This is a genomic window from Corynebacterium sp. HMSC074C01 (assembly GCF_001814605.1).
Taxonomy (GTDB): Bacteria; Actinomycetota; Actinomycetes; order Mycobacteriales; family Mycobacteriaceae; genus Corynebacterium.
The window spans coordinates 162,852-216,350 of the sequence record NZ_KV817297.1 but is presented as its reverse complement, the minus strand read 5'-3'; the positions used below and the strand labels follow the sequence as shown (position 1 = coordinate 216,350).

At 61.0% G+C, this 53,499-nt stretch carries 60 protein-coding genes (1 of these 60 cut by a window edge); 24 read left to right on the top strand and 36 right to left on the bottom strand.

Annotated elements, in window-relative coordinates:
* A protein-coding gene (locus HMPREF2978_RS10420) for a SulP family inorganic anion transporter (protein ID WP_070745417.1) crosses the window boundary here: on the bottom strand, window positions 1–9 show its 5' end (the start). It extends 1,713 nt beyond the left edge of the window; the window shows 9 of its 1,722 coding nt (coding positions 1–9); its start codon is at window positions 7–9; its stop codon lies off the left edge, out of view.
* Between the two features lie 226 nt (window positions 10–235).
* Between HMPREF2978_RS10420 and HMPREF2978_RS10415 the strand changes: the two genes are divergently transcribed.
* Complete coding sequence (locus HMPREF2978_RS10415) at window positions 236–1,132, top strand: NAD(P)/FAD-dependent oxidoreductase (protein WP_070745414.1); 897 nt, start codon at window positions 236–238, stop codon at window positions 1,130–1,132.
* 15 nt (window positions 1,133–1,147) lie between these two features.
* Window positions 1,148–2,104: an NAD(P)H-quinone oxidoreductase gene (locus HMPREF2978_RS10410; RefSeq protein WP_070517118.1), complete on the top strand. Its 957-nt coding sequence runs from the start codon at window positions 1,148–1,150 to the stop codon at window positions 2,102–2,104.
* Here HMPREF2978_RS10410 and HMPREF2978_RS10405 read toward each other — a convergent pair.
* Window positions 2,101–3,312, bottom strand: coding sequence for an aminotransferase class V-fold PLP-dependent enzyme (locus tag HMPREF2978_RS10405; RefSeq protein WP_070510707.1), 1,212 nt, complete (start codon window positions 3,310–3,312; stop codon window positions 2,101–2,103). The two genes, HMPREF2978_RS10410 and HMPREF2978_RS10405, sit on opposite strands and share 4 nt — an antisense overlap.
* A 195-nt stretch (window positions 3,313–3,507) precedes the next feature.
* Here HMPREF2978_RS10405 and HMPREF2978_RS10400 point away from each other — a divergent pair, with 195 nt between their 5' ends.
* A complete protein-coding gene (locus tag HMPREF2978_RS10400; protein ID WP_070525268.1) occupies window positions 3,508–4,359 on the top strand; it encodes a galactan export ABC transporter permease subunit Wzm/RfbD in 852 nt (283 codons plus the stop codon).
* A gap of 12 nt (window positions 4,360–4,371) precedes the next feature.
* A complete protein-coding gene (locus HMPREF2978_RS10395) occupies window positions 4,372–5,169 on the top strand; it encodes a galactan export ABC transporter ATP-binding subunit Wzt/RfbE (protein WP_010188329.1) in 798 nt (265 codons plus the stop codon).
* Between the two features lie 2 nt (window positions 5,170–5,171).
* On the opposite strand, the gene HMPREF2978_RS10390 is transcribed toward HMPREF2978_RS10395, so the two are convergent.
* Window positions 5,172–5,765 carry a GNAT family N-acetyltransferase gene (locus HMPREF2978_RS10390; protein ID WP_083298939.1) on the bottom strand — a complete coding sequence of 198 codons (594 nt, stop codon included), beginning with the start codon at window positions 5,763–5,765 and terminating at the stop codon, window positions 5,172–5,174.
* Window positions 5,766–5,807: 42 nt separating this feature from the next.
* Here HMPREF2978_RS10390 and HMPREF2978_RS10385 point away from each other — a divergent pair, with 42 nt between their 5' ends.
* Entirely contained in the window at window positions 5,808–6,713 is a 906-nt protein-coding gene (locus tag HMPREF2978_RS10385; protein ID WP_070525076.1) for a galactofuranosyltransferase GlfT1, read from the top strand.
* On the opposite strand, the gene HMPREF2978_RS10380 is transcribed toward HMPREF2978_RS10385, so the two are convergent.
* From HMPREF2978_RS10380 to HMPREF2978_RS10365, 4 genes are read right to left on the bottom strand one after another with little or no spacing between them, the layout of a single operon-like run.
* A complete protein-coding gene (locus HMPREF2978_RS10380) occupies window positions 6,710–7,165 on the bottom strand; it encodes a GtrA family protein (RefSeq protein WP_070525074.1) in 456 nt (151 codons plus the stop codon). The genes HMPREF2978_RS10385 and HMPREF2978_RS10380 overlap by 4 nt on opposite strands.
* 2 nt (window positions 7,166–7,167) lie before the next feature.
* Window positions 7,168–7,557 carry a GtrA family protein gene (locus HMPREF2978_RS10375; RefSeq protein ID WP_010188318.1) on the bottom strand — a complete coding sequence of 130 codons (390 nt, stop codon included), beginning with the start codon at window positions 7,555–7,557 and terminating at the stop codon, window positions 7,168–7,170.
* 32 nt (window positions 7,558–7,589) lie between these two features.
* Window positions 7,590–8,465: a plasmid pRiA4b ORF-3 family protein gene (locus tag HMPREF2978_RS10370; protein WP_070525072.1), complete on the bottom strand. Its 876-nt coding sequence runs from the start codon at window positions 8,463–8,465 to the stop codon at window positions 7,590–7,592.
* 20 nt (window positions 8,466–8,485) lie between these two features.
* Entirely contained in the window at window positions 8,486–8,908 is a 423-nt protein-coding gene (locus tag HMPREF2978_RS10365) for a hypothetical protein (protein WP_070525070.1), read from the bottom strand.
* A 36-nt stretch (window positions 8,909–8,944) separates the two neighbouring features.
* On the opposite strand from HMPREF2978_RS10365, the gene HMPREF2978_RS10360 reads away from it, so the two are divergent.
* The 5 genes from HMPREF2978_RS10360 (at window position 8,945) to HMPREF2978_RS10340 (ending at window position 16,888) form a co-directional block, all read left to right on the top strand.
* Window positions 8,945–9,223 carry a hypothetical protein gene (locus HMPREF2978_RS10360; RefSeq protein ID WP_070525068.1) on the top strand — a complete coding sequence of 93 codons (279 nt, stop codon included), beginning with the start codon at window positions 8,945–8,947 and terminating at the stop codon, window positions 9,221–9,223.
* A 148-nt stretch (window positions 9,224–9,371) separates the two neighbouring features.
* Window positions 9,372–10,775, top strand: coding sequence for a decaprenylphosphoryl-beta-D-ribose oxidase (locus HMPREF2978_RS10355; protein ID WP_070525066.1), 1,404 nt, complete (start codon window positions 9,372–9,374; stop codon window positions 10,773–10,775).
* 14 nt (window positions 10,776–10,789) lie between these two features.
* Window positions 10,790–11,548, top strand: coding sequence for a decaprenylphospho-beta-D-erythro-pentofuranosid-2-ulose 2-reductase (locus tag HMPREF2978_RS10350; protein WP_070525064.1), 759 nt, complete (start codon window positions 10,790–10,792; stop codon window positions 11,546–11,548).
* 38 nt (window positions 11,549–11,586) lie between these two features.
* Window positions 11,587–13,512 (top strand): galactan 5-O-arabinofuranosyltransferase, encoded by a 1,926-nt coding sequence (locus HMPREF2978_RS10345; protein WP_070745412.1) that lies wholly within the window; start codon window positions 11,587–11,589, stop codon window positions 13,510–13,512.
* A gap of 31 nt (window positions 13,513–13,543) precedes the next feature.
* A complete protein-coding gene (locus tag HMPREF2978_RS10340) occupies window positions 13,544–16,888 on the top strand; it encodes an arabinosyltransferase domain-containing protein (RefSeq protein WP_070745410.1) in 3,345 nt (1,114 codons plus the stop codon).
* Window positions 16,889–16,891: 3 nt separating this feature from the next.
* Here HMPREF2978_RS10340 and HMPREF2978_RS10335 read toward each other — a convergent pair whose 3' ends face one another.
* Together HMPREF2978_RS10335 and HMPREF2978_RS10330 are read right to left on the bottom strand one after the other, a co-directional pair.
* Window positions 16,892–17,722: an alpha/beta hydrolase gene (locus tag HMPREF2978_RS10335; RefSeq protein WP_070745407.1), complete on the bottom strand. Its 831-nt coding sequence runs from the start codon at window positions 17,720–17,722 to the stop codon at window positions 16,892–16,894.
* 14 nt (window positions 17,723–17,736) lie between these two features.
* Window positions 17,737–19,653: a M13 family metallopeptidase gene (locus tag HMPREF2978_RS10330; RefSeq protein ID WP_070745404.1), complete on the bottom strand. Its 1,917-nt coding sequence runs from the start codon at window positions 19,651–19,653 to the stop codon at window positions 17,737–17,739.
* Window positions 19,654–19,695: 42 nt separating this feature from the next.
* Between HMPREF2978_RS10330 and HMPREF2978_RS10325 the strand changes: the two genes are divergently transcribed.
* The gene (locus tag HMPREF2978_RS10325) at window positions 19,696–20,187 is read left to right on the top strand and encodes a hypothetical protein (protein ID WP_070745401.1); all 492 of its coding nucleotides are present in this window, start codon (window positions 19,696–19,698) and stop codon (window positions 20,185–20,187) included.
* On the top strand, window positions 20,184–21,026 hold the full coding sequence (locus HMPREF2978_RS10320) for a PrsW family intramembrane metalloprotease (RefSeq protein WP_070745398.1): 843 nt from the start codon (window positions 20,184–20,186) through the stop codon (window positions 21,024–21,026). The genes HMPREF2978_RS10325 and HMPREF2978_RS10320 overlap by 4 nt, the downstream gene beginning before the upstream one ends.
* A gap of 45 nt (window positions 21,027–21,071) precedes the next feature.
* On the opposite strand, the gene HMPREF2978_RS10315 is transcribed toward HMPREF2978_RS10320, so the two are convergent.
* The gene (locus HMPREF2978_RS10315) at window positions 21,072–21,839 is read right to left on the bottom strand and encodes a hypothetical protein (protein WP_143342288.1); all 768 of its coding nucleotides are present in this window, start codon (window positions 21,837–21,839) and stop codon (window positions 21,072–21,074) included.
* A gap of 273 nt (window positions 21,840–22,112) precedes the next feature.
* On the opposite strand from HMPREF2978_RS10315, the gene HMPREF2978_RS10310 reads away from it, so the two are divergent.
* Complete coding sequence (locus tag HMPREF2978_RS10310; protein ID WP_070745395.1) at window positions 22,113–23,390, top strand: HNH endonuclease signature motif containing protein; 1,278 nt, start codon at window positions 22,113–22,115, stop codon at window positions 23,388–23,390.
* 38 nt (window positions 23,391–23,428) lie between these two features.
* Here HMPREF2978_RS10310 and HMPREF2978_RS10305 read toward each other — a convergent pair whose 3' ends face one another.
* The 8 genes from HMPREF2978_RS10305 to HMPREF2978_RS10270 form a co-directional block, all read right to left on the bottom strand.
* Complete coding sequence (locus tag HMPREF2978_RS10305; protein ID WP_070525049.1) at window positions 23,429–23,737, bottom strand: DMT family transporter; 309 nt, start codon at window positions 23,735–23,737, stop codon at window positions 23,429–23,431.
* A complete protein-coding gene (locus HMPREF2978_RS10300; protein WP_070525048.1) occupies window positions 23,734–24,084 on the bottom strand; it encodes a DMT family transporter in 351 nt (116 codons plus the stop codon). The genes HMPREF2978_RS10305 and HMPREF2978_RS10300 overlap by 4 nt, the downstream gene beginning before the upstream one ends.
* Window positions 24,085–24,086: 2 nt before the next feature.
* The gene (locus tag HMPREF2978_RS10295; RefSeq protein WP_070525046.1) at window positions 24,087–24,380 is read right to left on the bottom strand and encodes an MGMT family protein; all 294 of its coding nucleotides are present in this window, start codon (window positions 24,378–24,380) and stop codon (window positions 24,087–24,089) included.
* On the bottom strand, window positions 24,352–25,056 hold the full coding sequence (locus tag HMPREF2978_RS10290; protein WP_070525044.1) for a VOC family protein: 705 nt from the start codon (window positions 25,054–25,056) through the stop codon (window positions 24,352–24,354). The genes HMPREF2978_RS10295 and HMPREF2978_RS10290 overlap by 29 nt, the downstream gene beginning before the upstream one ends.
* Entirely contained in the window at window positions 25,056–25,334 is a 279-nt protein-coding gene (locus HMPREF2978_RS10285) for an RNA-binding S4 domain-containing protein (RefSeq protein ID WP_046648682.1), read from the bottom strand. Before HMPREF2978_RS10285 ends, HMPREF2978_RS10290 begins: the two co-directional genes overlap by 1 nt.
* Before the next feature lie 19 nt (window positions 25,335–25,353).
* On the bottom strand, window positions 25,354–26,001 hold the full coding sequence (locus HMPREF2978_RS10280; RefSeq protein WP_083298938.1) for a LysE family translocator: 648 nt from the start codon (window positions 25,999–26,001) through the stop codon (window positions 25,354–25,356).
* An 80-nt stretch (window positions 26,002–26,081) separates the two neighbouring features.
* Window positions 26,082–26,774 (bottom strand): SDR family oxidoreductase, encoded by a 693-nt coding sequence (locus HMPREF2978_RS10275; RefSeq protein ID WP_070525040.1) that lies wholly within the window; start codon window positions 26,772–26,774, stop codon window positions 26,082–26,084.
* 5 nt (window positions 26,775–26,779) lie between these two features.
* Window positions 26,780–27,316 (bottom strand): NADPH-dependent FMN reductase, encoded by a 537-nt coding sequence (locus tag HMPREF2978_RS10270; RefSeq protein WP_070745392.1) that lies wholly within the window; start codon window positions 27,314–27,316, stop codon window positions 26,780–26,782.
* Between the two features lie 100 nt (window positions 27,317–27,416).
* Between HMPREF2978_RS10270 and HMPREF2978_RS10265 the strand changes: the two genes are divergently transcribed.
* Both HMPREF2978_RS10265 and HMPREF2978_RS10260 read left to right on the top strand, forming a co-directional pair.
* A complete protein-coding gene (locus HMPREF2978_RS10265) occupies window positions 27,417–28,040 on the top strand; it encodes a sugar O-acetyltransferase (protein WP_070525036.1) in 624 nt (207 codons plus the stop codon).
* Window positions 28,033–30,222: an ATP-dependent RNA helicase gene (locus HMPREF2978_RS10260; RefSeq protein WP_070745389.1), complete on the top strand. Its 2,190-nt coding sequence runs from the start codon at window positions 28,033–28,035 to the stop codon at window positions 30,220–30,222. The genes HMPREF2978_RS10265 and HMPREF2978_RS10260 overlap by 8 nt, the downstream gene beginning before the upstream one ends.
* On the opposite strand, the gene HMPREF2978_RS10255 is transcribed toward HMPREF2978_RS10260, so the two are convergent.
* Window positions 30,219–30,995 (bottom strand): TSUP family transporter, encoded by a 777-nt coding sequence (locus HMPREF2978_RS10255; RefSeq protein WP_371326365.1) that lies wholly within the window; start codon window positions 30,993–30,995, stop codon window positions 30,219–30,221. The two genes, HMPREF2978_RS10260 and HMPREF2978_RS10255, sit on opposite strands and share 4 nt — an antisense overlap.
* Window positions 30,996–31,011: 16 nt before the next feature.
* Between HMPREF2978_RS10255 and HMPREF2978_RS10250 the strand changes: the two genes are divergently transcribed.
* Window positions 31,012–32,058 carry an AbrB family transcriptional regulator gene (locus HMPREF2978_RS10250; protein WP_246818767.1) on the top strand — a complete coding sequence of 349 codons (1,047 nt, stop codon included), beginning with the start codon at window positions 31,012–31,014 and terminating at the stop codon, window positions 32,056–32,058.
* Here HMPREF2978_RS10250 and HMPREF2978_RS10245 read toward each other — a convergent pair.
* A complete protein-coding gene (locus tag HMPREF2978_RS10245) occupies window positions 32,055–33,716 on the bottom strand; it encodes a DUF885 domain-containing protein (protein WP_070525031.1) in 1,662 nt (553 codons plus the stop codon). The genes HMPREF2978_RS10250 and HMPREF2978_RS10245 overlap by 4 nt on opposite strands.
* A 70-nt stretch (window positions 33,717–33,786) precedes the next feature.
* Window positions 33,787–34,356, bottom strand: a complete 570-nt coding sequence (locus tag HMPREF2978_RS10240; RefSeq protein WP_070745383.1) for an LOG family protein — start codon at window positions 34,354–34,356, stop codon at window positions 33,787–33,789.
* Window positions 34,357–34,454: 98 nt separating this feature from the next.
* Here HMPREF2978_RS10240 and HMPREF2978_RS10235 point away from each other — a divergent pair, with 98 nt between their 5' ends.
* Window positions 34,455–35,531, top strand: a complete 1,077-nt coding sequence (locus HMPREF2978_RS10235; protein ID WP_010188268.1) for an ROK family protein — start codon at window positions 34,455–34,457, stop codon at window positions 35,529–35,531.
* Here the strand turns inward: HMPREF2978_RS10235 and HMPREF2978_RS10230 are convergent.
* From HMPREF2978_RS10230 to amn, 6 genes are all read right to left on the bottom strand, one after another.
* Complete coding sequence (locus tag HMPREF2978_RS10230; RefSeq protein WP_070745380.1) at window positions 35,528–36,106, bottom strand: HAD-IA family hydrolase; 579 nt, start codon at window positions 36,104–36,106, stop codon at window positions 35,528–35,530. The genes HMPREF2978_RS10235 and HMPREF2978_RS10230 overlap by 4 nt on opposite strands.
* A complete protein-coding gene (locus tag HMPREF2978_RS10225; RefSeq protein ID WP_070525025.1) occupies window positions 36,039–36,434 on the bottom strand; it encodes a hypothetical protein in 396 nt (131 codons plus the stop codon). The genes HMPREF2978_RS10230 and HMPREF2978_RS10225 overlap by 68 nt, the downstream gene beginning before the upstream one ends.
* Before the next feature lie 63 nt (window positions 36,435–36,497).
* The gene (locus HMPREF2978_RS10220; RefSeq protein WP_070525023.1) at window positions 36,498–36,980 is read right to left on the bottom strand and encodes a ferritin; all 483 of its coding nucleotides are present in this window, start codon (window positions 36,978–36,980) and stop codon (window positions 36,498–36,500) included.
* Between the two features lie 118 nt (window positions 36,981–37,098).
* Window positions 37,099–38,547 (bottom strand): SulP family inorganic anion transporter, encoded by a 1,449-nt coding sequence (locus HMPREF2978_RS10215; protein WP_070525021.1) that lies wholly within the window; start codon window positions 38,545–38,547, stop codon window positions 37,099–37,101.
* Complete coding sequence (locus HMPREF2978_RS10210; RefSeq protein WP_070525018.1) at window positions 38,547–39,062, bottom strand: phosphoribosyltransferase; 516 nt, start codon at window positions 39,060–39,062, stop codon at window positions 38,547–38,549. Before HMPREF2978_RS10210 ends, HMPREF2978_RS10215 begins: the two co-directional genes overlap by 1 nt.
* A 53-nt stretch (window positions 39,063–39,115) precedes the next feature.
* Window positions 39,116–40,519, bottom strand: coding sequence for an AMP nucleosidase (amn, locus tag HMPREF2978_RS10205; protein ID WP_070525017.1), 1,404 nt, complete (start codon window positions 40,517–40,519; stop codon window positions 39,116–39,118).
* Window positions 40,520–40,687: 168 nt separating this feature from the next.
* Between amn and HMPREF2978_RS10200 the strand changes: the two genes are divergently transcribed.
* Window positions 40,688–41,437 (top strand): esterase/lipase family protein, encoded by a 750-nt coding sequence (locus HMPREF2978_RS10200; RefSeq protein ID WP_070525015.1) that lies wholly within the window; start codon window positions 40,688–40,690, stop codon window positions 41,435–41,437.
* Here the strand turns inward: HMPREF2978_RS10200 and HMPREF2978_RS10195 are convergent.
* From HMPREF2978_RS10195 to bioB, 3 genes are read right to left on the bottom strand one after another with little or no spacing between them, the layout of a single operon-like run.
* On the bottom strand, window positions 41,434–42,357 hold the full coding sequence (locus tag HMPREF2978_RS10195) for a Sir2 family NAD-dependent protein deacetylase (protein WP_070525013.1): 924 nt from the start codon (window positions 42,355–42,357) through the stop codon (window positions 41,434–41,436). The two genes, HMPREF2978_RS10200 and HMPREF2978_RS10195, sit on opposite strands and share 4 nt — an antisense overlap.
* An 11-nt stretch (window positions 42,358–42,368) precedes the next feature.
* On the bottom strand, window positions 42,369–42,623 hold the full coding sequence (locus HMPREF2978_RS10190; protein ID WP_070525011.1) for a biotin synthase auxiliary protein BsaP: 255 nt from the start codon (window positions 42,621–42,623) through the stop codon (window positions 42,369–42,371).
* Window positions 42,623–43,603 carry a biotin synthase BioB gene (bioB, locus tag HMPREF2978_RS10185; RefSeq protein WP_070745377.1) on the bottom strand — a complete coding sequence of 327 codons (981 nt, stop codon included), beginning with the start codon at window positions 43,601–43,603 and terminating at the stop codon, window positions 42,623–42,625. The genes HMPREF2978_RS10190 and bioB overlap by 1 nt, the downstream gene beginning before the upstream one ends.
* A gap of 78 nt (window positions 43,604–43,681) precedes the next feature.
* Between bioB and HMPREF2978_RS10180 the strand changes: the two genes are divergently transcribed.
* Both HMPREF2978_RS10180 and HMPREF2978_RS10175 read left to right on the top strand, forming a co-directional pair.
* Window positions 43,682–44,998, top strand: a complete 1,317-nt coding sequence (locus tag HMPREF2978_RS10180; RefSeq protein ID WP_070745374.1) for a M20/M25/M40 family metallo-hydrolase — start codon at window positions 43,682–43,684, stop codon at window positions 44,996–44,998.
* Window positions 44,999–45,039: 41 nt separating this feature from the next.
* Window positions 45,040–45,531 carry a hypothetical protein gene (locus HMPREF2978_RS10175; RefSeq protein ID WP_246818766.1) on the top strand — a complete coding sequence of 164 codons (492 nt, stop codon included), beginning with the start codon at window positions 45,040–45,042 and terminating at the stop codon, window positions 45,529–45,531.
* Window positions 45,532–45,535: 4 nt separating this feature from the next.
* Here the strand turns inward: HMPREF2978_RS10175 and HMPREF2978_RS10170 are convergent, their stop codons facing one another.
* Both HMPREF2978_RS10170 and HMPREF2978_RS10165 read right to left on the bottom strand, forming a co-directional pair.
* Window positions 45,536–45,832, bottom strand: coding sequence for a CHY zinc finger protein (locus tag HMPREF2978_RS10170; protein WP_070745460.1), 297 nt, complete (start codon window positions 45,830–45,832; stop codon window positions 45,536–45,538).
* Window positions 45,832–46,659, bottom strand: coding sequence for an esterase/lipase family protein (locus tag HMPREF2978_RS10165; protein ID WP_070745368.1), 828 nt, complete (start codon window positions 46,657–46,659; stop codon window positions 45,832–45,834). The genes HMPREF2978_RS10170 and HMPREF2978_RS10165 overlap by 1 nt, the downstream gene beginning before the upstream one ends.
* A gap of 182 nt (window positions 46,660–46,841) precedes the next feature.
* Here HMPREF2978_RS10165 and HMPREF2978_RS10160 point away from each other — a divergent pair, with 182 nt between their 5' ends.
* Entirely contained in the window at window positions 46,842–47,288 is a 447-nt protein-coding gene (locus HMPREF2978_RS10160) for a hypothetical protein (protein WP_246818765.1), read from the top strand.
* 2 nt (window positions 47,289–47,290) lie between these two features.
* Here the strand turns inward: HMPREF2978_RS10160 and HMPREF2978_RS10155 are convergent, their stop codons facing one another.
* Entirely contained in the window at window positions 47,291–47,704 is a 414-nt protein-coding gene (locus tag HMPREF2978_RS10155; RefSeq protein WP_070524999.1) for a hypothetical protein, read from the bottom strand.
* Between the two features lie 48 nt (window positions 47,705–47,752).
* Entirely contained in the window at window positions 47,753–48,469 is a 717-nt protein-coding gene (locus HMPREF2978_RS10150; RefSeq protein WP_070745366.1) for an ASCH domain-containing protein, read from the bottom strand.
* A 263-nt stretch (window positions 48,470–48,732) separates the two neighbouring features.
* On the opposite strand from HMPREF2978_RS10150, the gene HMPREF2978_RS13485 reads away from it, so the two are divergent.
* On the top strand, window positions 48,733–49,011 hold the full coding sequence (locus HMPREF2978_RS13485) for a hypothetical protein (protein ID WP_246818764.1): 279 nt from the start codon (window positions 48,733–48,735) through the stop codon (window positions 49,009–49,011).
* A 245-nt stretch (window positions 49,012–49,256) separates the two neighbouring features.
* Here HMPREF2978_RS13485 and HMPREF2978_RS10140 read toward each other — a convergent pair whose 3' ends face one another.
* Entirely contained in the window at window positions 49,257–50,738 is a 1,482-nt protein-coding gene (locus HMPREF2978_RS10140; protein ID WP_070745364.1) for a multicopper oxidase family protein, read from the bottom strand.
* 71 nt (window positions 50,739–50,809) lie between these two features.
* Complete coding sequence (locus HMPREF2978_RS10135; RefSeq protein ID WP_070520399.1) at window positions 50,810–51,385, bottom strand: CueP family metal-binding protein; 576 nt, start codon at window positions 51,383–51,385, stop codon at window positions 50,810–50,812.
* A gap of 403 nt (window positions 51,386–51,788) precedes the next feature.
* Here HMPREF2978_RS10135 and HMPREF2978_RS10130 point away from each other — a divergent pair, with 403 nt between their 5' ends.
* Window positions 51,789–52,511 (top strand): response regulator transcription factor, encoded by a 723-nt coding sequence (locus tag HMPREF2978_RS10130; RefSeq protein ID WP_143342287.1) that lies wholly within the window; start codon window positions 51,789–51,791, stop codon window positions 52,509–52,511.
* On the top strand, window positions 52,508–53,499 hold a 992-nt coding region (locus HMPREF2978_RS10125; RefSeq protein WP_070745458.1), incomplete at its 3' end, for a sensor histidine kinase. The genes HMPREF2978_RS10130 and HMPREF2978_RS10125, both read left to right, overlap by 4 nt.

The window sequence follows — 53,499 nt, the reverse complement described above, 5'->3', positions numbered from 1 at the left end:
GTAGGTCATGCTACTTTCTTGCTCCTTAAAAGCTCAACGACATCCAAAGGATACACAAGGCGCCATCCTTCGACGGGCCGCATTCGCAATTCTGGCCGATGCCTCATGTTGACGAATTCCCACCACACCCCAACCCTTCGACACTAACTTGGCCAAGTCAGGGTTGGGCGTGACGCCTGCCACAAATTAATGAAAACCATTGCCATATAAACCCTCCTCTGGTTTACTCGCGGCCATGCAGACAGTAGATACCCTCATCATCGGCGGTGGCGCGGCCGGCCTGCAGGCAGCCCTAGTCATGGTCCGCGCCCGCCGCAGCGTGCTCATTGTTGATTCCGCCACTCCCCGCAACCGTTTCGCCCATGAAATTCATGGAGTCATTGCCCTCGAGGGCACGCCACCCCTTGAGTTCCAGGAGCGCGGCAAGGAGCAGCTGCGCAGCTATGGCGCGCAGATCATAAACGCCACCGTGGATTCCGTCACCGATAATGACCGCACGCTCACCGCCACGTTGAGCAACGGTGAGACCGTCGCTGCCCGCTCCATCATCGTCGCCAGCGGCGTGGACGACGAGCACCCCAACATCCCGGGCTTGGAAGAAAACTGGGGAAATACGGTCCTCCACTGCCCCTACTGCCACGGATACGAGGTGGCGGACAAGAAGCTCGGCGTGCTCTACATCGGCGAGTTCTCCTTCCACCATGCCGCGGTTCTGCGACAGTGGTCGAAGGACATCACCTTCTTCACCAATGGAATGGAATTCACCGACGAGCAGCGCGCGGACCTGACTCGGCGGGGCATTGCGCTTATCGACGGCCCCGTCACCGCCTTCCAAGACGGAAAAGTCCTGGTTGGGAGTACAATCTATGCCGTCGATGCACTGTTTTACATGCCCATTCCCCGCCCCCACGATGAGTTCCTCGCTGACCTCAACCTCGAGCGCCATAGCCCGCCACCGGCGATGGGCGGCAGCCTGATCGAGGCTGATCTCACCGGTGCCACCAGCCACCCGCGCGTCTGGGCGGTGGGCAACGTGGTCAATCCAGGCGCACAGGTGGCGATGGCCATGGGCCAGGCCAATGCTGCTGCTATCACGGTCAATGCGTTCCTCGTCGAGGATGATTGGATTTAAGTACGGTGGTGTGGCATGAAAGCCATCATTCAGACCAACCTGGAAGACCCACACTCGCTGGAGTTGGGGGAAACCAATAAACCACAACTCCAAGACGGCGAAGTCCTCGTTAAGGTCAAAGCCGCCGGCGTAAACCGCGCCGACCTGCTCCAGGCCCGCGGACACTACCCGCCGCCGCAGGGCGCATCGGAGATTATCGGCCTCGAAGTCGCAGGCGAGGTCGTCGATGCAGGCAACACCGACGTCGAGGTTGGCTCCAAGGTCGGCGCACTGCTGGCCGGCGGCGGCTATGCCGAATACGTCGCCGTACCCAAGGGCCAGCTGCTGCCCATCCCCCGTGGCTATTCCTTTGCCGAGGCCGCCTCCGTCATCGAGGTGGCCTGCACCGTGTGGTCCAACATCGCGATGGAGGCTGGTCTCACGGAAGGCCAGACCATCCTCATCCACGGTGGCGCGGGCGGCATCGGCACCTTCGCCATCCAGGTGGCGAAGCAACTGGGCGCCACCGTCGCCGTGACGGCTGGCTCGGACGAAAAACTCGAGACCTGCAAGGAGCTCGGTGCGGACATCCTCATCAATTACAACGAGCAGGACTTCGCCGAGGAGCTGAAAAACCAATGTGATGTCATCCTCGACATCATGGGCGCGAAGTACCTCAAGAAGAACCTCATCGCGCTAGCTAAGGGTGGCCACATGGTCACCATCGGCATGCAGGGTGGCACGAAGGCCGAGCTCAACATGGGTATTCTGCTTAACAAGCGCCTGACCCTGCAGGGCACCACGCTGCGCTCCCGCTCGTTGGAGGGCAAGGCCACCATCGTTGCGGATACCGTTAAACACGTCTGGCCTTGGCTAGAGAACGGCAGCGTCAAGCACTACCTGCACGCGACGTATGCGCTTGCTCGCGCCGCCGAAGCCCACAAAGCCCTCGACTCCGGCGAGGTCACGGGCAAGCTCGTCCTCGAGGTCTAAGCCAGCGACGCCACGACGCGGGTGAGGTGCTCTACGTCGTGGTACGTGCTGAACGGGCTCAGCGAGACCGTGACGGCACCGCCGACCTCCTCCACGCCCATCTCCGTGAGCAGTGGAGTGTGCGGGGCGATGGTAGTCACCAGGCCATTGTCAAAGAGGCGACGGTGAATCACATCCGCAGGCACGTCCCGCACAGCGAAGGTGAGGCGTGGGAGGCGGTCATCGGAGGCGTCGGCTGCCGCTTCCCCTGTCACTCCCAGGACGTGAACGGCCGGCAGCGTGCCCAACAGGCTGTAGAGATCCCCGGTGAGATCCTCCATATAACCGGAGAGGGCTTCCATCGAACGTGTCAGGCGCACGCGGCGCGAACCGCGCTCCCCACCGGCGAGTTCTGCCAGATGATCCACCAGGGGACCAACGCCACCGGCCAAGCCCGCGGAGACCGGGCCAACAACAAGCTCATCGAGGCGGCGGAACATCGCGGTGTCGCGGAAGACCAGCGCCGCCATCTGCGGACCACCAAGAGCGCCCACATCCACGCCGAGGATATCCGCCCCAATCGCGTCAAAGTCGAGGAGGCGGTAGGGGGCGATAGCGGAAACGTCGACAAGCACCCAGGCGCGCGAACGCTCATGGACCGAATCAATAATCTCCGAGGCCGGCGTGACCGTGCCCAGCAGCTCGTGGGCGGCAGAAAAGGCGACAAAACGCGTCGAACCATCAACCAGATCGGCATATTGGAACGCCGGCAGCTCGCCAGTTCCCAAGTCCGGCTGCGACCACCGAATATCGGCACCCAGGTGCTCAAACGCGCTCGTAAACTCCGGGGAATCAAAACGGGAGAGCACCACCGAGGACTGGCGGCGCAGGAGCGGGCGCAGTGCGACACCCAAGGATTGGTACAGCACCGGCAGCGACGGGCCCAGGATGACGCGCTGCGCTGTCGCCCCCGTGAGATCCGCCACCGCCCGGCGCGCGGAGTCATACATGTCCGCCGCGTGGAGCTCCCCGGGGTCGTGATGCGCCGAGTGCGCGCCCACGGCATCCTCCAGCGGCTTCACCGTGGCGGACAAGCGGAAAGAACGGGCAACCCCAGAGGCCACGCGTTCCGCAATCTGCGGCGCGGCGTGCGCGTTCAGGTAGGTCCAACCATCGGACAGACCAGTGTAAAGACCTCGCACGCTGGCGACGTCATACTGTTCCGTCATGCTTCAACCCTTCCTCGAATCGTCCGATCGACTCCCTACTCTATACGCCCCACGTAAATCTTTCCTAACCCTCGATTTTCCCAGCTCGCTCGTGTTTTCCCAGGTTAAGGGCGTGTGTGTAGGTTTTTAGCGGATGTGCGCGCTAGGGTGAATGGCGTGCAAGACAAGAAAAACCTGCGTGACGACGTCGCCCGCATGACCTCCGCGCCTGCACCCGGTGAGGAGCCGGCCTCGCGTTCCATGACCATGTCGGCGGCCTTCGCTGATCTGTTGCAAGGCGCTCGCCAGCGCGAGCTGTGGTTCAAGCTGGGCATCCAAGACATCAAGCAGCGCTACCGCCGCTCGGTGCTGGGGCCTTTCTGGATCACCATCGCGACCGGCGTGATGGCCGCGGCCCTGGGCCTGCTGTACTCCATGCTCTTCCAGATCCCCGTGGCAGAGTTCCTGCCCCACGTGACTGTGGGCCTGATTATGTGGAACTTCATTTCGGGTGCCATCAAGGAAGGCTCGACGGTCTTCATCGACAACGAGGGCCTGATCAAACAGCTGCCCGCACCACTGTCGGTACACGTCTACCGCCTGGTCTGGCGGCAGACCCTCTTCTTGGGTCACAACCTCATCATCTGGCTGTTGCTCATTCTTATTTTCCCGCGCCACTTGGGCTGGGAGTTCTTCCTGTTCATCCCGGCGCTAGGACTCTTCCTAGTCAACGGCGTGTGGGTAGCCATGTTCTTCGGCATCATCGCCACCCGTTTCCGTGACGTTGCCCCGCTGCTGGAGGCCCTAACCCAGCTGCTCTTCTACGTCACGCCGATCGTGTGGATGACCAACACCCTGAAGGATCAGGGAGGTGCCGTGGCCAGCCGCGCACGCATCGCTGAGATCAACCCGCTCTACCACTACATGGAGATCATCCGCGCCCCCATGATCGGCGAGCCCGTCGCCGGCTATCACTGGCTCATCGTCATCGGCTGCACCGTCGCCGGCCTGCTCATCGCCGGCCTGGCCATGCGCCAGTGGCGCTTCCGCGTCTCCTACTGGGTCTAGAAAGGATCGTCCATGGTTTCCATTGATACGTATAACGCTTGCGTGGACTTTCCCATCTTTGATGCCAAGTCCCGCTCCCTCAAGAAGGCGATGCTCTCCACGGCCGGTGGCTCCATTGGCAAGAATGACCAGAACGTGGTCATGGTGGAAGCGCTCAAAGACATCAACCTCCACCTGCGTGAGGGCGACCGCGTCGGCCTCGTCGGCCACAACGGCGCAGGCAAAACCACTCTGCTGCGACTGCTCTCCGGCATCTACGAACCCACGCGCGGCGCTGCCGACGTCCGCGGGCGTGTGGCCCCGGTCTTCGACCTCGGCGTGGGCATGGACCCAGAGGTCTCCGGCTATGACAACATCATCATCCGCGGCCTCTTCTTGGGCCAGACCATCAAGCAGATGAAGGCCAAGATGGATGAGATCGCGGAATTCTCTGAGCTGGGTGATTACCTCTCCATGCCGCTGCGCACCTATTCCACCGGTATGCGCGTGCGCCTAGCACTGGGCGTGGTGACCTCCATTGAGCCGGAGATCCTGCTTCTCGACGAAGGCATCGGCGCCGTCGACGCCGCCTTCATGGCCAAGGCCCGCGTCCGTCTTCAGGACCTGGTGAAGCGCTCCGGCATCCTAGTCTTTGCCTCCCACTCCAACGACTTCTTGGCGCAGCTGTGCGATACCGCCCTGTGGATCGACCACGGCCAGATTCGCTCGGTAGGCGAGGTCTCCGAGGTCGTCGGCGAGTACGAAGGCCCCGAGGTGGGCCAGTACGTGCGGGATTTGCGCAAGCGCTTCGACAACGAGGAGAACGTCTAGAGCTAATACCCAAGCATTTCGCGCAGCTCTTCACTCATCCCGGCCACAGTCACTTCCGGCCCCGGCTGATAATCCTCTTTGCGCAGCACGGCCTTGTTTCCTTCGATGGTGTAGCCCAGCTTGCGCGATACAGCCTGGGAAGCCTCATTGCCCAGTTCCCACTCGGAGCGCAGCTGGCGCGCGCCCAAGTACTCGAAGCAAAATACCGCAGCGGCGTGGCGGACCTGCGTACCTATCCCGCGACCCTGAAGACGGTGGTAGATCCACGATCCGGTTACGACCTCATGGTTATCGGGAAAATTCTGCGCCCGCAGATCCACCGAACCAATGACTTCACCGCCAAGGTGCACGCCGAAGTCCAACGACCACTCCTCCGGAGACATCTGCGCACGGTGCGCCCACCGGAAACTCGGGTCCGGCTTCTGCTTCAACCACGGGAACGTGTACTCCGGAAGCGGCTCACCAAAAATCTCAGTGGCACTAACACCGTGGATGGCGGCGATGTCGCTATCACGCAGCACCCGCAAGGTCAGCTCGCCAACCTGCACAGTGAGTTTGAATGGAGCCCACATCTCTTCGATACTTTTTACAGCCATGGCAGCATCGTATAACTCATCACGGATGGCACAATAGAATCCATGACTGCCACCCTGTCCCAGGCCGGAACGACGGCCGCTGTGATCGTCACCCACCAGCGCGTGGAGCTGCTGCGCGCCTCCCTTGAGCAGGTGGTGAACCAGACACACCCGGTGCAGTGGGTGATCGTGGTGGATAACGGTGCGGAAGCAGCAGTAGAGGATCTCCTCCACGAACTCGCCGGCGAGCGCGGCGTCTACGTGCCTTCGGAAACCAACCTTGGCGGTGCGGGCGGCTTTGCACTGGGATTCCTGACAGCTCTGGCCCTCGGCGCGGATGCAGTGTGGTGTGCTGACGATGACGGCCGCCCCGCCGACCACCACGTGCTCGAGGAGCTCTACCGAGTTGCGGAAAACAACAGCCTCCACGAAGTCTCCCCAGCCGTGTGCAATATCGACGAGCCCGCCAAGCTGGCTTTCCCACTGCGCCAGGGCCTGGTGTGGCGGCGTTACATGAGCGAACTAGAGGGTGATTTCCTCCCCGGCATTGCCTCTCTCTTCAACGGGGCACTCATCTCTGCCGAAGCCATGGAGATCATCGGCGTACCGGACTACCGCCTGTTCATCCGTGGCGATGAAGTGGAGTACCACCGCCGCCTGGTCAACTCAGGCTTAAGCTTCGGCACCGCGCTGACCACCAGCTACCTGCACCCGGATGGCTCCGATGAATTCAAGCCCATCCTCGGCGGCAAGATGCACACGCAGTATCCGGAGGGCGAGTTCAAGCGCTTCTTCACCTACCGCAACCGCGGCTACCTTCTGTGGCAGCGCGGCATGCGCAAGCTGCTGCCGCAGGAATTCGCGCGTTTCGGCTGGTTCTTCATCGTGCAGCAGCACGACGTGAAGGGATTCATGGAATGGCTGCGCCTCCACAACCGCGGCCGCAAAGAAGACTTCCGCCGGCCCTAAAACTCAAAGGACTTTCGCGTGCTGCGGAAAATCACCCACCGCTGAACAAAGAAGTTGATAAGCGTTGCCGTGCCCTGGGCAATCACGAAAGCCACTGTCAGCGCCCAGGACGAAGGCCAGTCCAGCGTGTGATCAAAGAAGGGGAAAGCCCAGCGATACAGCACAATGTTGATCGCATAGGTCATGGCGTAGGTGGCAAACACGGCAGCAAAGCGGCGCTTCGAAGCCCGCGCGTTGAAGGTCCACCGCCGGTTCAATAAATAAGCCACGAAGGTGCCGGCGGCAAAGCCAATAGTTCTCGAGGCCACATCGCCAAACAGACCTAAACCAATTTGAAAGAGCCAGGTCAGGGAGACGTCGATAAGCGCGGCAATAGCCCCCGTGATCGCGAACTTCGTACCCTGCGCCTGCAGGGAATTCGACCGTGAGAGGCGTTCGGCGCGACCGGGCATGGTTACTTTCCTTTGAAGATGAAGGCGCGCTGAATGGCGAAGTTGGTCACCGTGGCCACGCCTTGTGCGATGACGAAGGCGATGGTGTCCTTGAGTGCGCCGTCGAAGCCCAGGCTGATCAGCGGGGCGTTGAGCACCCAATACAAGAAATTCTGCACGGCGAAAGTAGACAGATACAACAAGCCCACGGCACCGGCGGTGCGACCAGAAACCTGGGCGCCAAAAGTCCACCGGGCATTCGCCACATAGGCGGCGATAGTGCCGAAGACCCAGCCAATCGCCTTCGCCAAAGAACGGTGCAGGCCTAGGTACGTCAGAAAGAGGGTAAGGCCATAATCAATCGCCGCAGTGAAAACACCGACGGATACGAAGCGCACGAGTTGGGTCTTCATGCTAGAGGTAGGTTCAGTCACGGCGAAATACTCTACCCGCGGACAAGAGCGCGGTAAATGTCCAGGCGGTCCACGGGCGCGACGGCGTTTTCACCATAGGCGCCGAGAGAAGAAAGCACCTTAAGCGAAGCCAAGCACAGCTCCCGAATTTCCGGGCCACGCAGCTCCTCGCCATCATCGTCGACCCACCCCAGCGCGGCCATAGAGGTCTCCGCTACGGAATCGGTCAATTCGCGCCCGCCCATGCAGGACAGCGCTAGAGCCAACGACCAGAAAGCATCCTTACCCTCGTTCGTCACCTCACGCGGCAAAGTGCGCAGCTGGCGAAACACCCCAGCATCAATGCTCACCTCACGCTTCAAATCCAGCGCTTGGAGAAGTGGAACGAAGTCATAGAGCCGGGTTCTTTCAATCAGCGCGCGAACGGGACTAGCCACAAGTTCCAGAACCTCATCAATTGTTTCCTGACCGGTGAGCTCCGCATTCACGGCGGTGAGATCGAAGGGTGTGTGGAAAGAACCGGAACCGCCCACGCACAGGGCCTCCGGCGTCCCGCTATCGCGCGGGTAGGTCTCCACCACAACAATCTCGAAATCCCACAGCCCCCAGGCATAATCAACCTGCTCGCCTTCGCGGCTCAAGAATTCGCGCACGGTGTGGTTCGGATCGATGCGCTGGCCGCGGGCATCTGTGTGCTCAAAAAAGTGCCACGGTGAATCCTCGTGCGGCAGCCCGAAGCAGATTTCAAGAATATGGTGGAGCTCTTCCAACGTGAGCGCATCGGAAAAACCGATCTGACGGTGAACCTCGGCATCCGCGCGGACGTTAGATACCTGACACAGCAGGGTTCGAGCAGAATCACCACGATTGGCGCGGACCTGCGCCAAATCTGTGACCTTTGAGCTCATGTGCCCCACCATACGCACTTTTAGTTGCGGGCGGTGAGCTCGCGTGCTTCAAGCTCGCTGAGAATGAAAACGATGGCGGCACTGATTCCACCCCAGACGGTCCAGGGTCTTGCCACCCCGCGGCGGCGAATAAATCGCACCACGCTGCGCTCAGTCTTTACGGTGATCCATCCGCCCAGCAGCAGAATGCCGAAGGCAACCGGGATGGCCCACACGGGGACATCGGGAGTCTCCGGCTCCGGCCGGTCCTCGTGGCTCTCGGCATTAGTAATGGCCACGAGTGCGCCGAACCCGAGGATTGACAGCACATAGGCGAGAACGAGCGCAGTCTTATTCTTAATCCAGTCGGGGAACGCGGTCATAATGCCCACGGCCGCGGCTTGGATGATGCGTCCGGCAAGGGTGTCATCCAGCGCATAATTATCTTGCTTGGGAGAAGTCATACCGCCCCACTTTAAGCGGGCGGTAGGCTACCGTGCATGTACTCCTCTAAAAAAGAGCACCTCACCCCAGCACAGCGAGCAGCGCAAGATGAGCGCGCCGAGGAAGACAAGCGCCACGGCCACTTTCTGGCGACAGAACACACGTCGCTACCGCTCAATGGTTTTATGACGCGGCTCATCGCCGAGGAACTTCCCATCCTCGATTCCACTTCGCGCGGCCGCGTCTATGAGATCCTGCGTGAGTATGACGGCCCAGAGATTAGCTCCCAAGAAGAACTGCCGGAAGAAATCCGAGAGATCATGGATCTGTACTAATTCCGAACTAAAACCACAGACTCGGACAATACAAACGTTCCGTTTACTTGGCTTTTGTACCTAATCTCACGTTTTCACTCCCGCCACAGGCACTACCGCCTAGGTAGTGTAGAAAACCGACCCATCACATCGAATCAAAGAGTAAGAGATGGAACTGCATACTACTGAGAAGTCCCTCCACGGTTGGGGCCGCACGGCGGCGACAACCGCCCACGTTTTGTCCACCCCAGACGTCGACGTCATCAAGACCGCCGTCGCCCAGGTGGCTGAGGACAATGCTGATAAGCCTTCCCACCTGCGCCGCGGCGTCATCGCCCGCGGTATGGGCCGCTCCTATGGCGACCCCGCGCAGAACGCCGGTGGCCTCGTCATCGACATGCAACCGCTCAACAAGATCCACTCCATCGATCCGGAGTCGGGCATTGTCGACGTCGACGGTGGTGTCACCCTCGACCAGCTCATGAAGGCCGCCCTGCCCTACGGCCTGTGGGTTCCTGTTCTGCCGGGTACCCGCCAGGTCACCATCGGCGGTGCTATTGGCCCGGACATCCACGGCAAGAACCACCACTCCGCCGGTTCTTTCGGCGACCACGTCACCTCCATGGAGCTGCTCGTGGCAGACGGCCGAGTCCTACACCTGGAACCGGAAGGTGAGAACAGCGATCTCTTCTGGGCCACCGTCGGCGGCATGGGCCTGACCGGCATCATCCTGCGCGCCAAGATCAAGATGACGAAGACGGAAACCGCCTACTTCATCGCGGATACCGACCGCACGGATAACCTCGATGAAACCGTGGCCTTCCACTCCGATGGCTCGGAGCACAACTACACGTACTCCTCCGCGTGGTTCGACGTCATCTCCCCGGAACCAAAGCTGGGCCGCTCCACCATTTCCCGCGGCTCCCTGGCCACCCTGGAGCAGCTCGAGGAGCTCGCCCCGAAGCTGGCGAAAGACCCGCTGAAGTTCAATGCCCCGCAGCTGATGACGGTTCCGGATATCTTCCCGAACTTCACCATGAACAAGCTCTCGCTCATGGCTATCGGCGAGGCCTACTACCTCATGGGCGCCCCGGCGCGTAACCAGGTCAAGAACCTCACGCAGTTCTACCAGCCGCTGGATCTTATCGGAGAGTGGAACCGTGGCTACGGCTCCAACGGCTTCCTGCAGTACCAGTTCGTGGTGCCGACCGACGCCGTCGAGCCCTTCAAGGACATCATCCGCGACATGCAGAAGTCCGGACACTACTCCGCGCTCAACGTGTTCAAGCTCTTCGGCCCGGGTAACAAGGCCCCGCTGTCCTACCCGATGCCGGGCTGGAATGTCTGCGTGGACTTCCCCATCAAGCCGGGCCTGGGCGCCTTCCTCGACGACCTGGATAAGCGCGTCATGGAATTCGGCGGCCGCCTCTACCTGGCCAAGGAGTCCCGCACCTCGGCGGAGAACTTCCACAAGATGTACCCGGGCCTCGAGGGCTGGCTCAAGACCCGCAACGACATCGACCCGACCGGCGTCTTCGCCTCCGATATGTCCCGCCGCCTCGAGCTGCACTAGAAAGGAACACCCTCATGCTGAATGCAGTAGGCCAAGCACAACACATCCTCCTTCTCGGCGGCACCTCCGAAATCGGCCTGGGCATCGTCGAAGAATTCCTCGAGCGCGGCCCGGCCAAGGTCACCCTCGCGGCACGCGCCGACTCCCCGCGCATCGCGGATGCCCGCGCGACCATCGAGTCCCGCGGTGGCGACGTCGAGGTCATCGACTTTGACGCGACTGACTTCGAGGGCCACGGGGACGTCGTCAAGCGCGCCTTTGAGCGCGACGACGTCGACGTTGCCATCATCGCCTTCGGCACCCTCGGTGACCAGGAAGAACTGTGGCAGGACCAGGCCAAGGCGGTCGCCTCCGCCCAGACCAACTACACCGCACCGGTCTCCCTCGGCGTCTTGCTCGGCCAGAAGTTCAAGGAGCAGGGCCACGGCACCATCGTGGCGATCTCCTCCGTCGCCGGCATGCGCGTGCGCCGCTCCAACTTTGTCTACGGCGCCTCTAAGGCCGGCGTGGATGGCTTCTTCATCAACCTGGGTGAGGCCCTGCGCGGCTCCGGCGCCAAGGTGCTCGTAGTTCGCCCGGGCCAGGTGCGCACCAAGATGTCGGCGGAAGCCGGCGAAGCGCCACTGACCGTCAACGTCTCCGACGTGGCTAAGGCCACCGTCAAGGCGGTGCTGGATGGCAAGCAGTCCATCTTCGTGCACCCGCTGTTTGAGTACGTGTCCTTGGGATTCAAGTTCATCCCGCAGGCAATCTTCCGGAAGCTGCCTTTCTAAAGTTCCGCTAAGTCCACGGCGTGTGGGAGACTACTTACATGACTGAGTCTCCCACCATTGAATATGACGTCGACCGCCTCTCGCGTCGCGCCAGTCTCGTGGGCATTGCCGCCGCCGCTGTAGGTGGCGGCCTTGTTACGTTGATTGGTTTCTTTGCCTTTAAGACGGTCTCCCTCCCGGCGTTCAGTACGTCGATGGTGACCCGCGCGTTGAGCACGGCGGGAACTGCACTCACCGTTCTGCTGGTGGGAGCTCTGTGCGCGTGGTGGGTGATTGGCGCTTCGCCGCGCCCCCGTTGGCGGACGTGGCTCACCACCGCTGTGTGCTACATTTCGCCCGCGCTGCTCACACTAACCAGTATCGGCTTGCCTCTTTCGGCCTCCCGCCTGTGGCTCGACGGTGTCCAAGTCGACCAGGTATTCCGCACCCAATTCCTCACCCGCGCCACAGAGGCCAGCTCTTATGCGGACATGAACTACGAGGGCTTGCCTACCTTCTACCCGCTGGGCTGGTTCTGGATGGGCGGGCGGCTCGCCAACCTTCTCAACATGCCGGGCTGGGAGGTCTACCAACCCTGGAGCCTCATCTCCCTGGCCATGGCCGGGTGCATCCTGGTTCCGCTGTGGCAACGGCTTACCGGATCCCTGCCCGTTGCCACCGCCATTGCCTTGACCACCACGGCGGTGACCCTGACCATCGGTGCTGAGGAGCCCTATTCCGCAGTCATCGCCATGGGTGTCCCAGCGGTCGCCGTCCTGTGTTCGCACGCTTTCTATAGGGCTTCCTGGTTCTCCACCGCCGCAATCGCTATCTACTTGGGAATCTCAGCCTGCTTCTACACGCTGTACACGGGCGCCGTGGCGCTGACCATCGTCAGCCTCATTGCACTCGTCACGTGCGTGGGCGACCGTACGTGGACTCCCCTCGTGCGCCTCGCCGCCATCGCGGCCGGATCCCTGGCCATCGCCGCGATTGCTTGGGCACCGTATCTGCACGCCGTCCTGCACGCCACCGCCCCGCTAGAATCCACCGCGCAGCACTACCTGCCGGAGGAAGGCACCCAAATCCCGGCGCCCTTCCTCTCCTTGTCCGTCATCGGCGCCCTCAGCCTTATTGGCCTGATCTACCTCATCTTGCGCGTTGACGAACCCGAAATCAGAGCCATGGGCACCGCGCTTGTCGGAACCTACCTGTGGACTCTGGCCTCCATGGTCATGACCCTTGCCGGCAGCACGCTGCTGGGCTTCCGCCTGGAGCTTATCGTCGCGGTGCTTTTCGCCACGGCCGGCATTCTCGCGCTGGCCGACGTCCGCCTCATGGGCCTTCCCACGCTTTATCCGGCAGGATTCTCTGAAGCCACCAGCAAGCGCGTGACCCTGGTCTTTGCCATCATCATGGGGCTGGGCGGTATTTACTATGCGCAGCAGATCCCGGCAACGAACGTGACCGCCTTGGACCACGCTTATACCGATACCGACGGCTACGGGGAGCGCGCGGACCGCTACACCAGCGATTCTTCCGCTAATTACGGCAAGATCCGTGAATTCATCGATGCCCAGGGCTACGAGGCCAACGACACGGTTGTCCTGACCGATGAGAAGCTCTTCATGGCCTATAACCCCTATTACGGCTTCAACGCCTTCACCAGTAACTACGCCAACCCGCTGGGAGAGTTCAGCACCCGCAACCTGCAGATCGAGGAGTGGGCTTCCAAGTCCTGGGAACAAACTCCGGAAGAGTTTGCGGAGTCGCTTGAGTCCGCGCCGTGGCGCGGGCCGGACGTCCTCATCTTCCGCGGTGATCTAGAAGAGCCCGGCGATGGTTATAAGACGCACTTGGCTGAAGACATCTACCCCAACCAGCCCAACGTGCGCTACCGCGCGGTGTTCTTCAACCCGGAGGTCTTTGAGGAAGGGTGGAACACGCAACAAATCGGCCCCTTCATCGTGGCGGCGCGATCTTAAGAAGCCAAGGCGGTGACGTAGACTGATCGCCGTGTCAGATCGGAAAACCTCTTCATTACGTGCACCGCAGTCCCTGCGACTCACCGCCATCATCGCTGGATTCATTGGTTTCCTGTGCTTCGTGGCGACGCCGCTGCTGCCGGTGAACCAGACCCAATCCTCCTTCGATTGGCCCCAGCAGGGCTCCCTGCAGTCCATCAACGCCCCGCTCATCTCGGTGGCGCCGGAAGAAATTGATGCAGAGATCCCCCTGGGAGCCGTCGACAAGCTGCGCGATGGCCAGGACCTGCTCTACGGCACCGTGCCCCCGGAGTCCAAGAAGGCCTCCAACCGCGGCATGTTTGTCCGCGCCGGCGAGGATGGCCTCTCGGTGACAAGCCTCGATGAGGTCATTTTCTCTCTTACGGCCGAGCAGGTGGCGAAGCTGCCAGAGGACGCCACCCTCAGCATCGCCTCCACGGAGGACGGGACCACCGTCTCCGTGGGCAAGCACAAGAAGACCACCAAGGAGGATCTGCGCCCGCAGGTCACCGGCGTCTACACCGAGATCGACGACACTCCGGAGAACCTCGCCGAGCTTGGCGACGACCTCCGCATCCACGTCGAGATCAACTCCCGGTTTACCTCCTCCCCGACACCGCTCAAGCTCATCGCCATGTGGCTGGGCCTGGCCATGGTAGTCATCAGCCTGGTCTGCCTGTGGCGGATTGACCGCCTCGATGGCACACGCCTGGGCTTCATGCCCGAAACCTGGAAGCAGATCCGCCCGCTCGATGGAGTCGTGGCAGCTGTACTCGGCTGGTGGTATATCTTCGGCGCCAATACCTCCGATGATGGCTTCATCCTCACCATGGGGCGCGTTTCCGATCACGCGACCTACATGGCGAACTATTACCGCTGGTACGGCGTCCCCGAGGCACCGTTCGGCACACCCTACTACGACCTCGTGGCATGGCTGGCGCAAATCTCCAGCGCCTCCATCATCGTGCGCCTGCCCTCGCTCATCTCGGCGCTTATCATCTGGTTCGTTTTGTCCCGCGAGATGCTCCCGCGCTTCGGTGCCCGCGTGAACGAGCGCCGCCTCGCGCACTGGACCGCCGCGTTCATGTTCCTGGCTTTCTGGCTGCCCTATAACAACGGCGTACGTCCAGAGCCCATCGTGGCCCTCGGTGTCATGCTGACGTGGGCTTCCTTCGAGCGCGCCATCTCCACTCAGCGCCTTCTGCCAGCAGCGGTGGGCACCATCATCGCCACCATCACCCTGGCCGCTGGCCCCACCGGCCTGACCGCGGTAGGCATCTTCTTGGTCTGCCTGCCCGCGCTGTTCCGCATCATGGGCACGCGCGCCCCCGCAGTAACCTGGCCGGCACTCATCGCCCCGTTCCTGGCCTGCGGCACTGCGGTTATGGTTGCCGCCTTCGGGGACCAAACGTTAGCGTCAGTCATCGAATCCACTCGCGTGCGTTCCGCGGTCGGCCCGTCCCTGCCGTGGTACTCCGAGTTCGTGCGCTATTCCACGCTCTTCGAGCCCTCCGTGGATGGCTCCCTGACGCGCCGTTTCGCCATGTTCACCATGCTTTTCTGCTTGGCGCTCATCATCTACGCCTTCATCAAGAACCACCGCGTCGTCGGTGCGGAGGCAGATCCCACCAAGCGCCTGCTGGCCATCATGGCGCTCTCGGCCTTCTTCCTCATGTTCACGCCGACGAAGTGGACGCACCACTTCGGTATCTACGCCGGTATCGCCGGTGTCATCGCCGCGCTGGGCTCGGTGGTCCTTTCCCAGATCGCCATGCGCTCCCCGCGCGCCCGGACCTTCTCCATCGCTGCGGTGATTTTCCTCCTCGCCATCTCCCTGGGTGGCTGGAACGCTTGGTGGTACGTGTCCTCCTTCGGCATCCCGTGGTGGGACCGCACGGTGCAGTTCAAGGCCATCGAGGCCAACACCGTGGTTCTCGCGATCGCCATGGTGGTCCTAGCGATTGGCCTTTACCAATCTCTCGTCCACAGCTACCGCAAGAACAAGGCTGAAGCCGACGGCACCCTCGAGGAATTCGAGGCCGCCAACGCCGCCAAGGTCTCTCGCTGGGCAGGCGCCATGTCCGCACCGATTGCGATGGCCTGCATCCTCATCGTGGCCTTCTCCTGCGCCTCCTTTGCCAAGGGCTACGTGGCCCAGGCGGATTCCTACTCTGTGGGCAAGGGCAACCTGGCATCCCTGCGCGGCGATGTCTGCTCGCTGGCAGATGCCACCATGGTGGAAACCAACACCAACGATTCCTTCCTCACTCCGGTCAATGGCGACCTCAAGGATTCGCTGGTTGATGAGGATGAGGACAACTTCGGTTTCGGCCCCAACATGATCAAGGAAGATATTGAGCCGGAGAACCTCAACTCGGCATCAGTAGGCGCCATTGCCAACACCACAGGTGATGACTCGGCTGCGTCCAATGAACAAAAGGAACTCACCGAATCCGAGGAAAAGGCAACCGAAGTCACCGACTCTTCCGCCGGTGGCGTGCGCGGAACCCTGGGCATCAACGGCTCCGAGATGCACCTGCCCTTCAACCTGGATTACACGAAGGTCCCGGTCATGGGCTCCTACGATGAGTCGCAGCGCTCCACCGCTACCATCACCACCCAGTGGTACAACTTGCCGGAGCCGGGAGAAAACACCCCCGTCCTCGCGGTCTCTGCCGCCGGTAAGATTTATCACCACGACGTCAACGGCGTGGAGCAGGAAGGCACCGAGCTCACCTTGGAGTACGGCACCCTCAAGGACGGCAAGGTCACCAACAAGGGTGAGGCCGAGCTTTCCGACGTCGGCGCGACCCCCAAATGGCGCAACCTCCGCATTGCTCTGGACGAGCTCCCAGAGGAGGCCAACGTTGTGCGCCTCGTTGCGGTAGACGATTCCACCGATGAAGACGACTGGATGGCGTTTACCCCGCCGCGCGTCCCGGAGCTTGCCACCATCAACTCCCAGTTCGATTCCTCTACCCCGGCACTCCTCGACTGGTCCGTGGCCCTGCAGTTCCCCTGCCAGCGCACCTTCGACCACTACGCCGGCGTGACCGAGATTCCGGAGTTCCGCATTCTTCCCGACGCCGCCGCACAGACCTCCCTCACGGACTTCCAGTCCTTCTCCGGTGGTGGTGCGCTGGCAACCGCGGAGGCAGTGAACTACTCCTATGAGATCCCGAGCTACCTCAACAACGATTGGGCGCGCGACTGGGGCTCCATTGAAAAGTATGAGCTGCGCACCAACTCCCGCGGCGAGGCCCCGCTCGAGGCGGACATCGACCAGGAAATCATCCAGCGCTCCGGACTGTGGAAGAACTCCGAGATGAAGATTCGCCCGGAGGGTGAGCAGTAGGGATTAGAGAAACTCGGCCGAATCTTTAATGCGCTGACGCGCCACGGTCGGGGTCGAAATACGGTGCATGGACACGTACTCCGCAGTCTGTGCACCGGGGATCTCCACGCGCTCAGCAATCTCGTCCTGCGCCGCGGTCTGGACCAAGATGTCAGAATACAGCCCCGGCAGCTTCTCAACATCGAGGACGTAGTCGCCGCGGATCTCCTCCGGCAGCTTGGCCAGCGCACCGAAGTCGGGGAAGGTGAGGAGGAGGGCGTCGGCAGGCACCAGCGCTGCGAGCGCCCCACCGGAGGAATATCCCCACACCGTCACGCGGTTGGCCCCATGCTCACGGGCATAATCGACGGCCGCCTGAACCGACTGGACCATCTCCGCCACGGTGTGCTCCGGCGCCAACGGGTAATCGACATCGATGATCGTCGTGCCCGACAACTGCGCTGCGGCAGCAACTTCGGGCCGCCATTGCATTTCTAGTGCCTTGCCGTCACCGCGCCACCAGCCGCCGGAATGCAGCGACACCGCCCAGCGACCAGACTCTTCTGACGGCCTAAAAATCGCTCCCACCTCAGAGTCTTCAACACTCACGCCTTCCGTAAAAACGGTGCCGGGTAGCGAGTGATCCACAGCGGAACCCAGCACCATCATGGAGGCCTGCACGATACGGTCCGGCAGCAGCGCGCAATAGCGGTCCGCCTCCGGCGAACCTCCACCGGCCCACGGCGGGCGGAAATCCGGCAGCGGGTAGTGCACCTCCATGTAGGAGGAGAGCTGCTCGAGCTGTTGTTCTGGACTTAGCTGGCGATCCTGGCCGCCGATATTCCACTCACTCATGGCCCCCAAGGGTACTACCAGATGGTGACGCGCTCCTCTGGGACAAGACCACCCTCGACATCAAAAGCCTCGTAGAATTCGTCGATGTTCTCCGCGATGATGTTGCAGCGGAACTCCGCCGGCGAGTGCGGGTCAATGGCCAGGTACTGCGTGGCCATCTCCGGGCGGATGGCAGTACGCCACACGCGCGCCCACGCCAGGAAGAAGCGCTGCAGACCGGTGTACTCGTGCTCTGCCAATTCCGGCTCAGCGCCCTCGGCCTCAAACGGCGCGACCTGGCCGTTGATGTCCAGGCCCTTGTCGGCGCAGTAGTTCTTGTAGGCCACCACGGCAATGCCCAATCCGCCCAAGTCACCGATGTTCTCACCCAGGGTGAAGCTGCCGTTGACGCCTGCGGAATCAGTGCCCTCCAGTACCTTCGGCACCTGGCCTTGGAACTGATCCACCAGCTTCGCGGTCAACTTCTCGAAGGCCGCGCGGTCCTCATCCGTCCACCAAGAGTTGAGGTTACCCTGGCCGTCGTACTGCGAGCCCTGGTCATCAAAACCGTGGCCAATCTCGTGACCAATCACCGCACCGATAGCACCGAAGTTCTCCGCGGCGTCCGCCTCAGGATTGTAGAACGGCGGGCGCAGAATCGCTGCCGGGAAGGTGATGTCATTGACCACTGGATTATAAAAAGCATTGACCGTTTGCGGGGTGGCGAACCATTCATCGCGGTCCGCCGGCTTACCAATCTTGGCCAGTTCATAATCGTGGTTCCACGCATTACCCGCGCGCACATTGGCCACCAAGTCCGCGCCCTTCGGTGAAAACTCCAGGTCAGAATAGTCACGCCAGGTATCTGGATAACCGATTTTAGCCTTGAACTGGGAGAGCTTCTCCAGCGCGCGCTCGCGGGTAGCCGGGGTCATCCACTCCAGCTGCGAAATCCTCTCACGATAAGCGGCGGTAAGGTACTCCACCAGCTCATCCATCTCGGACTTCGAGGAGGGCGGGAAGTGCTTGTCCACGAAAACCTTGCCGATCTCCTGTCCCACCATGTTTTCCGCCAAGCCCACGGCGCGCTTCCAGCGATCACGCTGCTCCGTGGCGCCCGAAAGCTTGGTTCCGTAGAACTCGAAATTCTTCTTACCGATCTCCTCGGTGAGGTACGGCGCGCGCGACAGCAGAATGTGCCACGTCGCCCACAGCTGCCAATCCGCCATACGGCCGGCGGTAAACAGGCCCTCGAGGTGCTCAAAATAAGATGGCATCATAGCCACCACACGGTGCTCGGGCAGTCCCCCACCCTGCAGGATGGCGCGGGTGATGCTGGGCAGCTTGGCGACGTCCACCGGGTTATACGTCTTCACCGCATCACGCGAGGCCACCACGTCCCAGTGGCCGGCCGCGATTTCCTTCTCTAGGTTCACGATGCGCGTAGCGGCCGTCTCCGCGCCCAGTCCGAAGAGGCGGGCGGGATCTAAGAATCCAAGCATCGCCGCAACGTGCTTCTCGTAGGCCTCGAGCGTCTGCGCGTGAGCTTCCTCGCGGTAATAAGCCTCATCCGGCAGACCTAAACCGGACTGAATAATGTAGGCCACCGCCTCCTCGGCGCCGGAGTCCTTTTCTACCCAGAAGGTAACCGGGGCGCCGACGCCCTCGCGCTCCAGCACTCCCAGGTTATGTGCCAGCTCCTCCGGGTCCGCCGCCACCAGCTTGTCCAGATCCTCGGAAAGCGGTGCCGTTCCCGCAGCATTAACTCCTTCAACGTCCATGTGGGAGGAATACACGATCCCTGGGCGGCCCGTGTCTTCCTTAACGATGTCGTGGACGAGTTCCTCGGCTTCGTCGCGAAGCGCGTGAAAAGTCCCGTCGACACCGCGATCGTCGGGAATAACGTGGGACTCGATCCAAGGGCCATTAACAAACTGATACAGATCCTTCATGCACTTCACTCTATGTCAGAAGCACGCGTTAGTGTGGTGTGCATGACTTCTTATCGTTTCCCGCCAGCGAAAATGACGGGACCGTTTTTCGCTGTGCTGGGAGTGACCCTCCTCGTGCTGGGCACTCCCGCCATCCTCAGCTTGGCGTTGCCGAAACACGAGCCGGAAACAGAGCCAGTCGTCCTCGATGATCCGGAGTGGCATCAGCCCATCGACGGCGTTGAGTGCAGCGTGAGTTATGACTCCATGGCCAACCAGGCGTGGGACTGCGGCGACACCTTGGTCGAGGCCTATCTCAACGCTGATGTCGACGATGATGAGCTAGCCCTGCGCCGCGCTGTACGAGCCACGACCTTCGGGTCGATGCCGAAAGAAGAAGTAGAAAACCAAGACGGAATCCTCGTACTGCGAGCGTATACATACATCCCGGTCGTTGCCTTTAGCGTGGCCAAGGACGATCTCAACTACGTACTCGTCTTTTCGGACGGAAACCCAGAGGAACTCGCCGACCAGTTTATGGAGGCCTTCAAGTGAGCAAGATCTTCCGCGTGACCCTGTGGGTCTTCATTGGTGTCTGTCTGCCCGCGGCTCTGATCAATCTGTTGGGCTCCTTTCTCGTTGCCCCGCTGCCGAGCCTGATAAACCTGCTCATCGGACTAGCCTTCCTAGCACTAGGCCTATACCTGTGGCACCTCAGTCCGATGTGGGCAGCACCGGCCAAGGGCTGGGTCACAGCCAGCGTGTTGTGGGGAGCCGGCACCGCGGTGTCTTTGGCTCTCCTCTCCGCGCTGCCATTCACTTCCCTCACCAAAGGAGTGGGCTGGGAGGAATCCATGATGTCCTGGTCCGGCGCTTATCCGGAGGAGTTCGCCAAGGCGCTGGGCGTGGTCTTTGTGTTGCTCAGCTTCCGCCAGCTCAACCGACCTTGGCATGGGTTTATCGTCGGTGCGCTTGTGGGCTGGGCTTTCGATGTTTTTGAGAACGTCCTCTACGCCTCCCTCGGTGCCGTGATGCACCCGACGTCTGATTGGATTGGCATGCTGCAGATGTGGGGACTCCGCCTCGTGGCGGGACCAGGCCTGCACATGTCACTGACGGCCATCGCGGGTTTCGGCATCGGCTGGGCCATTTACGCTGCCCATAAAACCTGGTGGTGGCGTCTCGGCGTAGGCGTAGGAGCGCTCTTTGCTTCCTTCTGTCTCCACTTTGCATGGAACTACATGTGGGATGAGACGTGGCAGTTGGTCACGCAGTATATTGTCGTCGCACTCATCCTCTACCCCAACGTCATCACTCTAGGGATTCGGGCCCACCGTCTGGCTAAGACGGATGATACCTACTCGCACTCGCCCGGCCTCGCCAGCCTGCAGTGATTTAGTCGAGGTGCCCCGCCAAGGGTATTTTCACAATGGCTACGCTTAGCATGCCTGCGAAGAGCTCGGCACCGCCCGCTTTAGTTCCGCACACGCTCTATCGCGCGCGTCCTGTAGAGGCGTCGGCAAGCCCGGCACCTGCGGTGCAACCTCCACTGCTCCCAGCACATCCCCCGTGAGATCCGCAGGGGATCCATAGGTATTAGCCGCCACGCTATATCCAGGACCGAAAGAAGCACTAGCGTGAACCTGACGGTTATCCGACCACCCGAATTTCGTTCCAATGATGCCCGGGATGCGTGCGGTGCCAAAGTCCTGGCGGTAGCCGTCTGATGCTACAGGCGCCGCCGTCGCCATGCCCTTCATGAGCGGCGCGGCAACCGGATCGCCAGATATCGCCCCTATGAAGCGAGTGAGATCCTCCGTCGACGTCGTAGTATTTCCCCAATAACCATTGTGGTGAGTCTCCCCCAGTCGATACTCCCCGATGATGGAGGGAATGGCCTGTGGGTACTTCCGCTCCAAGTCGCTGGCGGTGCCGTCCTCAGAAAAACGAATCATGTTCTCCACCCGTGCCTTATCCTCCGATGCGCCATATTTCAGCACCCACATACCGAGATACAGCTTCGCCAGGGAAAGCGCGGGGCGGGACTCGTGGCTATTCCCAGTGGAAACTGAATTTCCATCGGCGTAGCGCACGGTCATCTGGGTGCGTGGTGGGACTTTTCCAGGATCGAACGTCAGAGCCTGGGCAGTAGGCGCGGTGGTGGCCGCCAGTGCAAGGCCAACAATAAAGGAGCGAGACTTAAACACTTGTATAGATTAACTCAAGTCACAGCTTTAACAGCCCTAATTGGAGCTTTAACGCCCTAAACCCCTACTGGAAGTCTCGAATGTTCGTTTCATCCAGCTCTTATCCCACAGAGAGTGTGGAGCATCAGTTTTCCCATTTACCCCTTTAATCACAACTTCCTTCCGCGGTATGGACTTCCCCAGAGATACCGAATAAGCTCTTACTTCGAAAGGGATTTCGAACGGTGGGGGTTCGTCCCTTCGCAGTAACTCGACCAATAGTAGGGGGTTGAAGTGTCTTCCACTTCAGACGTTGTTGTTTCCTATTTTTCTCATTCCAATCCGAGCGACCCAGTATGTATGAAAGGTAAAGACATACGCCAAGCAGACTACGAGTTCTGGTCTAGCGTCCTTCCCGCCTTGGACGAAGACTCAGACACAGCGTGTATGCGCCTTGGGCTCAAGACCGGCAAAACGGCCGGGGCAGTTGCTCACATAGTCATGGGGATTTACCGCCTTAGAGAACTCCCCCAGCTCAAAGCCCTGCAAGATGCTTATTATTTGCTGGACCTGCCTGCCTTGATTGCCATTGACCAGGTCATGGCTAAGCTGGGTCAGCCTTCCCCAGAGGTAGTAGCTGCCATTGATACTTCGTTGGCCCGTTGGTTCACTCCGACGAAGCCCAACCAGGCGTTTCCCAGCACCTCGCAGATTCGCCGCCGCATGCGTGATCTGGTCAAGGTTCATGATGACTCCATCGCGGTGGAAGATACACGCCCGAAGAACCGGTATTCCATACTCACGCGCGCCCAGCGCGCCACCATCGAACTAGAAGTTGACAGCAGCATCGGGGTCATTATTCATGAGGCTATTAAAGCAGCGGCCGAAAAGCATGAGGTGTCGATGGCCGAAGCACTCATCCTTCTCGTCACTGGGAAAGTAGAGCCAGAAGCAGCCCGCGTAGTACTCCACGCCTATCAAGCTAGTGATGTCGCGGATGCACCAGTATATGTAGAAGGTCATGGCTGGCAGCTAGGCAATATCCCCGCGCAGGCCGTAACAAAAAGGGATTTGAGCACTAAGCCGGAAGCCTCTCAAAGCTACGGACCAAGCACGATGGTACGCAAATACGTTGAGGGCCGCGATGGCACCTGTCGTGCAGCTGGTTGCGGAATGCCTGCGTGGCTATGTCAGTTGGACCACCGTATTAACTACGCCGATGGCGGGCCAACGCACCCAGACAACATGGTCGCGCTATGCCAGCATCACCACAACATGAAGACCGACGGACGGGCCTTTTATATTTTGGACCCGGATACCGGGGATGTGGTCTGGCTTTTTGAGGATGGGACGTGGGCAATCACCGAACCTTCCGGACCACTAGCCCCTAAGAACAAGCGTTGGGCGCGAAGTGTGGCACAAGATATTGAGGAATTCCGCGCCCGGAAACACCGTGAGGCCCAAGAACTTAAAACTGAGCTAGACAAAGAACAACAAGAAGCCGTAAACCACGCACATACAGAAAAGGCAGAGAACAAGGGATCTGAAGGCGGAGAGGAGATCCCCTTCTAAGAAAGGTCCGTCGTTTAAAACGACGAAGGGATCGTCGTCTACCCCATGTCGACTAGAAGAACTCCACCAATGATCAGCGCGACCCCTAAGACCTTAAACCAGGTGAAAGGCTCACGGAAAAGCATGAAGGACAAAAGAGCAGTAAGCGCTACGCCCGAGGCAGTCCAAATTCCATAGGCCACGCCTAGCGGTATGCCCTGCCGAAGCGCCAACGACAAGAAAGCATAAGAGGACACATAGGCCACGACGACCCACGCCACCCATGCCTTCTGGCCGTGAACGGCCAGCATGCGCAGGCCCAAAGTGCCAGCAACTTCGATGAGGATGGCAAGGGATAACCAGATCATGTCTCCACTTCCACGAGCGTTGTCTTCGGCGCCCGGCCGCCCATCTCTACGCAAACTACGCCGACGATGATGCAGCCCATGCCCACCAGCATGAGCGGCGTGAGCTGTTCGCCAAAAAGGTATGCGGACAGCCCTGCGGTAAGCACCACTCCGGTTGCGCCCCAAATCCCATAGGCCACACCCACGTGCATGCCACAGCGCAACACTTGGTGCAGGGCGGAAAAAGCGACGACGTAACCCGCCACCACCACGATATAGACCGCAGGGTACTCCAGCGCCACTTTGAGGCTTAGTGTCGCCAACACCTCACTGAAGATGGCGATGCTCAAAAAGAGCCAAGCGCGCACTTTCACCCTCCCAGATCCGCCGCATCCAGCCCGCACTCAGAGAGCACCACGCGGTCACCGCGGTGCGGGATTCCTTCTTCATCCCAATGGGCCTGGGCGGCAGAGGTGTGGGCGCGGCCGGTACTGTTGACCACCCGCCACCAGGGCAGATCCGCGCTTTTCGACATTACCCAACCCACATACCGCGGGCCGACCCCTGCCACTTTTGCAATCTCTCCGTAGGTGGAGACATTGCCAAGAGGTATGCGGAGAACTACCTCCGTGACTCTAGAGCTCGATGGGTTCTTCGGGGGCATCCTCGACCTCACACAAGGTAAGTGCCGCGCCCGTGGAATCCTCAATCAAGCACAGGCGGCCGAATGGCGAATCGTGGGGCTCGCGGATAATCTGCCCACCATTGTCCGTAACAGCCTTCGCTGCCTGGTCAATATCCCGCACACCCAAGTAGGTTTGCCAAAAGCTCGGCAAACCTTCCGCGTGCCAGAATCCAGCGAAGGCAGCGCCTTCTTCCTCCGCAACCGCGTAATGCTCATCGCCGCGGATTTCCCAATCGAAGAGCTCGCCATAAAAGTCCAGCGCGGAGTGGAAATCATCCGAGACCGTCAGCTCGTGCCACACCGGTGTGCCAGGCTCACCACCGGCGACAAAGCGGTCGAGCTCCGGCTGCGTCAAACCAAACATGGCACCGGACTTATCGAGTACGAGCGCCAGCGGGGCACCTAAAGCGAGGATTTTTCCGCCGAGTTGTTCAACCCGGGCGCAGTCGGCTTCCAAGTCGCGGGAGAGGAAGTAGGTAGCCCAGGTGTCCTGACCCGGAACAATTTCTGCGATGGGAAGGCCCTGCAGCCGAGCAATGCCATCTTCGAATTCCCAGCCCAGCACGGCCGAGTAAAACTTCTCGGAGGCTTTCACATCAGAGCTGGCCAGGGTAATCCAGTAGGGCATTCCTACTTCTGCTTCAAATGCAGGCATTAAAGGTTCCTCCACTTCTCCGGGTCGAAGTCATCATCGGCGGTGGCTTCATCAAAATAATCGTCGTCGTCTTCGACGACGCGGGCGCAGGTGTCGGAGACGCAGATGACGTCGCCAAGCGCCAGCGTTGCTCCGCGCTGCTTAGTCACCTCCCCATTGACGGTGACCTGCCCCTGCTCGATGAGTTCTTTGGCCTCACCCCCGGTGGCGACCAAGGAGGCCAGTTTGAGGAACTGGCCGAGCTTAATGGATTCTCCCTTAATTGAGACTTCTAGCATGTTGACCAGCATACCCAGCTCAAAGCGCAAGAACTCCCTCTGCCAGAATGATGATGCCAAGCAGGGCAAACACGACTCCGCTGAAGATATCTACCCCGGCGGAATTCTTTGCCATCCACTTCGCCACCGCACGGGTGCACAACGCAACGCCGACGAAAATGATGAGGCTTTCAATAATCAACACAGAGCCAACCGTGGCATTCGCGCTCAATCCCATGCCCGGATCGATGAAGTTGGCGAAAATAGCGCCGAAGAAGATGAGTACCTTGGGATTAGAAAGATCGCTGACTAGGCCCATGCGGTACGCCGTGCCGAGTCTGATGATGCCGTCCGGGGTAAACCCGCGCGGTTGCGGATTGATGGTTGCTGGAGCACGACGCTCTTTGATGCCGCTGCTTATTGCAGAAAATGCCATCCACAGCAGATAGCTGCCGCCGGCAACCTGCAGCGCCACCAGGATTTCCGGATGCGCCGAAATCAATGCGGTAAGCCCCGCTAGCGAAGCAACGGTCCACAGCATCAAGCCGGTGGTGCTACCGATTGCGGCCCACACCGCCGCGCGCGTAGAGCGTGCGCCCAAACGAATAATCTGCACCACGTCTGGCCCCGGCGAAGCCATCGCCGCGAACCACACACCCATCAAGGCCACTATGGCGCTGAAAGCCACCTAACACCCCCATACTCACATGCACTATTACTAACGCATGCCACTATAAGAGGCGTCTCACCTGCAGCGAAACAGGTAATTTAGCTTTGCGTACGCGGCTTAATGGTCATGGTGTCGATGTTGACGTGCTCCGGCAGCGAGGCCACCCAACGCACAGCCTCAGCGATGTCTTCCGCGGTGAGGTTGAGTTCGCCGTCATACACCTGTGCGGCACGATCGGTGTCGCCCCGAAAACGATTCAGGGAAAATTCTTCCGTGGCTACACGGCCGGGGTCGAGCTCGGTGACACGAACGCCGTGCTCCTCGATACGTAATGCACGAGAAATCACGCGGACGCCATGCTTGGCGGCGTTGTAGCCGGAGCCGCCCTCGTAGACGTTCCACCCGGCAACGGAGCCCATGTTAATAATGAGTCCGCCCTGCAGTTTCGGCATGAGGGCTTGGATCATGCGGACAGTGCCGAGGACGTTGACGTCATACATCCACTGCCAATCCTCGATGGTGGTCTCCACGAGGGGCTCCAGGCCCTTCGCGCCACCGGCGTTGTTGACCAAGAGGTCAACGCGGTCGAGGTGGGAAACGAATTCGGCTACGGATTCGTCCGAAGTGACGTCGAGGGCATAGGCCTCGCCGCCGATGTCGTTCGCGAGGGCCTCAAGGCGCTCCACGCGCCGCGCGCCGACGACGACATGCCAGCCGTCAGCCGCCAACGCTCTTGCCGACGCCTCCCCAATCCCCGAGGACGCTCCTGTAACGACTGCTACTTTTTCCATGCGCCCTAGGATAGGGCTTCTTCCAGCTCGGCGCAGATGTTTTCGACGATCCCGACCTTGAAATCAGCCGGGGTGAAGGTGCCATCCTTCATGTCGGTATTCAGCGAGATATCCAGCTGGGTGCGCAGCTGCTTCATAGAGAAGTTCGCCATGATGAGGCGCCACGCCTCTACCGCGCGGATGCCGCCGCTGAAGCTGTAGCCCACGTAAGCAATCGGCTTGGCCACCCACTCGGCACCTAGGGAATCGACGGCGTTCTTGAAAGCGCCCGGCACGGAGTGGTTATACTCCGGGGTGACGAAGATAAAGGCATCGCAGGAATCGATAGCATCGGACCAGGCCTGCACATTCGGGTCCTCATAGTTTTTGTTTGCCGCCATAGGAACAACGGAGGAGGTGAGGATCGGAACGTCGAAAGCCTTAAGGTCGATGAGCTCGTAGTCCACGTCGCCCCCCTGAGCGAGGTCGGTGACCCACTGAGCGATGGCCAGCCCGGCGCGGTCGTCGCGGGTAGAGCCGAGGATGATGCCGATTTTCGCCATAGATATACCTTTCACATTTTGTTAACGTGTCAACGTCTGAGCCTACGCCGATATGCCGACGCAATCGACATTTCCACCCCAACATGTCTATTCTTTTGCCATGTCACAGGAGAACTTGGCGGATCGCGGATCCTTTGAACGCATGACCAGCGGGCAGTGGTTCATGCCCGGTGTCAACGAGGAGGTCAGCACCGAACATCGACGCGGCTTCCTGCTGGTCAAGGAGCTCAATGAGCTGCACAACACCAATCCAGAGCGCGCGAGGGAGATCTTGCGGGAGCTGTTTTCGCCGGAGTCCGAGGTTCCCGGGCTGCACGTCCCGCTCAACTTGGAGTATGGCTGCAATGTGACCATCGGAAAGGGCGTCTTCATCAACTTTGGTGCGACGATCCTGGCACAGGCGCCTGTAACCCTCGGGGACCACGTCATGATTGGTCCGAACTGCTCGCTTATTACCGTGGGGCATCCTGTCAACGATCATGAGATGCGGGCAGAAGGTTGGGAGATTGCGAAGCCTATCAGCGTCGGCGATAACACGTGGTTTGGTGCCAATGTCACTGTGTTGCCGGGCGTGACAATCGGCAAGAACTGCGTCGTGGGAGCAGGCACACTGGTGACTAAGGATATCCCCGATAACTCGCTGGTCCTGGGCTCACCGGGGCGTGTGGTACGCACGCTGGAGGGCAACGAGGATAGGTGGGAGCGCCACGATCTCGATGTTTGATCTCAAGGCGATCGGCACAGGACTTCCCGTCCTGGAAACCATTGATTCTCTGCCTTCCGCCGGTCACGTCGTAGTCCAGGCTCCGCCCGGCACGGGTAAGACCACGCTCGTTCCGCCGGCGCTGGCTAACCAAGTAGAGGGCAAGGTTCTCGTTACCGCGCCGCGCCGCGTAGCTGTGCGTGCGGCGGCAAACCGCCTTCAGGAGTTGTCAGGCCAGCGCATCGGCTATGCGGTACGCGGTGATTCCCGCAAAGGCGCAGACGTCGAGTTTGTTACCCCCGGCGTGCTGTTGCGCCGACTGTTGCGGGATCAGGAACTTGAAGGGATTTCCGCCGTGGCCATCGACGAGGTTCATGAACGCCAGCTCGATACCGATCTGGTACTGGGCATGTGCTTGGAGTTGGCGCAGCTCCGCGATGATTTTCGGGTTATTGCCATGTCCGCGACTGTCGACGCCTCCCGCTTCTCCCAGCTCATGGGAGGGGCTCCGATCCATTCCACTGAGGCGGTAACGTACCCGCTCAGCCTCTCCTATGAACCGATTCCAGGACGTGCCGCGGGCGATCGGGACTTTTGGAAAGGCGTGGCCAAGGTTGCCGCGCGGCAGCACGAGTCCACGCTGGTCTTTGTGCCGGGTGTACGCGAGGTCAACCTCGTGTGTGATGCCTTGAGCGGCCACAACGTTTTTCCGCTCCACGGCCGCCAAACCACGCAGGAGCAGGACGCGGCGCTGTATACGCGAGAGCAGCGCATCGTGGTGGCCACCTCCATCGCCGAGTCTTCGCTGACCGTGCCGGGCGTGCGCACCGTCGTCGATGCCGGTTTATCCCGCGTGCCCAAGCGAGATGCACAGCGCGGGATGAGTGGGTTGGTGACTGTATCGACGTCGAAAAGCAGCGCCGACCAACGCGCCGGACGTGCCGGGCGTGAGGCGCCCGGTACCGTTGTCCGCTGCTATTCACAGGAGGACTACCAGCACTTTTCTCCGCACGTGATTCCAGAGATCCTTTCCGCGGACCTCACGCAGGCGGCGCTGTTCATGGATTGTTGGGGCGCGGGACCGGACTTCCCCTTGCTTGATCAACCGCCGAAGGCCGCGCTTGCCGACGCCCACCGCACCCTAGATCTGCTCGATGCTGGCGAAGAGCTGGCGCTGCTGCCGACGCACCCACGGTGGGGCGCGGCACTGTTGAAGTACGGCGCGGGGGCAGCACAGACGATTGCCCGGCTGGATGATTCGGATCCGAAGCGGCTGGCCCGCTTGGTGCCCAACAAAGGTCCGGTGGACCCAGGCGTGGTGGTCGCTAGCGCCTTCCCGGAGTTCGTGGCTAAGCGCGTGGGTGACAAGGAGTTTTTGCTCGCCAGCGGTACGCGTGCGCAGTTTCTCGAGAATGGCCACGACTGGTTGGCGGTGGCGGAGGTGTCGTTGGCGCAATCCGGTAACGCCATCATTCGTGAAGCAGTGCCCATCGCGGAGAAGGATGCGCTCGAAATCATCGGCGTGACGGAGGAAACCCGAGCTTTTCTCGACGGCTCCAAGGTCCGCGGCGTGCGCGTGCGTGCGGCAGGTGCCATCGTGTTGTCGGAGACGCCAGTGAAGGTCTCCGGCGATGAAGCAGTGGAGGCGCTCCGCAACTCCGGACAGGGTTTAAACCTGTTTCACTTCAACGACAAGGCCCAGAACCTGCGGGAACGTATGCGGCATCTGCATAAAGCATACGGTGAGCCCTGGCCAGACGTGGACAGCGATGACCTGAGCTGGCTGGAGCCGGAGCTGCATGAGTTGGCGATTGGCGGGCGCCCAGACATGTATCCAGCGCTGCAGCGTCTGCTGCCGTGGCCCGAAGCTAGCCGCTTGGATGAGCTCGCACCGGAACGTTTGCCAGTTCCGTCCGGACGTGCTGCGAGGATCGATTGGTCCGGCGAGCGCCCAGTGGTCTCCATCAAGTTGCAGGAGTGTTTCGGATTGGCGGAGTCTCCCGAATACTGCGGCCACCGAGTGCAATTCCATCTACTGTCCCCCGCCGGCCGGCCGCTCGCCGTCACCGATGATCTAGCGAGCTTCTGGTCCGGGCCTTATGCCGGTGTGCGCGCGGACATGCGCGGGCGCTACCCCAAGCACCCGTGGCCGGAGGATCCGTGGATTGCGGTGGCCACCGCAAAGACGAAGAACAGGATTTAACCCCACTGCTGCCAAGCCAGGTACACGCTCATCACCACGACGAGCGTGAGGAGTGCATAACGGATGAGCTTCGCACCGCCGCCGAGCACTGTTCGCGCGCCCAGTTGCGCGCCAATGATATTTGCTGCTGCGAGAACTAAGGCGAGGCCCCACACCACGTGGCCGCCCACGATGAAGACCACGAGCGCGCCAACGTTGGTGCACGTGTTGACCACCTTGGACATCGCAGCGGAGGTAAGGAAGTTCTGGGAAAAGATGGCGGTGAAGGCCATGATGAGGAACATACCGGTGCCGGGGCCAAAGATGCCGTCGTAGAAGGCAATGGCTGCTACAGCGGCTAACCCTGCCCACGTGCGCCAGCCGCCGCGGATACCGTCTCCTTCGCCGCTGCCGAAGTCTGGGCGAAAGGCCACGAAGAGGCCGACTGCCACCATAAGCACGATGATGACCGGCCGCATGACGTCCTTGTCCATGAGTGCGGCTGCTGCAGCGCCGAGCCCGGAGCATAGGAGGGCGATAAGGCCCATACGGATGAGCTCGCCCTTCGGTGGGCGCACCTTCTTGACCAGTGTGATGGCAGCAGAGGCCGTTCCAGAGACCGCCGCCACCTTGTTCGTGGCCAGGGCGGTGGCGGGAGCAAGCTGGGGTGCGACCGCCAGGATGAGCGGAATGAGCACGAGCCCGCCGCCGCCAATGACGGCATCGATCCATCCGGCCACGGCAGCGCCAATGGTGAGTATCGCCCAACCGCTTAATCCGAAATCCATGTCCATCATTAAACTCGATTCCATGTCTGTTCGTACGAGATGGGTCATCGTGGCCCCGGGGTCTGCAGCACTCGGGGCATTATTTAGCTACCTTCACGTACCCGCAGCCTGGATCCTCGGCGCCATCGTGGTCTCGGGTGCCATGGCCTTGACGACGGGCAAAGAACTCGCCGTTAATAAGCACTTCTATTCTGTCGCCCGCGGATTCATCGGAATGATGGCCGGCATACCACTAACCCTGGTTCCTGCCTCCACGCTCATTGGCTTTGTGCCGGCCGCGGTGACGATGTCACTCATAACTGTTTTAATCGGCGTCGCCGGCGGCGTGCTGCTACACCGCTCACAGCCGAAGGATATTTCCTGGGAAACGGGCATTTTATCCATGCTGCCCGGCGGAGCCTCACTCATGCCCGCGCTGGCTAGCGAGCTGGGTGCTGACTACCGCTACGTGGCGCTGACGCAATACCTGCGCCTTCTGGCGGTCTCGGTATCGCTGCCTTTGGTGGTCTCCTTGTTAGACGCCCCCGCGGGCAAGGGCGTGGACATGAGCGTTGACGGCGAGATCACGTGGTGGATCGTGCTGCTGACCCTCGCCATCGCTGTGGTTGGTGAAAAGCTGGGCAAGCTGGTGCGTTTGCCCGCTGCTGCTGTATTGGGGCCGCTCATCTTGACGGTGCTGGTCGCTCAGGTTATTCCAGCCGGCCACACTTTGGAGCCGCTCTACGTGTTCAAAATCATGGCGTTTATGTCCATCGGCTGGGTCTGCGGTGGTGGGCTGTCGGTACCGGCACTGCGGGCCTTCGCCAAGCAGCTGCCGGCGACGATCCTCTTTATCATTGTCGTGATCGGCGTGTGCGCACTGACCGCCCTGCCTTTGACCGCATGGCTGGACATCACCTACTTCGAGGCTTACCTCGCCACCTCCCCCGGCGCGCTGGAGACGGTGCTTGCGCTGTCTGCGGAAGGCGGGGCGGGCCCCGCCGTGGTAGCCGTGCAGATTATCCGGCTCATCATCGTGCTGGTTATCGCCGGCTACCTGCCGCAGATTTTGCGGCTATTCCGCCGCTAGTCCAGGATGGTCTCGCGCAGAATCGACATCGGCACCGAGCCTAGGGCCAACGCCTGGGAGTGGAAGTCACGTACGTCCATCCCTTGTTCAACTGCGGCGTCGCGGGTCTGCTGCCACAGGCGCTGGCCCAGGGCATAAGACGGCGCCTGGCCCGGCCAACCCAGGTAACGGGTGACCTCGAAGGAGAGGTTGGCGTCGTCCATCGCGGTGTTTTCACGCATGAAGGTCTTGACGTGGGACTTGTCCCAGACGCCGGACGCGGTGCAATCCGGAAGGGCTTTACCCAGGTGAAGTCCGATGTCGACCACGACGCGGGCGGCGCGGAAGCGTTGGGCGTCGAGAAGCCCCATGCGGAAGCCCGGATCATCCATGTATCCCAGCTCCGCCATGAGGGCTTCTGCATAGAGCGCCCAGCCCTCACCGTGGCCAGAGTTCCACGTCACCGCACGGCGCCATAGGTTGAGATCCGGCTGGGTCAGCGCGGCGCCAATCTGCAGATGGTGGCCCGGCGCGCCCTCATGGTGGACGGTGGTTAGTTCCTGCCAGGTGTGGAAAAGCTCCTGACCAGCGGGTACGGACCACCACATGCGGCCGGGGCGGGAGAAGTCATCAGACGGCGAGGTGTAGAAGATGCCGCCGGTGCCTGCCGGGTCGATGCAACACTCGATTTCTTTAACGGCCTCCGGGATGTCGAAGGCGTTGCCGTCAAGGTCCTTGATCACGCGGTCCGCGGTGGACTGCATCCACTCCACTAACGCGTCGGTGCCGTGCAGCTGGTAGCGCTCTTCCTCGTTGAGCTTGCGCATGGCCGCGCGCACGGTGGCGTCGGAGCCATAGAGCTCGTGGGCGATTTTTTCTTGTTCCGCCTTGATGGAGCGCACTTGGTCCATGCCCCACTCATAGGCCTCATCGAGGTCCACAACATCGCCGACGAAGAGCCTGGAGAAGCGCTCGTAGCGCTCGCGGCCCACCGCATCCTGCGATGGAGCCTGCGGCTGGAGCTCGTTAGAGAGCCAATCGGCGAATTCGCCGAAGGCTTCCTTGGCCGCGTCCACCTCTGGGCCCTCAACGCCAAGGTCCTCGAGCATGGAGCCGGCGTCGGCAAGCCGCTCGCATTGCACGAAGACATCGGAGATCTGGCGCTGCGGCGCCACCATGCCACGCGAGGCCGCCTCGGTAAGGGACTCCTTGTAGCCGTTGAGCGAGGTTGCTACCTTCGACAGGCGCGAACGCAGTGCATCAAGCTGCTCCGGGGTGTCCTTCGGCATGAGCATGAGGGTGTCGCGGATAGTCTGCACCGGGGAGGCAATGTTGTTAAGGCAGCGGATGTCCTCACCGGCATGGTGCAGGTCAAGATCCAGGCAGAGACGGTCGCGCAAGACGGCGGCGGTGACGTAGTCAACTTCATCGAAGTCATCGTCATCATCAGACTCGTCGGTGGTGTCATCGAGGGCATCGAGATCCGCCATCATCTCACGAGTGCGATCCGCCACTGAGGAGTAGTACTCCGGGGAGAAATCTTCCAACTCACCGTCGAAGCCGGGAATTCCCCACGCGGTGGCATCGGTGGGCGTGAGCTGCGCGAGGTCGTGGACGAAGTTATCGCACGACGCGTCCAGCAGCGAAGGCTGGCGCTCTGCGTTCTGGTCAAAACTCATAAGGGCGAAGTCTAACGAAGATCCAGGGGTTTGGGCCAACCCAGCGCCGCCTTATTTACCAGGTTGTTAGCTAATTGTTGCTCCACTTACTTCCCGGGCTTGTCCACGACGAGAATCCATCGAGTACCCCGGCCGGGGAAGGGTTGACCACGAGAGCATCGAGGAAGCGCTTCTGAACAAAGCCTTCCTGCACCATTGCGGAGTACATCTGCACGAAAGGCTGCCAGAAACCGTTGACGTCTACCAGACCCACCGGGCCGTCGAGGTTGCCTAATTGCTGCAGGGTGAGCACCTCGGTGAGCTCCTCCAGGGTTCCCACGCCACCCGGCAGGCACACGAAGGCATCGGCGAGCTCTTCCATGCGCGTCTTGCGCTGGGCCATGGTGTCGACCACCTCGAGCTGGGTTACCCGCTGGTGGGAAAGCTCGTAATCGACGAGCTGGCGCGGGATTACTCCAATGACGGTTCCGCCGGCGGCAAGGCAGGAGTCCGCAACGATACCCATCAGGCCTACGTCACCACCGCCATAGACCAGGGTGAGGTTTCGGCGCGCGAGCTCCTCCCCCAAATGGTGCGCGGCTTGGCTATAGGCCTCAGAGTTTCCGGCGGCGGAGCCGCAGTACACAGCAACAGAATCCATGGGTATCACTCTATCGCAGGCGCATTTCTAGACCATGATGTCTACTGAATCCTAATTTCTATTAGACAATGCGGTCTGGTGAATTTATACTTGACGCCATGATTAAATCCGGTCCCGTGTTCACGCGCCCCCGCACCCCAGCGGCGAAGTGCCTCCACATCATTCGACTCAACCCCGTTGTCACCCGCAGTGAGCTTGTCGAAGCCACGGGACTCTCCCAGCCCACAATCACCCGCGCCACCGCCGCGCTTTTGGGTGCTGGACTGATCCGCCAGCGCACGGATTTGACGCAGTCCCGCGGTCGCGGGCGCCCCACAGTGCCCTTGGAGGTAGCGGATAATGACTGGATGCTGGCCGGCATTGCCGTCGGTACCGCCTTTACCCACATCGCCTTCTTTGACACGCAGGGACGCACGCTCCGCGAGGAAGACGTTGCTACACCGGTTTCTCGCCTGAGCGCGAGTGACGTCATCGAGCACATCATCGCTGGCGTTAATCGCCTCATGGCCGGCCTGGATCGCCGCTTGGTGTCAGTCGGCGTGACCACCTCCGGCAGCGTCAACGAGGCCGGGCGCATCACCGCCCACAACCTGGGGTGGGACGAAATGGACATCGCCAGCCGCCTGGAGTATCAGTTCGGTGTTCCGGTAGTTGTGTCTTCCGTCATCCCGGCCATCCTCGGCTCAGAGACGCAGTCGACAGAGATGGGGGCGGAGAAGCCCGTCATGGTGCTCTACGCGGATGACTCCGTCGGTGCTGCGCTCACAGTTGGCGATGAGATCGTGCAGCTCGACATCGATGACCCTGATTCTCTCGCTACGCAGGCGGTGCTCGATGTGACAGGTGAGGAGTCTTTCCCAGACGTGGTTGCGAACGCTGACGATGAGACGCGAGCGCTTCTCGACGACCGCGCACGCTCCCTCGGCGCCACCGCCGCTGAGCTTTTGGCTGAGCATAAACCGGACACCCTCGTGGTAGCCGGCGGAGCCTTCTCAGATGATCCGGCAGCGCCGAAGCTCTTTGCTTCCGCTGTACGTCAGGCCACCGACCACCCAGTGGAGCTGCGCATGGTTCCCTCGCACACCGAGATTGTTCGCGCCTGCACCCGCGCTGTGGCGCTGGATCCTCTGCTGCGGGTGCCGCTCGATCTCGGCCGCGAGGCCAAAGCTGCCTAGAAGGGGATTGAAGTAATTCCCGTAAAAAGGTGGGCCTTGAGCCCAAGGTGCTGAGCACCGGCGACGAAGTCCGGCCGATCGTCGAAGAAGTGGGTGTCCTTGGCCTGCGCGCCGAGGGCATCCACGGCCACGAGGTAGGCCTCCGGATCCGGCTTGGCCACCCCGATATCGCAGCTCAGCGTCACGGCGGCGCATTCTGCCAGCCAAGGCTGCGTCTGGCGGATCCTGGTTCCCAATGCCGCTGGCACATTCGCCAGGATGCCAACACTATGGCCCTGGCCAATAAACCCTAGGACCGCACGAACCATTTCTTCGTCGGCTACCAGCAAATGCTCGGTGTCCAATTCGATAGCGTGGCTGACATCAAAAGGAGCAAGACCGGCCAGCGCGCGAATGCGGCCCCAATATTGCGCATCGCTCAGGCGCCCGGCGTCATATGCAGGGCGAAACTCCTCATAAAGAGACCAAAAGTGCTCTACATTGTCGGGACGGAGGTAATCCTCCAGCTCAGCGTTCCCGGCGGGCGTAGCTGACCGCATGAGCACGCCGTAGAGGTCGAAGAGCAAAGTGGCCATGCGCCCAGTGTAGCCAGACCGCAAGAGCGCCAGTCAGCGTGCCCGCTACGAAGAGCGGAAGCGATAGTGTGCCATGCGCCCACAGCGTCGAGGTTGCCCCCACTAGGAACAAGCCGCCGACGCTAAACAGGGAGCGGCTCAGCGCCGTCGCCGCCGCGGCGGCGCACAATAAGAGGGCAAGCCCGGCAAACGGGCCGAGCATCACTGCGAGGGCGAAGAAAAAGGTTCCCAGAGCCATGTTCGTTGCCGCCAGCCACATGCCACCGACCAATGCAATCGCTAGCCCGGCAAGGGCACCGCAGATGAGCATGAGGCGCGTTGTAGTCATAAAAAAATTCTCCCACCAACCGCAGGGGGCCGTGGGAGAATCCACGCAAACTATATGGCTTCGTTACCGTTGCGCCAGCGAGCCATCGACGCGCAACAGGCCCGAACCGTCATTGCCCACCAGCTTGAGCTGGTCAATGATCTCAGACACGGAGGACTCTTCCTCAACCTGCTCCTCGAGGAACCAGTTGATGAGACCACGGGAATCCAGGTCCCCAGCCGCATCTGCGGTGCGGGCGATCTCTCGGATCTGCTCCGAGACCTTCTGCTCATGCGCGAGGGATGCCTCGAAGGCATCCAGCGGCGTAGCGGCCTTGACGGAGCCAACCTGGATATCCTCCAGCTCCACGCGGTAGCCGCGGTCCAGCAGGTGCTCGGCGAACTTCTGCGCGTGCTCGCGCTCTTCCTCTGCCTGCTTGAAGAACCAATCGCGCATGCCCGGGAAGGACAGATTGTCCATCTCATATGCCAGCTGGGTATAAATCAGGGCCGCGCCGTGCTCGTTGTTGACCTGCTCGTTGAGGAGGGTTTGCAGCTTCTCATCCATGAGGGTGCTTCCTTTCATCCGTTTTTGTGTTACCCACAATACAGGAAAACTCAGGACGCGCTAGCAAGGCGATCTTAAGCAAACTCGCACGTCATAACACTTTTTCTGGTAGGTTTACCTAACCCAAACCAGAAATCCTCTGGTAGCGCGCGAGGCTCACACCATCGAGGCCGCGGAATTCCACCGCTACTCCCCGGCTTGCGTACTTGTTTTCCACGGATTCAAGCACCGCCACGGTTGAGGCATCCCAAATATCGGCCTCTGAGAAATCCACGATGACCTTCTCCACCGGCAGGGTGTAGTCGAAGGCATAGACCAGATCGTTCGAAGAGGCGAAGAAGAGCTGGCCGCGCACGGTATAAACGTTGCCCTCTAGCTCCACCGACACGAGGTGGGCGACGCGGCGTGCAAAGGCCACCGAGGCAGTGAGCACACCGAGGATCACACCGACCGCCAGGTTATTCGTGGCCAAGGTGCCAATCACCGTCACCAGCATGACGAGGGTTTCGCTCAGAGGCATGCGGTGAATCGTGCGCACCGAGCGCCAATCCACGGTGTGAAAGGACACCATGAACATGACCGCCACGAGAGCAGCCATGGGGATTTTCCCTACGGTGTCCCCCAACACGAGGATGAGGATAAGGAGGAAGACGCCGGCGAGGAACGTCGACAAGCGCGTGCGTGCCTGCGATTCCTTGACGTTGATCATGGTCTGGCCAATCATCGCGCACACGCCCATGCCGCCGATGGCAGCGGCGAGCATGTTGCCGATGCCCTGGCCTACGGATTCGCGCGTTTTATCGGAGTGGGTATCCGTGAGGTCGTCGACAAGCTTGGCGGTGAGCAGGGATTCCATGAGTCCGACGAGTGCCACCCCCAGTGCATAGGGAAGGCAGAGGAGGAAGGTATCGCGGCTAAACGGCACGTCTGGAATGACGAAACCGGGCAGGGAGGTCGGCAGCTCGCCTTGATCCGCGACGTCGGGAACCTGCCAGCCGAAAATCACAGTCAACATGGTGACAACCACGATCGCCACGAGCGGCGCGGGGATCACCGTGGTGATTCGCGGCCACACCACCATGATTCCCAGACCTAGCGCGACAAGGGGATAGACCAGCCACGGCACCTGCCACAGATGGCCCAGCTGCGCGGTGAACATGAGGATGCCCAGCGCGTTGACAAAACCCAGCATGACGCTGCGGGGGATGAAACGCATGAGCTTGGCGACGCCCAGCATTGCCATCACTACTTGCAGAATTCCCGCCATCCAGATGGTCAGCAGCACGTACTGCAAGCCATGCTCGTGAGCGAGCGGCGCGATGACGACGGCGACCGAGCCCGCCGCAGCGGAAATCATGGCCGGGCGCCCACCGGTGATGGCGATGGACATCGCCATAATGACGGAGGCGAAGAGCCCCACCTTAGGGTCGAGCCCGGCGAGAATGGAGAAACTTAAAACTTCCGGGATGAGGGCCAGCGCAACAGCAAGCCCGCCAAACACCTCCTTGCGGAAGCGGGCGGGCGAGCTGAAGGCCGCGCGGAAAGAACCGGCGGAGGCTTCTGGCATTAATGTCCTTCCTGGAAAGAGCCATCGCGGGTGATGACCGGCAGGACGGACCACGCGAAGTTGATCCACTGGTCGGTCTTCTTCCACGAGAAGTCCGGCTCAAAGATGGTGGTCGGCTTCGTATAGATCACCGCGGACTTGACCTCGGATGCGGTCTGCTCAAGCAGGTTAACCACGAGGTCGAGGGTCTTGCCAGAATCCGCCACGTCATCAACGACGAGGACCTTCTTGCCCTTCAGCGAATCCGTATCCAGCTGCGGGTTAAGGAGAATCGGCTCCGGGAGGGTCTCACCGATATCGGTGTAAAACTCCACATTGATAGCGCCCATTTCTTTGACGCCGATGGCGTAGCCAATGGCGCCGGCAGGGATCAGCCCGCCGCGAGCAACGCCCACGATGAGGTCTGGGAACCAGCCCGAATCCACGATTTGTTGCGAAAGGTAGCGGCTGGCCTCACCGAAGACCTCCCACGTCAGGTTCTCGCGTTCCGGGTTCCACCAATCCGGGGTGCTCATCGTCTAGGTCTCCTTCGCCAGATTTTGCATTTCCCTCAGTCTAATCATCTCCCTCAGCGGAACGGAACCTCTGCCACCGTTCGCCGCAATTTGCGGGTGCGCAGACGCTCCGGATTCTCCGCCAAAGCTTCCACCGCGCGCACCGCGCACATGACGTGGGCCTCCTTCGAATTCGAATAAAAGGCCTGCGCTTGGGCGGGAAGTTTGGGTACGGCGTGCAGGGGCAAATCAGAAACCGACAATAGCGTGCCGTACGGGATGCGGTAGCGGTAGCCGTTGGCGGCGAGGGTGCAGGATTCCATGTCCACGGCCACTGCGGTGGAGTGGCGCAGCCATTCCCACAAGTCCCGTGAGGTTCGCCACTCCCAGTTGCGGTCATCGGTGGAGAGCACCGTGCCGGTGCGCATGAGTGAATTGTCTTTCCCATAGACCTCGTCGACGGCGGCCTCCAGCATGCGCTGGATTTCTGGAATGGCGGGAATCGGGTTGCTGGTGGTGACGGTGCCGTCGAGGATGTGGTCCTCGCGCTGGTAGGCGTTGCCCAGGATGAGGTCGCCGATGCGCATGCGGCCATCGAGCCCCGCGCAGTGTCCGATCATGATCCAGGCCTCCGGGCGCAGGACCGCCAAGCAGTCCGTAATGGTCTTGGCGTTAGAGGGGCCTACACCGATATTGATCATGGTGATGCCATCGCCGCCGGCGGTGATGAGATCAAAGCGGGGCATCTGGTAGCGGGAGGTGAGGGTGAGCTCGTCGACGTCGAGAAGCACCGCGTCATTGGAGTGGATGGTCTCCCCCGTGGGCAGCACGAGCGCGGTGTAGCGCGAGTCTTCCCGGGCCAGCTCGCGCAGGCCGAACTTAACGAACTCGGTGGTGTGCATGGCGTAGTTGGTGAACAGGATGTACTTCTGCACGGTGTCCACCTCGATGCCGGTGTAGTGCTCGATGCGAGCGCAGGCGATGTCGAAGCGCTGCGGGCCAAAGTGAAAGAGCGGCTTTTCTTTCCCATGGAAGGCCTTCCACGCGCCGTCAACGATTCCGTCATGAACCGCATCGAGGGTGGGCCGGGGTATGTCGCCGCGGTCCTGGGGAATTTCTGTAATCCCCCGGATATATTCCGGCGGGATGCGCTCATCCGATTGACCGACGTAGATATCGCAGGGGTAGTTATTGGTGAGCCGCGTGAGCTGCTCCGTGAGGTAGCTACGAATCAGCCATGGTTTTGATATCACTGCCGAGTAGCGGCCCTCTTGGTCCACGTAGCCGAAAGGTTCGGAGCGGTCGATGGGCGTCCATTGGCGGATATCCACGGTGATCTTCGGGTAGACCACGTGGCGGTAGGCGTCGTGGTCCCCCGAGGCGAGAGCGTGACGTGCCAGCTCGCAGGAACTGTCATAGAGCTCACTGAGGCGGGAAATCGCTTCATTGACGGAGTGGACATGCTGCAGGTCGGTCATGCTCGCGAGTGTATCCATGAAAGAAGCCCGCCGCGGTGAGGCGGCGGGCTCTATCCCCATGACTAATCCGGTAACGCGTGCGGTGTGGAGCTCACCGCCCGGCCCGTATTAGGCAAGCCTTAGCTTAGTAAAAAAGTTGGAGGGGCGTCAAGGGTAAACTGCAATCCCATGACCACACTCCCCCTCGGTGCCCGCAGGCGGACGCGAGGCGTGTGCGAAGACGACTGGTCCGCGCGCCCCACCGCCGAACGACCCTGGCCGGTTATTTTGATCCACGGAACCTGCGACAGCAAAGGCGTCTGGCAAGTCCTCGCAGACATGCTCCGCGCCGCTGGCTGGGCCACCTTCGCGCCTGACTACGGGACCCGCGCCACCGCTCCCCTGCAGGAATCCGCCCGTCAGCTCGACGCCTACATCAATGCCGTACGCACCATCACCGGCGCGGAAAAGGTGATCCTCGTGGGGCATTCCCAGGGCGGATTGCTGGCTCGCTACTGGATGCGCATGCACGACGGCGCGGAGTTTGTACGGCACGTCGTCTGCATCAGTGCTCCCAACCACGGAACGACCCAGGGCGGAATTGCCAGCCCTCTCTTTCGCAGCGAAAGACAGGAGGAGGTGGCGCGCTCGCTTATCGACGGCTGGTTTGGCCCCGCCGGCATGCAGCAAGTGGCCGGCAGCAAGATTGTGGAGGATACGAACCGGGGCAGCGAGGTCGAACCCGGGGTGAGCTATACGTGCATCGCCACCCGCTCCGATGCCATCGTGGTTCCGCCCAACACCTGTTTCCTCAATGGCGAGCAGGTACGAAATATCTACATTCAGGACATCGAACGCCTTGCGATTATTCGCCACGAGGATATGCCCATGGATAAACGGGTCTGCCAGGTAGTGCTCGAAGAACTGGAGCGACTCTAGAGTTCTAGCTCGTCCAGAATCGCGTCGAAAGCCGGGCCCACCTGGGTGCGCCACAGCGTGTCCACACGGTCATCCGCGCGCCCCGGCCCACCATTGATGGTGGCCACGCGCTTGCCCTGTTTCTTGGCCTCCAGAACGAAGCGGAAGCCGCTCATGACCGCCAGCGAAGAACCAGCTACCAGCAGGGAGTCAGACACGTTGACCATCGCGTAGGCGGCGTCCTTCTTATGGGTGGGGACGGGCTCCCCAAAATAGACCACGTCTGGTTTGAGGCGCTGCGAGCCGCACCGCACGCAGCCGGGCATGACAAATTCTTCGACCGCTTCTTGGCTGAGGGCAACATCACCGTCGGGGTTAACGTCCTCTTTGTTGACTGCCCAGCGTTGGAGGTACGTCGGGTTGGCTGTGGCGGCTCGGGCGTCGTAATCCGCGCGTGTCTCTTCATATCCGCAGCTCAAGCACACCACGTGCTGCATGTCCCCGTGCAGGGCAATGAGGTTGCCCTGCCCGGCTTCCTCGTGCAGGCCGTCGACGTTTTGTGTGACAACACCTGTAAGGAGCCCGGCGCGCTCAAGCTCGACGAGGGCATAGTGCGTGCGGTTGGGGTGCGCGGCCTGCATGACCCGCCAGCCAACGAAAGCACGGGCCCAGTAGCGGTGCGAGGCCTGCGGGTCGTGCAGAAACTCCTGGTAGGTCATGGGGCGGTGCCGGCTGAGAGAACCGTGCGGGCCGCGGTAGTCGGGCACGCCTGATTCCGTGGACACACCCGCCCCGGTGAGGACCATGACGTTGCCGCGGCGCAGTTGCTCGGCGACGGCCTTCAACGCTTGTTGTGGAGGCGTCGGGGTCGCAATCTCGGTGACGACGCGGGAAATCGAGCGCAGCGCAGACCGATGGGCGTGGGCAACAGCGGGATCCATGGTGCCCCAGCTTACGGAAGTGCCTCCTCATAAAGGTGGTCCGAGTCAAGCTCGCCGTGCCGCGAACAGCGCGCGTTCCAACCATCCGGGCGCACCTGCACCACCATGCGGCGCCCGCACAACTGGCAATAGCGCGGGACGTCCAGGCCGGCCGCGGCCGCCGGGTGCAAGGTGAATTCCTCGCTCAGTGGTTTCCCAGTGTTGGGGTGGAACAGCGGCTCCTCGCCGGCGAGGACGGCAGCGGCCAGCTCCGTCGAATTGCTCATCAGAGCGCCTTGATGGGCAGGTCGATGCGGCCGAGCATGTCGACATCCTTCTCAATCTGCTTGCCCAGAGTGGTCAGGTAGTTGCCGGCGATGATGGCGTTGATGCCGCCGAGAAGGCCCTTTTCGGTACCGTCGTCACCCAGGGAGAGCTCGCGGCCGCCCGCAAAGCGGAGGGTTACAGACGGCATGGCCAGGCGGAAGGCAGCCACTGCGCGCAGTGCCTCACCGAGCGGGACCAGCGGGTAGTCCGCGAATGGTGTGCCCGGGCGCGGGTCAAGGAAGTTCATCGGCACCTCGCAGGGCTCGATCTGGGCCAGCTGGTAGGCGAACTCGGCGCGGTCTTCTAGTGATTCGCCCATTCCGATGATGCCGCCGGAGCAGACTTCCATGCCGACTGCACGGACGTTCTCGAGGGTCTCTTTGCGCTCCTCCCAGGTATGCGTGGTGACCACGTTGGGGAAAAAGGACTTGGAGGTCTCCAGGTTGTGGTTGTAGCGCTGGGCGCCCATGTCCTTGAGGCGCTGGGCTTGCTCGCGGGTGAGAGTACCGAGGGACAAGGAGATTTCGATATCGACTTCATCGAGGATGGCCGGGATGGCCTCGGCAACCTGGGACAGGAGGTTCTCATCTGGTGCTTTGACCGCAGCCACGATGCAGAACTCCGTGGCGCCGGTCTTGGCGGTCTTCTTGGCGGCCTCCACCAGCTCCGGGATGTTGAGGCGCGCGGCGCGTACTGGGGACTCGAAAAGCCCCGACTGCGAGCAGAAGTGGCAATCCTCCGGGCAGCCGCCGGTCTTAATGGAGATGATGCCTTCCACGGACACGTCCGGGCCGCACCACTTCAGGCGGGTCTTGTGGGCGATGTCCGCGATCTCTTCCAGCTGCTCATCCGGGATCTGGAGAACCTGCAAGAGTTCTTCTTCGTTGAGGCCGATGCCCTGCTCCAGGGCCTTCTCGCGTGCGATGTCTACGATGCTCATGCGGGAAACATTACTTGAACACCGTTCAAGTTGTGGTAAATCTGCCGGTTTCATGTAGTCCGGACTAACCTCTAGGCCATGGATTCCACGCTCTACGACGACACCCTTGCACTGCTTCAGGAGCTTATTCGCAATGCCTGCGTGAATGACCTCACTCCGGATTCCGGCCACGAGGTCCGCAATGCCGACACGTTGGAGCGGTTTTTCGCAGGCACCCCGGTGGAGGTTCAACGCTATGAATCGCACCCCGGCCGCGTGACCATCGTGGTGACCGTTCCGGGTGACCCGGACAAGGAGCCGCTCACGCTCATGGGCCACACGGACGTCGTGCCCGTCGACGAGCCCAAGTGGACCAAGCCACCCTTCGACGCCGTCATCGAGGATGGCAAGCTCTACGGCCGCGGCGCGGTGGACATGCTCTTTATTACGGCGACGATGGCGGCGGTGACTCGCGATGTGGCTCAGCGCGGCAACCCCGGCGGCACCCTGGCGTTTGTGGGTATGGCGGACGAGGAGGCCCGCGGCGGTTTGGGCTCCATCTGGATGGATAAGCACCACCCGGAGGCCTACTCGGTGCGCAACTGTCTCTCGGAGACCGGCGGCAGCCACCTGCCCGGCGCGCTCGGCTTCAACGTCGGTGAGAAGGGCGCGGGCCAGCGCCGCCTGCACGTGCACGGCGATGCCGGCCATGGCTCGACGCCGTTTGGGAAGGACTTTGCCATCGTCAAGATTGGTGAAGTTGCTCGCCGCATCGCCGTCGCCGAGCCACCAGTGGCCACGGATGAGGTGTGGCAGGGATTCGTCAAGACCTTCCGCTTCGATCCCGCAACGGAGGCAGCGCTTCTCGACGGCTCCGCTGACGCCGCCGACTACGAAAAGTTCGGTAATTTATCTGCCTACGCCCACACCTTCTCGCACACGACGATTGCTCAAACGGTCCTGCGCGCAGGTGGTGCCATCAACGTGCTGCCCTCCCACGCCTACCTAGAGATGGACATCCGCCCCTTCCCCGGCCAGACCCAGGAGGAGCTTGATGATTTCCTACGTGAAGCGCTCGGCGATATGGCCGAGGAGGTAGAAATCGAGCACCTTATTACTGAGGACGCCACACAGTCCTCGACTGATACTGAGCTGTGGCGCTGCATTGAAGAGACCGCCCACGAATTCTTCCCGGATAAGGAAGTGCTGCCAGTGCTGGCGACGGGTGGTTCCGACCTGCGCGTGGCTCGTCGCCGCGGCGGCAACGCCTATGGCTTCGCGCTGCATGCGGAAGATCGGGATATGGCCAGCGCAAACTCGCAGCTCCACAGCCACGATGAGCACCTCTACCTGGAAGACTTGGATTTGACTGTGAAGGCGTATTTTTCGCTGGTAAATCGTTTCCTGGCGCGTTAGGACTTGCGCAAACGTGTAAAAGCTGTGGCACAATGTGGCGCATGAGAAATAAGCTTGTCCTCTGCTCCGTTGCTGCTGCCATCGGCCTGTCCGCCCCTACCGCATCCGCCGACATGGTGGATAACTACCTGGCCAAGGTCCCTGCCGGCCAGATTTCCTGTGAGCAGGCCACCAAGTACTACACCAACCCGTCTGACTACAACAGCAAGAAGTCCCAGGCGCTGGCTGCCGCTAACTTCCACCCGCGCGGTGGCGAGATCCGTGACGCCGTCGCCCGCGCCGACGAGGCCATCGCGCGCTGCGGCCTGAACGGTGGCGGTGGCAACGCTGCTAACAATGGTGGTGCCCCAGCTAATAACTCCGCCCCAGCTAACAACACTGCCCCGGCCAATAACGGCAATAACGCCCCAGCGAACAACACTTTTCCGACCTTCCCGGTGACCATCGGCAACTTCACCTTCAACGTCCCGGACATTCTGGCGTACCTCAAGACCCTCGTCGAGGGCACCCCGCTGGCCCAGCTTTTGCCGTAGAAGACTAGCGGAAATACGTCCCCGCGTGTAGCGCACAGCCTGGATTGAAGGCGTGCCCGCACGCGGGGCATTTATATGCCGAGTATTCGGCGTAGGTCATTGTTCGGCCGCAGGCCCCGCACATGACGCACAGCTCGTCCTTCGGCATGGGCCCGAAGTCATGGTCTGTCAGCTCCGCATGACACAGCGAACACGCGAACCATCCGCCGCAGGTGTGGCACTTGTTCGCAATGACGTCGACAAGCGTGTGCCAGTGACGGCACCGACCCTCCGCGTCGATGGCGCCGTGAATCTGTGTCATTAGCGCGTCAGCCCCCATATGATCTGCTCGTGCACGCGCGGATCATGGGGCAGCTGCCCGTGCTCGACGGGGGCAGATTCCACGTTGACCACGTCCGCGCCCGGAACAGCGCTGAGCTCAGAGGTCTGATTCGGTGTCACCGTATTGTCCGCCGGCGAGTAGATGGACGTGTAGGTGACACCAGGCGCGGTATCCGGAAGCTGGTTGAGATTCTCCATAAAATCCGAGCCCTCCAACTGCTCGATGCCAGCGCTGGTGCCGAGGAAATCAACCACATCGGGCGCGATTCTTGCGGCCGTCTTGAGGGGTGTTGCTCTGTCACCCCACGTCGTCCCGTGGAAGTTCGCACCAATAGTAACCACGCGATCTACTTCTTCCGCTGAACCGTAGAGCTGCGTGAAAGTCTTGGTGTGTAGGCCACCTTGGGAGAAACCAACGAGGTTTACTTTGTTTGCTCCGGTCACCTCACGGATGTGTTCGATATGCCCGGCGATCTCGCGCCCTGAAGAATCTAGATCCGCAATCCCCTTCATGTAGTCGTAGGCATTTTGGTACGCAATGTCCTCGGCGCCATAGTCGAAGGCCCACACGCACATCCCTTGGTCCTTTAGCTTCGGGATGAGATCGTTCCACTCGGCCGAGTTTGCCGAAGTACCGTGCAATAAAACAACGGGTTCGGTGACGGAACCCGTGGGCTTACAGTCAGGATCATTGATGCCGAGATCCTGCGCGGCGGAGGTCTCCATGGTCTGGGCATGAGCCAGGACAGGGGCGGCAGTGCCGAGGAGGATTGCAAGGAAAGCGCGCTGTAAAAAGCCGTTTTTCATGAGGCACTAGCCTATCCCCCGAGCCTGGCCAGCTACTGTGTGATTCCTGTGCGCAACTAGGGTGCCCGTCACTACCATAGAGGTAGATAAACAAAGGACCTGAAATGAAGCGACTTCTCCCTCTTGCCGCTGCACTTTTTATACTCAGCGGCTGTTCCTCACTCGACGTTGAATCCACTCCTATGAGTGAGACGCCACCAAGCACAAGCACCAGCGTTACTGAAGACGCCCCACGCCCCACCCTCCCCGCAGCGGAGGACAGCGCCGAGGACGTCGACGTGGATCAGCCGCAAGAAGAAGTCATCGGCTTCACCGAGGCCCCCGATGCTGCGCAACCTACTCCGATGGAGAAAACCATCGAATCCTGCGGTGACGTCTCGCTACACGAAACCGGAACGACATTCTTCAGCGATGGAACCTCTGGCTGGACACAGCAGTGCGCCGACGAAATGATGGCTGCGAATCCCCCAGTGCAAGAAGCCGCCGCTGTGTATGAAGCACCCGCCGTTGAAGAGAACTACGTTCACCCCGGCGCGTATTGCAACGGCGGAAGCGGGGTATCAAAGAGAGGTGTCCCGATGACGTGCGCCCCGGCATCGGACGGCAGGATGCGCTGGCAAAGCGCGTAACCTCATTCCGGCAGTTGAGGGCCTTTACCCTTCTTCCACAACGCAAAGGCGATGCCTCTGCGGATCAGTGCTGAAAGCCCTACGGGCAGGCAGCACAGGAAGGGCAAAGCGATGAGCATCTGTCCGATCCAGCCGAAAAGACCAAGCACCCCGATAACGACGAAAACGGCATCCAGGCGGAAATCTGTAATTTCCTTCCGCTGCATGGGCAGGGAAATAAGGTAGGCAATTCCCAGAAACACGAGTGCGGGAAGAACCACAAAGACCGCAAGGAAGCCACTTTCAGCATCAGTTCCTTGCGTATCGACGAAAAAGACGGCCACCAGCAGCCCAACAAACACGAACTCCACAAACGGTAACCGCAGCACTGGGAAATCTATAAGCCGCGGTGGCTGGGCGGAAGCGGGGCCGAACATACCGACAGTCTAGGTAAAACCATGTCCACGTGGGCTTCGCCAAAGCTTTTAGGCCTTGCGGAGCGTGAACTCAACAACGTCGACTTCGTCATCCCCAGCTAATCCGGGATAGTGGGTATCAAGCGCTTCGTGGAGCTCAGCAAGAGAACCAAAGCCATCCCTTCGGGCTTGTTCCTCCGTCAAGGACCTCCGCTGGGTAGAGACGACAGATGTGACCTCTGCGGGAATGGTGACAACCTCTCCAGATTCTTTCTCGAAGACAATCTGGGCGCTCCCTTCGTGGAAGGGGTCATCCACCCGAATTGTTTGTTGCTTTTCTCCGCTGCGAATTGATTCCTCGTAGCCTTCCCACATGTAGATGCGTTGCTCTTTGTCCATGTCACGCCAGTTATATGCGAGCGGTAAGAGCTCTTCCACGGTGAGTGCTTCAAGCCCATTGCTTCCGCGCACGATGCACCGGATAGACGGATCAGTATCAAAAAGCACCTGGCGGCACTTTCCACAGGGCGAAAGCACCTGACCAGTCGGACCGTGGACAGCGACCACCGCTCGGATCGGATCCTCGGGATGACTAGCAGCGTGGTTAGCTAAGGCAGAGATTTCACCACAGGGGCCACCGAGAAAATGGTATGCGTTCAAACCGAGCACGTGTTTGCCGGATTCAGTCAGGAGGGCTGCGGCTACGGTGTGATCTTCCTCGTCGTGGAAGCGCTGCGCATGGGTCGTGACTACGGTCAGTAATTCTCGGAGTTCATTAGTAATCATCCTTCAAAGGTAGCTGTTACTGCCACAACTCCTAAGCCCAAGGGATCACAAATCTGTCACTGTCATTCACGGTAAATAAGGGCGAAAAACTTCGAATTTCTGGCCGCTATAATTCCCCGAAGATATCAATAACCCCGGCGATTTACTCCTACTTTCGTAGTGCAGGGATCGTTCCGGGGTTTTCAAAGCGCACATTATCATATCCATATGGATATCCAAGCCCAGCCCAAGTACAGCTGTCCCAGTGGTTTTCATCTGCGCGAATGAGCAGGTACGCCGATCATCCATCACCAGAAACGCTCTACCTTTGGAATACTCACCTCACGAAAACCTATCTTGCTGACATCGAACACCTGGAAGTACTCCTCCGAAATAGCATTCACAATGCCCTAACCGGAAGGTACGGCGAGCGATGGTTTGACGACGATCGAATCCCTTTCAACGATGCAGCGAAGAAGAATATCCGCAAAGCAAAGAAACGGGCCGGGGAGAAGGATACACCACCAGGAAAAATCATCGCTGAACTCAGCTTCGACTTCTGACGCTTCCTCCTAAGTAGTCACTATCAGGCGAGTGTCTGGCCTCAGGTTAAAAAAGCGTTGAAGAGAACACCTGACAGTAGACAGCAGTTTGAAGATCTTGACTCCGTTGATAACGCCATCCAGATGGTGGCACGCTTTATTGATCCACATGCCGAAGCATGGATCAAGGACAATTCCCGAGTCCCCGATATACGGGCACAACGACCTTAGCTGTATACCGCAGGACAAAGCGGAAAAGAGCCGGGTTACTCGTAGCGAAGCGAGCTGAACATCCCGGTTTCCATGTGATAGGCGTTATGGCAGTGAAATGCCCACTCACCGGGGTTGTCAGCGATCAGGTCGGCGATCATGGTTTCACCGTGGCGGAGAAGGACGGTGTCCTTGCGTAGCCCGCCGCTGCCGGGCAGCGCCCACGTGTGGCCGTGGATGTGCATGGGATGGGGCATCATGGTCCTGTTGCGCATGACCATCCGCAGGCGCTGGCCCGCCTGCACGGTCGCGGAGGAGGATTGGCCGTCGGTGAGAATGCTCCATTCATACGGCATCATCTGCCCGCCCAGGTCGATGCTGACTTCTCGGTCTGGTATGTCCTCGCGCAGGAGTGCACGGTCTGCTGGCTTCAGGGAGGACAGAAGCAGTCCGGTGGACGACAACTCGGGGAAGTCGACATCGGGGTGAGGGGCCTGGCCGCCGGCGGTACGGATGACGGCGAAGGCGCGGTCGTCTTTACCCACCGCCAAAGCCGTGAGCGGGAAGATGCCGTCGCCGAGGATGACCTCGACGTCGACACGCTCGCCCATCGACAGGTAGATCGATTCGGTCTCCCGGGGCTGGACGGGGAAGCCGTCGGTGTGGGTGACGGTCATGCGGTGACCACCGAGGGCCACCTTGAATATGGTGTCACCGCCGGAGTTGATAAACCGCAGGCGGGCCTTGTCACCCGGGCGAGCCTCGAAGGTCCGGTGAGCACGGGGGATACGTCCGTTGATGAGGTAGTGCGGATACATCACATCGCCGGCATCCCCGCCCAGTACCCGGTCCGGGGTGCCGTGCATCATATGGCCGTGGCCTCCCATCCCCTTCTTCCCGTTATGGTCGCCCGAGCCCATTCCGGTGAGCTTGTCGAGCTCATCGTCGGGAGTGCCCTGAATGCCATCGACCCAGTCGTCGAGCACGATGGTCCACTCGACGTCCTGGTCCTCAGCGTCTTGCGGGTCACGGACGATCAGTGGGGCGTGGAGGCCGCGATCAAGCTGCAGGCCGGAGTGGGAATGGTAGAAGTAGGTGCCACCGTGGGGGACTTCAAAAACATAGGAGAAAGACTCGCCAGGTTCAATGGGGTCCTGGGTCATGCCGGGCACACCGTCGGCTGCGTTGTGGAGTGCGATGCCATGCCAGTGGATGGAGGTGCTCTCAGGCAGTTCATTGGTGATATCGACCTGGAGGACGTCGCCGGCGGTGGCCTCAATGGCCGTATCCCCGGTCTCAGAGACGTATCCCCACGTCTTGGCTTCGATGCCGCCGATATCCAGAGAGAGGGGCCGGGCGGTCAGTGTCCGGCGCACCGTCGGCTCACCGAGCGCAGTGGGGGTGGGAGTGGGGCGAAGAGAGGAACCTGGTGCCGAGGCAGCGGGTCCAGGGTCGCTGGTGCAGGCGGCCACGGCCCCGGTGCCGGCGAGGACGAGCCCGCCGAGCAGAAACTGTCGTCGGGGAAACGCGTTCATCATGATTTAACCTTCCTTGGTGCTAGATTTCAGTGACACGGGAGACAGGTGCAGGTGAGGACCCTGCTGAGCCATCACGTCAGGCGCAGGTCTGTGACGCAGGTGGCACCGTCGTCGGCGGTGGAAAACTCTGTGGTGCCGGTACGCCCCTGGTAGCTGACCTCAATCAGGCCGGTGGCATCATCGGGAAGCCAGAAGCCAATAAACCCGTTGTCGAAGGTGGTTGTCGCCTCGTCCACCAGCACCTCACCGGTCGCCTCATCGGTGATCGTGACCTGGATATCCTCATTGTCGAGTTCCCCCAGGCAGGTCGTCAGGCTGTGGTAGAAGCAGTCGTGGGTGGAGGTGAGATAGGGTGCGATCGAGACATACGTCTGATTGTCGGGAAGATCGACCACGACTTCCTGGTCATCGCTCGAGAGCAGCAGTTCATCGGCACGCACTGAGGCGATCAGATCCGTGGGACGCTCCGTGACCTTCTGCCGGTCGAGGTGATCAATGATCTCCACCGCGTCCATGCCGGCCAGGCCATGGGTAGTCAGGAATGTATCCTGGGACACCGTCCCGTCGGCGGTGGGTTCCGGGTCGGCGGCCGAACACCCCGTGAGGGCGAGGGCAAGGGCGGCGGCTGCGATCGCTGCTCGTTTCACGTCAATCTCCTTGGATCGTGGTAAGACCGTGAGAAGACACCGCCTCAAGGTCGATGCCATACCTTTATCTAGCACGGGTGCCTGACGGACTAGAAATCAAAACCCCTGCTCACAGCCTTATAACAGGGCGAAAAGGGGGCGAATTCGGTGGGCTGGGTCACCACCGGGACACCACCCCACAGCCGTGGGCGATGTCCTTCTACCCGCCCCGGGTATGCGGTGCAGGCAGTGAAATCCCTGGTGGCGCCTGCTGAACCGACCAGGGGAGGCGATGCCGCCGGCCCGGGGTGGGGCGCAGGGGTGACGGCGGTCGAAGGGTGATGTTTGAAGATTTGATGAAGATTTCCCCGCTGGGCACTGAGCGAGGGTGATATTCCCCCTGGCCGGAGCGATACTGGGGTCCATGGCTAACCGCACACCGACCACCGCCACGCCCCCGGGGCGGGTGCTGGTCGTCGATGATGAACAACCCCTGGCTCAGATGGTGGCCTCCTACCTCATCCGGGCCGGCTTCGATACCCGCCAGGCGCACACCGGCACTCAGGCCGTGGACGAGACCCGTCGCTTTTCCCCCGATGTTGTGGTGCTGGATCTGGGGCTGCCCGAACTCGACGGCCTGGAGGTGTGCCGACGGATCCGCACCTTCTCGGACTGCTACATCCTCATGCTCACCGCGCGTGGCAGCGAGGACGACAAGATCAGCGGTTTGACCCTGGGGGCGGATGACTACATCACCAAACCTTTTAGCATCCGGGAACTGGTGACCCGGGTGCATGCGGTGCTACGCCGCCCGCGCACCAGCACCACCCCACCGCAGGTGACCACCCCCTTGATCGTTGGTGACCTCATCCTTGACCCCATCGCCCATCAGGTGCGGGTAGGGGAGACGACCGTGGAGCTCACCCGGACGGAGTTCGAGCTGCTGGTTGCCCTGGCCCTGCGCCCCGGCCAGGTGCTGACCCGCCACGACCTGGTCACCGAGGTCTGGGACACCACCTGGGTCGGTGATGAACGCATCGTCGATGTCCACATCGGCAACTTGCGTCGCAAGCTCGGCACCGACACCCAGGGCCGGGGGTTTATCGACACCGTGCGTGGCGTGGGCTACCGGGTGGGGCAACCATGAATCACGGACCCGGCCTGACCTTCCGCTTCCTGGCCGCCCAGGTGTTGGTCGTGGTGATTAGCCTACTGGTGGCCGCGGCCGTGGCCACGATGGTGGGTCCGACCCTGTTCCATGATCATATGTTGATGACCGGCCAGGAGGACCCCTCGCTGGAGCTGTTCCATGCCGAGCAGGCCTACCGGGGCGCCAACCTGATCACCCTGGCCGTCGCCCTGCCCACCGCCTTGATCAGCGCCCTGCTGGCCAGCCTGTGGTTATCGCGTCGTCTGCGCACCCCCCTGCAGGATCTCACCCGCGCCGCTACCAGCCTGACGGCCGGCAACTCCCGTATCCGCGTGCCCGCCGGAAAAGCAGGCCCCGAGGTCACCACCCTGGCGCATGCCTTCAACACCATGGCCGACCGGCTGGAACACACCGAACAGGTCCGCCGCCAGATGCTCTCTGATCTGGCCCACGAAATGGGCACCCCCTTATCGGTGCTCACGGTCTACCTCGATGGTCTCCAGGACGGGGTCGTGGACTGGAATAATGCCACCCACACGATCATGGCTGACCAACTCACCCGCCTGACCCGGTTGATGGAAGACATCGACGATGTCTCCCGGGCCCAGGAACACCGGATCGATTTGGACCTGGCGGAGGAAGGGCTCGGGGATCTGCTCCATACCGCCGCTGCCGCCGCGGGGGAAGCTTATGCTGACAAAGGCGTCGATTTACAGGTCGAGACCATTACGGACACCGCCCGGGTGCTCGTGGACCGGCAACGTTTCGGCCAGGTGATGAGCAATCTCCTGTCGAACGCGCTACGGCACACCCCGGCCGGCGGGCAGGTCCGGATCAGCGTCCACCGACAGGGGGCGTCCACCGCGCTCATCCACGTCGCCGATGACGGCGAGGGCATCCCACCTGACCAGCTCGGACACATCTTCGAACGCTTCTACCGGGGGGATGCCGCCCGTAGCCGGGACAACGGCGGGGCCGGTATCGG

Excerpts from the sequence above, each read along its gene's own strand:
- HMPREF2978_RS10415 (WP_070745414.1), top strand. The coding sequence starts at position 236 with ATGCAGACAGTAGATACCCTCATCATCGGCGGTGGCGCGGCCGGCCTG.
- HMPREF2978_RS10410 (WP_070517118.1), top strand. The coding sequence starts at position 1,148 with ATGAAAGCCATCATTCAGACCAACCTGGAAGACCCACACTCGCTGGAG.
- HMPREF2978_RS10405 (WP_070510707.1), bottom strand. The coding sequence starts at position 3,312 with ATGACGGAACAGTATGACGTCGCCAGCGTGCGAGGTCTTTACACTGGT.
- HMPREF2978_RS10400 (WP_070525268.1), top strand. The coding sequence starts at position 3,508 with ATGACCTCCGCGCCTGCACCCGGTGAGGAGCCGGCCTCGCGTTCCATG.
- HMPREF2978_RS10395 (WP_010188329.1), top strand. The coding sequence starts at position 4,372 with ATGGTTTCCATTGATACGTATAACGCTTGCGTGGACTTTCCCATCTTT.
- HMPREF2978_RS10390 (WP_083298939.1), bottom strand. The coding sequence starts at position 5,765 with ATGGCTGTAAAAAGTATCGAAGAGATGTGGGCTCCATTCAAACTCACT.
- HMPREF2978_RS10385 (WP_070525076.1), top strand. The coding sequence starts at position 5,808 with ATGACTGCCACCCTGTCCCAGGCCGGAACGACGGCCGCTGTGATCGTC.
- HMPREF2978_RS10380 (WP_070525074.1), bottom strand. The coding sequence starts at position 7,165 with ATGCCCGGTCGCGCCGAACGCCTCTCACGGTCGAATTCCCTGCAGGCG.
- HMPREF2978_RS10375 (WP_010188318.1), bottom strand. The coding sequence starts at position 7,557 with ATGAAGACCCAACTCGTGCGCTTCGTATCCGTCGGTGTTTTCACTGCG.
- HMPREF2978_RS10370 (WP_070525072.1), bottom strand. The coding sequence starts at position 8,465 with ATGAGCTCAAAGGTCACAGATTTGGCGCAGGTCCGCGCCAATCGTGGT.
- HMPREF2978_RS10365 (WP_070525070.1), bottom strand. The coding sequence starts at position 8,908 with ATGACTTCTCCCAAGCAAGATAATTATGCGCTGGATGACACCCTTGCC.
- HMPREF2978_RS10360 (WP_070525068.1), top strand. The coding sequence starts at position 8,945 with ATGTACTCCTCTAAAAAAGAGCACCTCACCCCAGCACAGCGAGCAGCG.
- HMPREF2978_RS10355 (WP_070525066.1), top strand. The coding sequence starts at position 9,372 with ATGGAACTGCATACTACTGAGAAGTCCCTCCACGGTTGGGGCCGCACG.
- HMPREF2978_RS10350 (WP_070525064.1), top strand. The coding sequence starts at position 10,790 with ATGCTGAATGCAGTAGGCCAAGCACAACACATCCTCCTTCTCGGCGGC.
- HMPREF2978_RS10345 (WP_070745412.1), top strand. The coding sequence starts at position 11,587 with ATGACTGAGTCTCCCACCATTGAATATGACGTCGACCGCCTCTCGCGT.
- HMPREF2978_RS10335 (WP_070745407.1), bottom strand. The coding sequence starts at position 17,722 with ATGAGTGAGTGGAATATCGGCGGCCAGGATCGCCAGCTAAGTCCAGAA.
- HMPREF2978_RS10330 (WP_070745404.1), bottom strand. The coding sequence starts at position 19,653 with ATGAAGGATCTGTATCAGTTTGTTAATGGCCCTTGGATCGAGTCCCAC.
- HMPREF2978_RS10325 (WP_070745401.1), top strand. The coding sequence starts at position 19,696 with ATGACTTCTTATCGTTTCCCGCCAGCGAAAATGACGGGACCGTTTTTC.
- HMPREF2978_RS10305 (WP_070525049.1), bottom strand. The coding sequence starts at position 23,737 with ATGATCTGGTTATCCCTTGCCATCCTCATCGAAGTTGCTGGCACTTTG.
- HMPREF2978_RS10295 (WP_070525046.1), bottom strand. The coding sequence starts at position 24,380 with ATGCCCCCGAAGAACCCATCGAGCTCTAGAGTCACGGAGGTAGTTCTC.
- HMPREF2978_RS10290 (WP_070525044.1), bottom strand. The coding sequence starts at position 25,056 with ATGCCTGCATTTGAAGCAGAAGTAGGAATGCCCTACTGGATTACCCTG.
- HMPREF2978_RS10285 (WP_046648682.1), bottom strand. The coding sequence starts at position 25,334 with ATGCTAGAAGTCTCAATTAAGGGAGAATCCATTAAGCTCGGCCAGTTC.
- HMPREF2978_RS10275 (WP_070525040.1), bottom strand. The coding sequence starts at position 26,774 with ATGGAAAAAGTAGCAGTCGTTACAGGAGCGTCCTCGGGGATTGGGGAG.
- HMPREF2978_RS10270 (WP_070745392.1), bottom strand. The coding sequence starts at position 27,316 with ATGGCGAAAATCGGCATCATCCTCGGCTCTACCCGCGACGACCGCGCC.
- HMPREF2978_RS10265 (WP_070525036.1), top strand. The coding sequence starts at position 27,417 with ATGTCACAGGAGAACTTGGCGGATCGCGGATCCTTTGAACGCATGACC.
- HMPREF2978_RS10260 (WP_070745389.1), top strand. The coding sequence starts at position 28,033 with ATGTTTGATCTCAAGGCGATCGGCACAGGACTTCCCGTCCTGGAAACC.
- HMPREF2978_RS10255 (WP_371326365.1), bottom strand. The coding sequence starts at position 30,995 with ATGGACATGGATTTCGGATTAAGCGGTTGGGCGATACTCACCATTGGC.
- HMPREF2978_RS10250 (WP_246818767.1), top strand. The coding sequence starts at position 31,012 with ATGTCTGTTCGTACGAGATGGGTCATCGTGGCCCCGGGGTCTGCAGCA.
- HMPREF2978_RS10245 (WP_070525031.1), bottom strand. The coding sequence starts at position 33,716 with ATGAGTTTTGACCAGAACGCAGAGCGCCAGCCTTCGCTGCTGGACGCG.
- HMPREF2978_RS10240 (WP_070745383.1), bottom strand. The coding sequence starts at position 34,356 with ATGGATTCTGTTGCTGTGTACTGCGGCTCCGCCGCCGGAAACTCTGAG.
- HMPREF2978_RS10235 (WP_010188268.1), top strand. The coding sequence starts at position 34,455 with ATGATTAAATCCGGTCCCGTGTTCACGCGCCCCCGCACCCCAGCGGCG.
- HMPREF2978_RS10230 (WP_070745380.1), bottom strand. The coding sequence starts at position 36,106 with ATGGCCACTTTGCTCTTCGACCTCTACGGCGTGCTCATGCGGTCAGCT.
- HMPREF2978_RS10225 (WP_070525025.1), bottom strand. The coding sequence starts at position 36,434 with ATGACTACAACGCGCCTCATGCTCATCTGCGGTGCCCTTGCCGGGCTA.
- HMPREF2978_RS10220 (WP_070525023.1), bottom strand. The coding sequence starts at position 36,980 with ATGGATGAGAAGCTGCAAACCCTCCTCAACGAGCAGGTCAACAACGAG.
- HMPREF2978_RS10215 (WP_070525021.1), bottom strand. The coding sequence starts at position 38,547 with ATGCCAGAAGCCTCCGCCGGTTCTTTCCGCGCGGCCTTCAGCTCGCCC.
- HMPREF2978_RS10210 (WP_070525018.1), bottom strand. The coding sequence starts at position 39,062 with ATGAGCACCCCGGATTGGTGGAACCCGGAACGCGAGAACCTGACGTGG.
- amn (WP_070525017.1), bottom strand. The coding sequence starts at position 40,519 with ATGACCGACCTGCAGCATGTCCACTCCGTCAATGAAGCGATTTCCCGC.
- HMPREF2978_RS10200 (WP_070525015.1), top strand. The coding sequence starts at position 40,688 with ATGACCACACTCCCCCTCGGTGCCCGCAGGCGGACGCGAGGCGTGTGC.
- HMPREF2978_RS10195 (WP_070525013.1), bottom strand. The coding sequence starts at position 42,357 with ATGGATCCCGCTGTTGCCCACGCCCATCGGTCTGCGCTGCGCTCGATT.
- HMPREF2978_RS10190 (WP_070525011.1), bottom strand. The coding sequence starts at position 42,623 with ATGAGCAATTCGACGGAGCTGGCCGCTGCCGTCCTCGCCGGCGAGGAG.
- bioB (WP_070745377.1), bottom strand. The coding sequence starts at position 43,603 with ATGAGCATCGTAGACATCGCACGCGAGAAGGCCCTGGAGCAGGGCATC.
- HMPREF2978_RS10180 (WP_070745374.1), top strand. The coding sequence starts at position 43,682 with ATGGATTCCACGCTCTACGACGACACCCTTGCACTGCTTCAGGAGCTT.
- HMPREF2978_RS10175 (WP_246818766.1), top strand. The coding sequence starts at position 45,040 with ATGAGAAATAAGCTTGTCCTCTGCTCCGTTGCTGCTGCCATCGGCCTG.
- HMPREF2978_RS10170 (WP_070745460.1), bottom strand. The coding sequence starts at position 45,832 with ATGACACAGATTCACGGCGCCATCGACGCGGAGGGTCGGTGCCGTCAC.
- HMPREF2978_RS10165 (WP_070745368.1), bottom strand. The coding sequence starts at position 46,659 with ATGAAAAACGGCTTTTTACAGCGCGCTTTCCTTGCAATCCTCCTCGGC.
- HMPREF2978_RS10160 (WP_246818765.1), top strand. The coding sequence starts at position 46,842 with ATGAGTGAGACGCCACCAAGCACAAGCACCAGCGTTACTGAAGACGCC.
- HMPREF2978_RS10155 (WP_070524999.1), bottom strand. The coding sequence starts at position 47,704 with ATGTTCGGCCCCGCTTCCGCCCAGCCACCGCGGCTTATAGATTTCCCA.
- HMPREF2978_RS10150 (WP_070745366.1), bottom strand. The coding sequence starts at position 48,469 with ATGATTACTAATGAACTCCGAGAATTACTGACCGTAGTCACGACCCAT.
- HMPREF2978_RS13485 (WP_246818764.1), top strand. The coding sequence starts at position 48,733 with ATGAGCAGGTACGCCGATCATCCATCACCAGAAACGCTCTACCTTTGG.
- HMPREF2978_RS10140 (WP_070745364.1), bottom strand. The coding sequence starts at position 50,738 with ATGATGAACGCGTTTCCCCGACGACAGTTTCTGCTCGGCGGGCTCGTC.
- HMPREF2978_RS10130 (WP_143342287.1), top strand. The coding sequence starts at position 51,789 with ATGGCTAACCGCACACCGACCACCGCCACGCCCCCGGGGCGGGTGCTG.